Annotated in this window: 44 protein-coding genes (1 of these 44 running past the window's edge); 25 read left to right on the top strand and 19 right to left on the bottom strand. The window is 63.1% G+C overall.

Annotated elements, in window-relative coordinates; translation table 11 throughout:
• Window positions 1-1,302: the 3' portion of a hypothetical protein gene (locus tag RMR13_RS05850; protein ID WP_310599703.1), read on the top strand. It extends 9 nt beyond the left edge of the window; 1,302 of the gene's 1,311 nt are visible here — the last part of the coding sequence; the start codon falls outside the window, past its left edge; its stop codon occupies window positions 1,300-1,302.
• Window positions 1,303-1,499: 197 nt separating this feature from the next.
• A complete protein-coding gene (gene purU, locus RMR13_RS05845; protein ID WP_310599702.1) occupies window positions 1,500-2,381 on the top strand; it encodes a formyltetrahydrofolate deformylase in 882 nt (293 codons plus the stop codon).
• Window positions 2,382-2,403: 22 nt separating this feature from the next.
• Here the strand turns inward: purU and RMR13_RS05840 are convergent, their stop codons facing one another.
• Window positions 2,404-2,697, bottom strand: a complete 294-nt coding sequence (locus RMR13_RS05840; protein ID WP_310599701.1) for a hypothetical protein — start codon at window positions 2,695-2,697, stop codon at window positions 2,404-2,406.
• A 129-nt stretch (window positions 2,698-2,826) separates the two neighbouring features.
• Here RMR13_RS05840 and RMR13_RS05835 point away from each other — a divergent pair, with 129 nt between their 5' ends.
• From RMR13_RS05835 to RMR13_RS05825, 3 genes are all read left to right on the top strand, one after another.
• The gene (locus RMR13_RS05835) at window positions 2,827-4,119 is read left to right on the top strand and encodes a hemolysin family protein (RefSeq protein WP_310599700.1); all 1,293 of its coding nucleotides are present in this window, start codon (window positions 2,827-2,829) and stop codon (window positions 4,117-4,119) included.
• Between the two features lie 30 nt (window positions 4,120-4,149).
• Window positions 4,150-5,649, top strand: coding sequence for a serine hydrolase (locus RMR13_RS05830; protein WP_310599699.1), 1,500 nt, complete (start codon window positions 4,150-4,152; stop codon window positions 5,647-5,649).
• 170 nt (window positions 5,650-5,819) lie between these two features.
• Window positions 5,820-7,712 carry a transketolase C-terminal domain-containing protein gene (locus tag RMR13_RS05825; RefSeq protein ID WP_310599698.1) on the top strand — a complete coding sequence of 631 codons (1,893 nt, stop codon included), beginning with the start codon at window positions 5,820-5,822 and terminating at the stop codon, window positions 7,710-7,712.
• A gap of 167 nt (window positions 7,713-7,879) precedes the next feature.
• On the opposite strand, the gene RMR13_RS05820 is transcribed toward RMR13_RS05825, so the two are convergent.
• Window positions 7,880-9,817, bottom strand: coding sequence for a phosphoenolpyruvate carboxykinase (GTP) (locus RMR13_RS05820; protein WP_310599697.1), 1,938 nt, complete (start codon window positions 9,815-9,817; stop codon window positions 7,880-7,882).
• Window positions 9,818-10,176: 359 nt separating this feature from the next.
• Here RMR13_RS05820 and RMR13_RS05815 point away from each other — a divergent pair, with 359 nt between their 5' ends.
• The 11 genes from RMR13_RS05815 to RMR13_RS05765 all read left to right on the top strand — a co-directional run bounded on the left by RMR13_RS05815 (window position 10,177) and on the right by RMR13_RS05765 (window position 22,799).
• Window positions 10,177-12,057 carry a sigma 54-interacting transcriptional regulator gene (locus tag RMR13_RS05815; protein ID WP_310599696.1) on the top strand — a complete coding sequence of 627 codons (1,881 nt, stop codon included), beginning with the start codon at window positions 10,177-10,179 and terminating at the stop codon, window positions 12,055-12,057.
• Between the two features lie 358 nt (window positions 12,058-12,415).
• Window positions 12,416-13,210: a hypothetical protein gene (locus tag RMR13_RS05810; RefSeq protein WP_310599695.1), complete on the top strand. Its 795-nt coding sequence runs from the start codon at window positions 12,416-12,418 to the stop codon at window positions 13,208-13,210.
• Between the two features lie 87 nt (window positions 13,211-13,297).
• Window positions 13,298-13,894 (top strand): hypothetical protein, encoded by a 597-nt coding sequence (locus RMR13_RS05805; protein WP_310599694.1) that lies wholly within the window; start codon window positions 13,298-13,300, stop codon window positions 13,892-13,894.
• 23 nt (window positions 13,895-13,917) lie between these two features.
• Window positions 13,918-14,244, top strand: a complete 327-nt coding sequence (locus tag RMR13_RS05800) for a hypothetical protein (RefSeq protein WP_310599693.1) — start codon at window positions 13,918-13,920, stop codon at window positions 14,242-14,244.
• A gap of 22 nt (window positions 14,245-14,266) precedes the next feature.
• On the top strand, window positions 14,267-15,736 hold the full coding sequence (locus RMR13_RS05795; protein ID WP_310599692.1) for a hypothetical protein: 1,470 nt from the start codon (window positions 14,267-14,269) through the stop codon (window positions 15,734-15,736).
• A complete protein-coding gene (locus tag RMR13_RS05790; protein ID WP_310599691.1) occupies window positions 15,714-16,094 on the top strand; it encodes a hypothetical protein in 381 nt (126 codons plus the stop codon). The genes RMR13_RS05795 and RMR13_RS05790 overlap by 23 nt, the downstream gene beginning before the upstream one ends.
• Before the next feature lie 42 nt (window positions 16,095-16,136).
• On the top strand, window positions 16,137-17,303 hold the full coding sequence (locus RMR13_RS05785; RefSeq protein ID WP_310599690.1) for a VWA domain-containing protein: 1,167 nt from the start codon (window positions 16,137-16,139) through the stop codon (window positions 17,301-17,303).
• A gap of 119 nt (window positions 17,304-17,422) precedes the next feature.
• Window positions 17,423-19,987 (top strand): FHA domain-containing protein, encoded by a 2,565-nt coding sequence (locus tag RMR13_RS05780; RefSeq protein ID WP_310599689.1) that lies wholly within the window; start codon window positions 17,423-17,425, stop codon window positions 19,985-19,987.
• Window positions 19,984-21,396: a protein kinase domain-containing protein gene (locus RMR13_RS05775; RefSeq protein WP_310599688.1), complete on the top strand. Its 1,413-nt coding sequence runs from the start codon at window positions 19,984-19,986 to the stop codon at window positions 21,394-21,396. Before RMR13_RS05780 ends, RMR13_RS05775 begins: the two co-directional genes overlap by 4 nt.
• Before the next feature lie 18 nt (window positions 21,397-21,414).
• Window positions 21,415-21,981 (top strand): hypothetical protein, encoded by a 567-nt coding sequence (locus tag RMR13_RS05770; protein WP_310599687.1) that lies wholly within the window; start codon window positions 21,415-21,417, stop codon window positions 21,979-21,981.
• A gap of 11 nt (window positions 21,982-21,992) precedes the next feature.
• Window positions 21,993-22,799: a protein phosphatase 2C domain-containing protein gene (locus RMR13_RS05765; protein WP_310599686.1), complete on the top strand. Its 807-nt coding sequence runs from the start codon at window positions 21,993-21,995 to the stop codon at window positions 22,797-22,799.
• 97 nt (window positions 22,800-22,896) lie between these two features.
• Here the strand turns inward: RMR13_RS05765 and RMR13_RS05760 are convergent, their stop codons facing one another.
• Window positions 22,897-24,267 (bottom strand): OFA family MFS transporter, encoded by a 1,371-nt coding sequence (locus tag RMR13_RS05760; RefSeq protein WP_310599685.1) that lies wholly within the window; start codon window positions 24,265-24,267, stop codon window positions 22,897-22,899.
• Between the two features lie 593 nt (window positions 24,268-24,860).
• Between RMR13_RS05760 and pta the strand changes: the two genes are divergently transcribed.
• The 5 genes from pta to RMR13_RS05735 all read left to right on the top strand — a co-directional run bounded on the left by pta (window position 24,861) and on the right by RMR13_RS05735 (window position 30,080).
• Window positions 24,861-26,972, top strand: coding sequence for a phosphate acetyltransferase (gene pta / locus RMR13_RS05755; RefSeq protein WP_310599684.1), 2,112 nt, complete (start codon window positions 24,861-24,863; stop codon window positions 26,970-26,972).
• 53 nt (window positions 26,973-27,025) lie between these two features.
• Entirely contained in the window at window positions 27,026-27,406 is a 381-nt protein-coding gene (locus RMR13_RS05750) for a hypothetical protein (protein ID WP_310599683.1), read from the top strand.
• Between the two features lie 28 nt (window positions 27,407-27,434).
• Window positions 27,435-28,376 (top strand): radical SAM protein, encoded by a 942-nt coding sequence (locus tag RMR13_RS05745; protein WP_310599682.1) that lies wholly within the window; start codon window positions 27,435-27,437, stop codon window positions 28,374-28,376.
• 220 nt (window positions 28,377-28,596) lie between these two features.
• Window positions 28,597-28,935 carry a hypothetical protein gene (locus RMR13_RS05740; RefSeq protein WP_310599681.1) on the top strand — a complete coding sequence of 113 codons (339 nt, stop codon included), beginning with the start codon at window positions 28,597-28,599 and terminating at the stop codon, window positions 28,933-28,935.
• Between the two features lie 74 nt (window positions 28,936-29,009).
• Window positions 29,010-30,080, top strand: coding sequence for a cyclic nucleotide-binding domain-containing protein (locus RMR13_RS05735; RefSeq protein ID WP_310599680.1), 1,071 nt, complete (start codon window positions 29,010-29,012; stop codon window positions 30,078-30,080).
• 39 nt (window positions 30,081-30,119) lie between these two features.
• Here RMR13_RS05735 and RMR13_RS05730 read toward each other — a convergent pair whose 3' ends face one another.
• From RMR13_RS05730 to RMR13_RS05655, 16 genes are all read right to left on the bottom strand, one after another.
• A complete protein-coding gene (locus RMR13_RS05730) occupies window positions 30,120-30,548 on the bottom strand; it encodes a DUF3106 domain-containing protein (protein WP_310599679.1) in 429 nt (142 codons plus the stop codon).
• Window positions 30,549-30,639: 91 nt separating this feature from the next.
• On the bottom strand, window positions 30,640-31,185 hold the full coding sequence (locus RMR13_RS05725; protein WP_310599678.1) for a septation protein A: 546 nt from the start codon (window positions 31,183-31,185) through the stop codon (window positions 30,640-30,642).
• A 236-nt stretch (window positions 31,186-31,421) separates the two neighbouring features.
• Window positions 31,422-31,676 carry a hypothetical protein gene (locus tag RMR13_RS05720; protein ID WP_309413409.1) on the bottom strand — a complete coding sequence of 85 codons (255 nt, stop codon included), beginning with the start codon at window positions 31,674-31,676 and terminating at the stop codon, window positions 31,422-31,424.
• 292 nt (window positions 31,677-31,968) lie between these two features.
• The gene (gene hydG, locus RMR13_RS05715) at window positions 31,969-33,402 is read right to left on the bottom strand and encodes a [FeFe] hydrogenase H-cluster radical SAM maturase HydG (RefSeq protein WP_310599677.1); all 1,434 of its coding nucleotides are present in this window, start codon (window positions 33,400-33,402) and stop codon (window positions 31,969-31,971) included.
• A 161-nt stretch (window positions 33,403-33,563) separates the two neighbouring features.
• Window positions 33,564-34,733 (bottom strand): NrfD/PsrC family molybdoenzyme membrane anchor subunit, encoded by a 1,170-nt coding sequence (locus RMR13_RS05710; RefSeq protein WP_310599676.1) that lies wholly within the window; start codon window positions 34,731-34,733, stop codon window positions 33,564-33,566.
• Entirely contained in the window at window positions 34,730-35,530 is an 801-nt protein-coding gene (locus RMR13_RS05705) for a 4Fe-4S dicluster domain-containing protein (protein ID WP_310599675.1), read from the bottom strand. Before RMR13_RS05705 ends, RMR13_RS05710 begins: the two co-directional genes overlap by 4 nt.
• 21 nt (window positions 35,531-35,551) lie before the next feature.
• The gene (locus tag RMR13_RS05700; RefSeq protein WP_409070268.1) at window positions 35,552-37,150 is read right to left on the bottom strand and encodes a [FeFe] hydrogenase, group A; all 1,599 of its coding nucleotides are present in this window, start codon (window positions 37,148-37,150) and stop codon (window positions 35,552-35,554) included.
• Window positions 37,151-37,634: 484 nt separating this feature from the next.
• On the bottom strand, window positions 37,635-38,813 hold the full coding sequence (locus tag RMR13_RS05695) for a SpoIIE family protein phosphatase (protein WP_310599673.1): 1,179 nt from the start codon (window positions 38,811-38,813) through the stop codon (window positions 37,635-37,637).
• A complete protein-coding gene (locus RMR13_RS05690; protein WP_310599672.1) occupies window positions 38,806-40,545 on the bottom strand; it encodes a [Fe-Fe] hydrogenase large subunit C-terminal domain-containing protein in 1,740 nt (579 codons plus the stop codon). Before RMR13_RS05690 ends, RMR13_RS05695 begins: the two co-directional genes overlap by 8 nt.
• On the bottom strand, window positions 40,538-41,866 hold the full coding sequence (gene hydE / locus RMR13_RS05685; protein ID WP_310599671.1) for a [FeFe] hydrogenase H-cluster radical SAM maturase HydE: 1,329 nt from the start codon (window positions 41,864-41,866) through the stop codon (window positions 40,538-40,540). The genes RMR13_RS05690 and hydE overlap by 8 nt, the downstream gene beginning before the upstream one ends.
• Window positions 41,863-43,110, bottom strand: coding sequence for a [FeFe] hydrogenase H-cluster maturation GTPase HydF (hydF, locus tag RMR13_RS05680; protein WP_310599670.1), 1,248 nt, complete (start codon window positions 43,108-43,110; stop codon window positions 41,863-41,865). Before hydF ends, hydE begins: the two co-directional genes overlap by 4 nt.
• 1 nt (window position 43,111) lies before the next feature.
• Window positions 43,112-44,536 carry an aspartate ammonia-lyase gene (locus RMR13_RS05675; protein ID WP_310599669.1) on the bottom strand — a complete coding sequence of 475 codons (1,425 nt, stop codon included), beginning with the start codon at window positions 44,534-44,536 and terminating at the stop codon, window positions 43,112-43,114.
• 354 nt (window positions 44,537-44,890) lie between these two features.
• Complete coding sequence (locus RMR13_RS05670) at window positions 44,891-46,942, bottom strand: [FeFe] hydrogenase, group A (protein ID WP_310599668.1); 2,052 nt, start codon at window positions 46,940-46,942, stop codon at window positions 44,891-44,893.
• Complete coding sequence (locus tag RMR13_RS05665; RefSeq protein ID WP_310599667.1) at window positions 46,939-48,840, bottom strand: NADH-ubiquinone oxidoreductase-F iron-sulfur binding region domain-containing protein; 1,902 nt, start codon at window positions 48,838-48,840, stop codon at window positions 46,939-46,941. The genes RMR13_RS05670 and RMR13_RS05665 overlap by 4 nt, the downstream gene beginning before the upstream one ends.
• Entirely contained in the window at window positions 48,837-49,358 is a 522-nt protein-coding gene (locus RMR13_RS05660) for an NAD(P)H-dependent oxidoreductase subunit E (protein WP_310599666.1), read from the bottom strand. Before RMR13_RS05660 ends, RMR13_RS05665 begins: the two co-directional genes overlap by 4 nt.
• Entirely contained in the window at window positions 49,355-50,047 is a 693-nt protein-coding gene (locus RMR13_RS05655) for a redox-sensing transcriptional repressor Rex (protein ID WP_310599665.1), read from the bottom strand. Before RMR13_RS05655 ends, RMR13_RS05660 begins: the two co-directional genes overlap by 4 nt.
• A 478-nt stretch (window positions 50,048-50,525) precedes the next feature.
• On the opposite strand from RMR13_RS05655, the gene RMR13_RS05650 reads away from it, so the two are divergent.
• The 4 genes from RMR13_RS05650 to RMR13_RS05635 all read left to right on the top strand — a co-directional run bounded on the left by RMR13_RS05650 (window position 50,526) and on the right by RMR13_RS05635 (window position 57,537).
• Window positions 50,526-52,658, top strand: coding sequence for a class I SAM-dependent DNA methyltransferase (locus tag RMR13_RS05650; protein ID WP_310599664.1), 2,133 nt, complete (start codon window positions 50,526-50,528; stop codon window positions 52,656-52,658).
• Window positions 52,648-54,117 carry an ATP-binding protein gene (locus RMR13_RS05645; RefSeq protein ID WP_310599663.1) on the top strand — a complete coding sequence of 490 codons (1,470 nt, stop codon included), beginning with the start codon at window positions 52,648-52,650 and terminating at the stop codon, window positions 54,115-54,117. Before RMR13_RS05650 ends, RMR13_RS05645 begins: the two co-directional genes overlap by 11 nt.
• Before the next feature lie 199 nt (window positions 54,118-54,316).
• Window positions 54,317-55,690, top strand: a complete 1,374-nt coding sequence (locus RMR13_RS05640; protein ID WP_310599662.1) for a restriction endonuclease subunit S — start codon at window positions 54,317-54,319, stop codon at window positions 55,688-55,690.
• Window positions 55,687-57,537, top strand: coding sequence for an RNA-binding domain-containing protein (locus tag RMR13_RS05635; RefSeq protein ID WP_310599661.1), 1,851 nt, complete (start codon window positions 55,687-55,689; stop codon window positions 57,535-57,537). The genes RMR13_RS05640 and RMR13_RS05635 overlap by 4 nt, the downstream gene beginning before the upstream one ends.
• Window positions 57,538-57,671: the final 134 nt, after the last annotated feature.

The raw sequence follows: 57,671 nt of genomic DNA, 5'->3' as shown, positions 1-57,671 counted from the left end.
CTCGATCAACATTCCGTTTTTGCCGCCATGTTGCAGGACGGTCCCTTTGCGATCGGCGATACCCTGCTTCTGGCTCACCCCTTTTCCCACGAAACCAAGCAGTGGGTGCAAGGCATTCGCGGCAATCTGTTGCTCAAGACCAAGTACCGCCTGGTGCGCAACCAGGTTTTCGATCTGCTGGACGTGCGCAATTTCGACGAAATCCTGGCCCTGGTCCACGACCGCCGGTTGCGGCTCAAGGCGGCGGAACGGGCCTATCTCTTGATCGGCAACATGTTCGCCATCGAGGGCGGCCAGCGGGAAGTCGTCCGGCAGCTCCACGAATACGCCCGCACCGCCGACGACGTCATTAACTCGCTCCGGGCCAAGGTGCTGGCGCCGTTCAGCGCCCACATCGAAACCACCAACGAGATCGTCACCGCCTGGGATCCGGTGGAACTGCTGCTGGCCCAGTTCGACGACCGCTACCACAAGAAGGCGCGGTTCGAGGCCAAACGCAAACTGGTGCTGATGGGATTGGCCGGCTCCATCGACCTGCGGGAGCGGGAAACCAAGATCGCCGAAAAATTCCTCGGCTTTCTCAATTTTCTCAACGCCTTCGTCTGGAGCCCGGATTACCGGATCGGCGAGCTCGACATCCGCTACTTGCACAGTCGCCATCATCCGGACGATTTCAGCTGCAGCTCGGTCAAGGTGCTGTCCGAGGAGGAGGCCCGCAAGGTGGTTCCCGGACCGGGTGAGAAACTGACTTTGATCAAGCGGCGTCGTTTCCGCGACAACGGCACCGACATTCCCATCTACGTCACCATTCGGAAAAAGGAGCCCCCGGCCAAGGTGCTCAAGCTGCTGCGCAAGAACGAGAAAAATCCGGCCACCGCGGTCGACGACGAACTCGGCCTGATGGCGGTGCTCGATTCGGTCAACGATGTCAAGCGGTTCGTGCGCCACCTCACCCGGAGCGCGACCGTGGCCAAATCGTTCATGACCCTGGAAGACATCTCCGACACCCTGACCGGGGGGGAGTACCGCAGCAGCGCCACCGGCAGCTCGGGCAAGACCGCGATGCTCAAGTTTTTCGCCCGCACCGGCGGCATGCGGATCGAATTCATCCTCCACACCAACCGTTCCTACCTCAATTACATCTACCAGCGCAACGTGGCCCACGACGAATACGAAGTGAAGCGGATCTTCGACACCGGCGTGGTGGCCTTTCTCTTTCCGCCGGACATCTATCGCCTCGACCTGGACGCGATCCGCGACCTCCAGTTGGCCCGGTTCCGGCGGCAAATCGAGGAGAATTGACCGCCTGTCCAGCGTCCGGATCGTTATTTGTTGCGTGCGGTTAAGAAAAGTTGCTCCCGCAGCTTGCGGATTCCACGGGAAAAATATATCCTGCGCCCGAAAATGTGTGGTCCGGGGCACCGGCTTCGCCGCTTGCGGCGCACCCCTGAGCCCTTGGGCCGCATTCCCTGTTTCCCATTCCGCGCGCCCCGATTGTCATGATCTCCATCAGCTCCTCACGCCAACCGGCCTCGGCCATCCTGCTGATCCATTGCCCCGACAGCAAGGGTATCGTGGCCACCGTCAGCGAATTCATTTATAAAAACAACGGCAACATCACCAACCTCGACCAGCACGTCGATGTCAAACGCAAGGTCTTTTTCATGCGGGTCGAGTGGGAGCTGGACAACTTCATCATCCCCGACAACAAGATCGGCGAGTACTTCGACACCCTGATCGCCAAGAAATTCGACATGCAGTGGCAACTGCATTTTTCCCACGAAGTGCCCCGCATGGCGGTGTTCGTTTCCAAGCAGCCCCATTGTCTCTACGATATTCTTTCCCGGTGGCGATCCCAGGAGCTCGAGGTGGACATCCCGCTGATCATCAGCAATCATCCCGAGCTCGAGCCGGTGGCCCGGCAGTTCGGCATCGATTTCCACTGGTTCGAAATCAACGGTGCCAACAAGCAGGAACAGGAGCAGGATCAGTTGCGCCTGCTGGCGGAGCACCAGATCGAGTTCATCGTCCTGGCCCGCTACATGCAAATCCTGTCGGCCTCCTTCATCGGCCAGTACAAGAACAAAATCATCAACATCCACCATTCCTTTCTGCCCGCGTTTCCCGGAGCCAAGCCTTATCATTCCGCCTTTGAGCGCGGAGTCAAGGTCATCGGCGCCACCAGCCACTACGTGACCGAGGAACTGGATGCCGGCCCGATCATCGCCCAGGACATCATCCGGGTCAGCCATGCCGATTCGGTGGAAGATTTGATCCGCAAGGGCCGGGACCTGGAAAAGGTGATTCTGTCCCGGTCGATCTGGCACCATGTGCAGCGCCAGATCCTGGTCTATCAAAATCGGACCGTGGTCTTTTCCTGAAAGCTCCGGCCGCGCGGGTTCGTTACGGCGCCTCGGTCTCCGGCGGCGGCGAGGCCATCTCGAACAGATGAAATTCGAGGCTGCCCTCGTAAATCAGGAAGGTGCCGATATACCTGCCGGGGTCGTCGGGCAGGGCGGTATTGGTGGTGTAGATGCCCAGATACCGCTCCTCGGCGGGCATGTCCGGATCCACCAGCGCCCACAGCAGCGGGGCGTTGTCGTCCTTGGCCCGCACGGTGAGCAGCTGGGCGCCGAAGGGCAGGTGAACGGACTGGATCCGGTTGGGAGAGAGCTCGAATTTCCAGATCGTTTTCATATGATGTTCCAATATTCGATTTTTCCACGATTTTCAGATATGATAGGAGAAGCGGCCGACTGCTGCCGTCTCCGATCCAGGCCCGACAAGGGCGACTTTTCTGTTTAACTCCACCCAATTGCCGACGCAATGGATATCCTCCTGCTGGTAGTGCTCGTTCTGATCAATGGCGTCTTTGCCATGACGGAAATCGCGATCATCTCCACCCGCGAAGCCCGACTGCGCGCCTTGGCCGACGAAGGGCGGCGAGGGGCCCGCACCGCGCTGAAACTCAAGAACAATCCGGCCGTCTTCCTGTCCACCATCCAGGTCGGGATCACCATGGTCGGCATCCTCAGCGGCGCCATCGGCGAGAATGCGTTGGTGACCCCGATTGCCGGCGCCCTGGCCGCGATGCCGCTATTCCAGCCCTATGCCCAGGCCATCGCCCTGGGAGTGGTGGTGGTGCTGCTCACCTATTTTTCGGTGGTGTTCGGCGAACTGGTGCCCAAGCACCTGGGCTTGCTGCGGCCCGAGCAAACGGCGGCCGCGGTCGCGCCGCTGATGCGGATGCTGTCCCGGGTCGGCAAACCCCTGGTCTACTTTTTTTCCCGTTCCGCCGACCTGCTCCTGCGCCTGCTGGGCGCGGGCAAGCGGGAGGAGGTGTCGGTCACCGACGAGGAAATCAAGATCCTGATGGAGCAGGGGGCCCAGGCGGGGGTCTTCCACGAAAGCGAACGGCTCTTGGTCGCCAATGTCCTGCATCTGGACGAACAGCCGGTCACCACCATCATGACCCACCGCCAGGATATCCAACCGCTCGACCTGACCAAGCCGGAGCCGGAAATCCGCCAATTTCTCGCCGACACCCCGTTTTCCCTGGTGGTGGTCTGCCGCGGCGGCCTGGACGAGGTGGCGGGCCTGCTCCGCACCGCCGACCTGCTGAAGGCCGCCTTGGCCTGCGAACCGCTGGCCATCGAACGCCATCTGCGGCAGCCCCTCTATGTCCCCGAATACGTGACCACCACCCAATTGCTGGAAAATTTCCGCCGGGTGCAGCTGCCGTGCGCCTTGATTGTCGATGAATATGGCGATATTCAGGGGATGGTGACCCTGACCGACGTCCTGGCGGCCATTGTCGGGGCAGTGCCCTCGGCCAAGGCGGCCGAGGATCAGGAATTGGTCAGGCGCGAGGACGGCTCCTGGCTGATTGGCGGAGGAGTGCCCATCGAACAGGTCAAAATGGCCTTGAAAATCACCAAGGAACTGAACGGGGAGGGGAGCAACACCTATCACACCCTGGCCGGATTCGTTTTGTGGGTGCTGGGACGCATCCCCAGGGAAACCGATCAGTTCGAGGAGCATGGCTTCCGCTTTGAGGTGGTTGACATGGACAACAATCGCATCGACAAAATTCTGGTGACTCGCCTCGGGGATTCCTGAGAAACGCGGGAAAAAGGGGGCAAGGAGACCATGAACAAGGGAACGAACAGGGTGAAATTGCCGACGGCATGCCTCTGGGTGTTGATCGTGGCGCTGCTGGCCGCGTCCGTGGCCGAAGCTGCCGGCGCGGCGCAATCCCGGCGGTATGCCCTTGCGTACGCCTGGGACACGGAGCGGCAGCGGATTCTCGACTACCGGCGGAAAGTCGCCGCCTCACTGGGTTTGAAGACGGACAGCCAACTTAAAATCGTCGGCCGGGAACAGGATTACGGCCTGGTTTGGAATATCAACGCCTCGATGGTCCAGGCAAAGAAGCAGGCCGAGCAGCAGAGCGCGCGCCTGCGGCGGGCAGGGCTCAAACCGGTGCAGGTGGTTGCCTGCACCGGTTTTTCCGAGCTCTATCATGTCCGGGTGCGTCAAGCCGCCCGGGCCGACGCCTTGCAGGGAGAATACGCCCGGCTGAAAAATGCCCTGGAATCCCGGGCCGGGGACAAGCTGGCCATCGAAAAAATCGACTCCCGGCAGTGGGCGTTGGTCTACCGGGGCTGGGAAAGCAAGAAGGAGGCGCAAAAAAGCGCCCGGAACATCGCCTCCCAATTGCCCCGGACGAGCAAGGCGCCGGTGCTCGTTGCCGCCATCGACCGGCCGGCCGTGATGACCGCGGCGGACGCCACCCTGGCCGAACCCCCGAACACATCGGCCGCAGCGGCCCGGAGCGACCGGCAGAGGTCGCAAGCCCGCCAGGAGTCCGGCGGCGGGCTCAACACCAAGATCGCCCCCCTGCTGCAGGCGGAACTCCGCAAGGCCAAAATCCAGCCCCAGGTGCGCGCCGGCTGGGCCGCCTACGACCTTACCACCGACAACTATCTGGTCAGCATCAACCTCAACCGGCCCTTTCAGGCCGCCAGCATGATCAAGCCCTTTGTCGCCCTGGCCTTTTTCCACCAAGTCGACAAGGGTAAGGTGTCGTACACGGCGCAGCACCGCCAGATGATGGAGGCCATGATCCAGCATAGCAGCAATCCGGCGACCAACTGGTTCATCCGCCAGCTCGGAGGCCCGGCCCGGTGCGAGGCCCTGCTGAAAAAGGAGTACGGCCGCCTGGTTGGCCAGATCAGGATCAGGGAATATATCCCGGCCAGCGGGCGCACCTATCTCAACAGCGTGCAACCCTGCGGCTACATCCAGTTCCTCAGGGCGCTGTGGCGCTATCAGCTGCCAAACTCCAAGGAGATGCTGCGGGTGATGGGCCTGCCCGGCCCCGACCGCCTGGTCTATGGCGCCGATCTTCCCAATAACACTGAAGTCTACAACAAGACCGGAACCACCGCGCTTTTGTGCGGCGACATGGGGATCTTGGTGCTGCGGGACAAGGAAGGGCGCAAGATTCCCTATGCGGTGGTCGGCATTGTCGAGCGCTCGAGCCAGCCGGCCAACTACAAACAGTGGATGCGGGCCAGCGGCGGCGTCATCCGCGATTTTTCCTCGCTGGTGTACGAGGAAATGAAACGGAAGCACAACCTGCTGTAGCCGAAATCGCGGCCAGGGGCGGGATTTCCGGCCCCGGACGCCGGGCAAGATCATCCTTGCGTATTCTGGCATTTCTGTTATCTGTGCTGTACTTTTTCACCGTGGAACGAGCCGGCCCGGTTCCCTCGGCCTGACCTGCTTCCGGAACTTTTGCCCTTCAGGAACCTGTTATGACTTTTCCCATCGATCTCTCGACCTACAGCCCCCTTCGTCTTGCCGCGACCCAGGAATCGTTGACCGGCGAGCAACGCGCCGCCCTGCGGGCCAACATCGACCTGGTACGCGACGCCATCGTTTTCTTCACCGCCCTGGCCAACACCAAGGGCTTGGGGGGCCATACCGGCGGCGCCTACGACATCGTGCCCGAACTCCTGATCGCGGACGGGTTCATGAAGGGGAGCGACGCCTGCTTTCCGGTCTATTTCGACGAGGCCGGCCACCGGGTGGCCATCCAATACATGATGGCGGTGCTCAATGGCCACAAGGCCCCCGAGTCCCTGCTTCATTACCGGGAATTCGGCAAGGGCTTCTACGGCCATCCCGAGCGCAACGAGGCCGACGGCGTCTTTTTCAGCTCGGGCCGCCTGGGGCACCTGTGGAGCTATGTCAACGGGGTGGCCGAGGCCCATCCGAACAAGGCGGTGTTTCTCTTCGGCAGCGACGGATCCCAGCAGGAGGGCGACGACGCCGAGGCGGCCCGCTATGCCGTGGCCAGGAAACTCAACGTCAAGCTCCTGCTCGACGACAACGACGTCACCATTGCCGGCCATCCCAGCGCCTACATGCAGGGCTACGATCTGGCCCGCACCCTGTCCGGCCATGGCCTGGATGTCCAGGTCTGCGACGGCGAGGATATCGAGGCGCTGTTTGCCTGCATCCGCCGTGCGCTCGCCATCAAGGGTCCGGCGGCGGTGGTGGTCAAGCGGAAGATGGCGCCCGGCGTGGCCGGGATCGAGGGACTGCCCAAGGGACACGACGTCATTCCGGTACCCATGGCCATCGACTATCTCACCGCCAAGGGCCGCGCGGCGGCGGTGGAGCTGCTCAAGGAATCGCCGCCCAAGGCCGCCAAGGTCGAGTATCGCGGCAGCACCCCCGAGCAGGCCAAGAACCGCGACGAGTTCGGGAAAATCGTCAGCGACCTCATCGCCGGCATGGACAACCCCGCGGGCAAGGTGCTGGTGGTGGATTCCGACCTCGAAGGCTCCTGCGGCCTGCACCATATCCGCAAGAATTGTCCCGAGGTCTATGTCCACGGCGGCATCATGGAGCGCAACAATTTCTCGGTGGCCGCCGGTTTCGGTTCGGTACCGGGGCGGCAGGGCATTTTCGGCACCTTTGCCGCCTTTCAGGAGATGGTCATCTCCGAGATCACCATGGCCCGGCTCAACCAGGCCAATGTCCTGGCCCATTTCTCCCATTCCGGGGTCGACGACATGGCCGACAACACCTGCCATTTCGGCATCAACAACTTCTTTGCCGACAACGGCCTGGCCGAGCACGACCGAACCCGGCTCTATTTCCCGGCCGATGCCCTGCAATTGCGGGCCATCCTCACCGCCATCTTCGACGATCCCGGGCTGCGTTTCATCTTCTCCACCCGCTCCGGCACCCCGTTTATCCTGGACGAGCAGGGCAACAAGCGCTTTGGCGACGGCTATGTCTTCAAACGGGACAGCGACGAGATCATCCGCCCGGGCAAGGACGGCTATATCGTCTCCTACGGCGAGATGCTCTACCGCTGCCTGCACGCGGTCGAGTTGCTCAAGCAAGAGGGGATCGACATCGGCCTGATCAACAAGCCGGTGCTCAACGCGGTGGACGAGGCCATGCTGGCCACCGCCGGTGCCACCCCGATGGTGCTGGTGGTGGAAACCCAGAACAGCAAGACCGGCCTGGGCGTCCGCTACGGCTCCTGGCTGCTGGAGCGCGGACTCACCCCCAAATACGGCGCCATGGGCACCTGGAAGGACGGGGCCGGCGGTTTGTCCGAGCAGATTCCCTATCAGGGCATGGGTACCGAGGCGATCATCGACAAGGTGAAGCAGCTGCGCGTCAACTGAGCAAGTTGACGCCGATGGCGCGCGGTTGACTCCGCGCCGCGGATTGAAAGCAAGAATGAAAAAGACCGGAGTCGCGGAATGCGGCTCCGGTCTTTTTTTGTGCAAAAAAAAGCCCCCGGCGCATGGCCGGAGGCTCGGGTCGTTTACGGGGCGAACCGGAAAGGGCTTTAAGCCAGTTCCTGGGGGGTGACAATCCCACCCTTGGCGGCCTTGAGCGCCAGCAGGGCCGCCTTCTGCTCCTTGTAGACCGCAAACAGCCGGGGCGAGGCCCCTGGTTCCTTGCTCCAGGCCGCCTCCTGCAGATCGATCCGGGCGACGATATTGTCGATGTACAGGGAGAACTGCATGGTGTAGAGCGATTCCGGGTACTCCTTGTTGATCTTGCTGGCAAACAGCCGGCGCAGATCCTCGTATTTGGGAATCATGCCGATCGGGGTCTCGATGGCCTCGACATCGCGGTTGGTGAACAGCTCGAGCCAGCCCAGCCAGACATGGACATCCCGTTTCTCGCCCAGCAGGCCCTTGCCGCTGCCGCCGCGCGCCTCGTGGGTGAGAAAGTAGTTGAGCCCGGCCATGATCGGCTTCCGGGTCATTTTGGGGTTGCCGTAAAAATTGAGCTGGGCTTCGAGGTAGTCGGTCAGCGGGCCGGCGACAAAGGGGGTGTTGGCCCATGGCTGGCGATTGACGCCGCTGGCGCCGATCTCGGCGGCGGTGGCCTTGGAGACGATGGAAGCGCCGATGGCCACCCCGGCATCCATGGTTTTGGCCACCCAGATGGGCGGCATGGTGTTGGCGTCGCGGCCCGAATAGGTGATGACCTCGATGACGATGCCGCTCGGGTCGGCGTTGACCTTTTTGTTGTGGTTACCGACCGTTTCCGCCTTGAGGGTGCACCGCGAGTTGGGGTGCGATATGGGGACGCCGGCCTTGGCCGGTGTCCAGGCCCCCTGGAAGTTGACCCCCTGTTCGGGCGACGGCTCGCCATCGCCGGTCCAGCGGGGCTTGCCCTGCGGATCGACCAGGAGATTGGAGAAGATCACCTCGGCGCCGGGCTGGCGCAGACACTTCATCAGATAGGGGTCGCCCTCCTGGTTGACATCCTCGATGATGCCGAAAATGCCGATCTCCGGATTGACCGCCCGCAGGGTGCCGTCCGCCTCGATCCACATCTGGGCCAGGTCGTCGCCGATGAAATTGCTGCCCACCATGGCGGTGGTGGTCTTGCCGCAGCCCGAGGGCGCGGCGCCGGCGAAATAGGTGACGCGGCCGCCGGGGCCGGTCATACCGGTGATGAACATGTGCTCCGAGAGTTCCGTGCCGTTGTACTTGTACATGGCGCTGTCGGAGGCAAAGCGGTGGTTGCCCTTCTTCATCAGCAGGGTGTTGCCGGCATAGGTGCAGAAAAAGGAAAAGGTGGTCTGCCAACTCCGGTCCATGTAGATCCGGGCCTTGGGCACGTCCTCGGAACGGTTGGGACCCTCGGAATGGACGTTGGTGAAGAATTCGCCCCGCCGGGCGGCCTCGGCGTTGAAATCGGCGTAGCAGTTGCGGTAGAGCAGCTCGGCCGAATGCATGACATAGGTGGAACTGGAGATCTCGATAGCCGGGATCGAGGCCTTGGCGCCCACCGGGCCGCGGCTGTAGAAGCCCACGTACATGGTCTTGCCGCTCATGATCCCGGACATCTGCTCCTTGATATAGGCGTGCGAGACCTCGCGGGCCTCTTTCTTGGCCAGGGACGACACCTTTTCGTCCGGGTTGGCGATGTAGAAGGTTTGGTCGACCATGCGGCCCTGATCCTCGGGCAGGTCGAAGTGAATGGTGTGGCCGGGGATGGCCAGGGGCCGCTCCTCGCCTTTTTCCAGGCTCATGCGGCGGACATGATCGCAGTCCTCGGCACTGCCGGTGTGGATGTACACCCGGTCCGGGGCGCACATGGCCATGGCGTTGGCGATCTTCAACAGAGCATCTTCATTGGTGATCGTGGCCAGCCGTTGCAAATGTTCGGGCTCAAGCCGTTGCTCGAACAGCTTTTTGGCCTCACCAATGGTTGTAATGCCGCCAATCGCTGATAAGATATCGACGCCTTGTTTGAACTCCAGCATCCATGCCTCCATGGGATTCTATCTTTGGTGGGGAAAATTGTGATGCAACAATTATTTACAACTTTGTAACGTAAATATTTAGCTCGAAAAGGAGGAATTAGCAAACAAGAATACCAGTTGTGTGCTTTTTTCCCTGCATGGGGCGGAGGTTGGACCATGGGGCGCCAGGGGGTTCTCTCGTTTGCATCAAGGGAGACTCGCGGAAAACCGGCGGCGATGCTATGGTGAACGTGCCGTCCCAGTGGGGCCACGAAGAGCCACGGGGCGGTGCGAAGTGGCCCGATACTTGAATGGGTCGAATGGAATCCCTGTCCGCCGTAATTGGAGGAAAACAGAGCAATGTTGCCCGGTCGCGTGCCATGCCCAGTGTGATTGTCTGTCAGGACGCCCAAAATTACCGGGTGGTGGCATGTGCCGCCACCCTGACTATCGGCCGCGAGGGCGACAACGATATCGTCCTCGCTTCGCCGCAGGTTTCGCGGCAACACGCCTCCATTGCCCTGCGGGAGGGAGGCGACTACATGCTGTTCGATCACGAGAGCACCAACGGGGTGTGGATGGAGGGGCGCCGGGTCAACGGGGTGTCGCTCCGGCACGGCATGGCCTTTCGGATCGGCGACCATGTTTTCACCTTCATCGACGAACGGAGCGGCAACCGGGCCTCCCGAGTGTTTCCGGCCGAGGAGCAATCCGGTTTGGCCGAAAATCGGCCGGATCCGGCCACCGTGCTTTTCAGCCTGGAGACCGGCCCGCTCGCCCGCCCGCTCGCCGAATTGTCGTCCGATGGCCGGGCAGCGGGAGCGGAGGCGGACCCGGCGGCACCGCTCGCCTCCTTGCTGGTGGAACTGCAGCTGGCCGAGGACGAGGCCGCGTTGGGCGAACGGCTGTTGGCCGGGGCCGTGGGATTGGCCGGGGCGCAACGGGGATTTCTAGCCCTGCTCAACGACAAGAACGAGCTGCTGTATGCCGCGACCCATGGCTTCGATCCCCTGCGCGAGAGCCGGGAGGTCAACCAGGAGGTGGTGCGGCAGGTGATGGACCGGGGGCTTGCGGTTCGGCTCGACGGCGGCCAGGACGGCCAGCTCCGCAAAGGCAGGGTTCTGGCGCGATCCGTGCTCGCCGCCCCCCTGATGCGTATGGGCCGGGCCGTGGGATGCCTGTATCTCGATCATTGCCAGGCCGGTTTTTTTTCGCCGGCCGTCCAGGGCGCGCTCGCGATCCTGGCCGTGCACGGCGCCGTGCTGCTCGATAACCTGGCCGGCCGGCAACGGATGCACCGGGAGCGCGAATCGCTGAGGGCACGGCTCGCCGCGCGGGACGAGACCGTGGTGCGCAGCGAGAAAATGATCAAACTCTACGAGGACATCCGGACCATCGCCGCCATCAACGTCCCGGTGTTCATCCAAGGCGAGGCCGGCAGCGGCAAGGAGCACGTGGCCTCCGCCCTCCATGCCTTTTCCGGACGCAAGGGCACCTACGTGCCCCTCAACTGCGCCGCCATTCCCGAGGGCATCTTCGAAAGTGAGCTGTTCGGCTCCCGGAAGGGGGCCTACCACGAGGCCATCGACAAGCCGGGCAAGCTGGAGTTGGCCGAGGGCGGCACCCTGTTCCTCGACGAAGTGGCGGACATGGCCCTGACCCTGCAGCCCAAGCTGCTACGCTTCCTGGAAAACGGCGAAGTCACCCGCCTGGGCGACACCCGCACCCGCAAGCTCGACGTGCGGGTGGTGACCGCCACCAACCGGGACGTGGCCGCCATGATCCGCGACAACCTCTTCCGGGACGACCTGTTCCAACGCCTGTCCTGTTTCACCCTCAGGGTGCCGCCGCTGCGGGAGCGGATCGAGGACATCGAACCCCTGATCCGCTATTTCCTCGCCAAATTCGCCGCCGAATACCGCTGGCAGGAGCCCCGGATCAGCGACGGCGCCCTGGAGCTGCTCAGCCGCTATCCATGGCCCGGCAATGTGCGCCAGCTGCGCAACCTGCTCCTGCGGCTGGCGGTCCAGTCCCAGGGAAAGCCGATCGGCGAGCGCGAGGTCCTGGCCCTGTCCGAGGAGTTCGGCGCTCTGGAACCCGCCCGGATCGAGGTCTTTCCCGGTCTGGAAGAGGTGGAGAAAAATCATATCAAGGCCGCCCTGGAACGGGCCGGGGGCAATATTTCCGACGCCGCCGCCCTGGTGGGGATCGCCCGCTCGACTCTGTACCAGAAGATGAAAAAATACGATCTTTCGGTCTGATAATATCAGGCCGCCTCTCCCTTTGTCGGAGAAACGGACATGGGATATGTTCGTTGTTCGATTCTCCGACATGCCGCTGTTTTTCACATTGTTCCATAATTTCAAGTAATTATCCTTTTGGACGCGCAAGCTGTGTCCGATTTTCGAACAAAGGCGGCCTGATCAAGGCCCCGGTGCGGACGGCTGCCGTCGCATCCGAACGGGCCCGTCATCGGAGCACTCTGAAAAAGATGAATTTATTCAGCATGTTTCACCGGAAAAACGGCCAAGGTCGTTGTTGGCATCCCCTTTGCTCTACCCTGCCAACAGACAATGCGTCGTGTTCAACGATATCCACCCCAGTGAAAGAGGAGCCATTATGCTGAAAAAAACCATCTCCACCACCGCCATCGTTTTCGCCCTGTCCATCGGCATGGCCCACGCCGATTCCGACGACACCTCCTTGAGCAAATCGTTCCGCCACATCAAGCCCAAGGGTGGGACCATCCACCACAACACCTTCGGCACCCAGCCGTTCAACAACACCAACATCATCACCGTCAACACCTCGTCCACCACCACCCAGACCACCAACGCCACGGCCTCGGCCCCGGCGACCCAGACTTCGACCGCCACCGGCAACACCAACAAAAACAGCGGCAGCAACACCAACGACAACACCTCCACCAATACTAACACCACCAACAACAACGACGACGATAGCACCACCGCCACGGATACCGATGCCACCGCCTCCACGACGGACAACAACGCCACGGACGACAGCACGGCTGCCACCACCACCCAGGAGCAAGAAAAGGCCCAACAGGGCGGCAAGGCGGAAATCCGCAACGAAATCAAGCGGGCCGGCGCGATTTCCAGCACCATCAAGGGCGGCAACAACAATATCGCCAACGCCGCCTCCATCTCGATGAGCGGCTCGACTCAGACCGCCGATGCGGTTATCAACCGGGTCAACACCGCCGGTGCGATTTCCAGTACCATCAAGGGCGGCAACAATAACCAGGCCAACGCCGCCTCCATCTCCATGGGCGGTTCCATGGCGGTCAAGGGCCGGGTGGTCAACGAGGTCGAGAACACCGGCGACATCTCGTCCACGGTGAACGGCGGCAACAACAACATGGCCAACGCCGGCTCCATCGCCATCAACTGAGTTCCTCTCCCCCCTGCCCGAGCCGGCGACGGCGAAGGCGGGGGGACCCCCGAACCCGGGGCTCGAATCGCTTCACGGAGAACGAATATGAAACCGATACAACTCCTTGCCATGGCAGTCCTGCTGGCGATACCGGCGTTCGGCCACTGCGCCGATCTGCTCGGCATCCGCGCGGAAAACCGGCTCCAGGGCGGCTCCTACTCCGCCCGGACCAAGGGCAGCAACAACACCGCCAATGCGGCGTCCATCAACCTTTCCGGCAGCACGGTCCGGGAAGTGACCAACAAGGTCCGGGCCAACGGGACCGTGTCCGCCTCGGCCACCGGCAACCGCAACACGGTCAACAGCGCCTCGGTGCAGATGCAAAACGCCGTGGCGAATCAGGTGAGCAACACCGTCAAGGTCGATTCCATCGCCAATAACGTCCAGGGCAACAACAACACCTCGAACATCGCCTCGGTGCAGATGGTCAACGCCCGGGCCGGCAAGGTGAGCTCCGAGGTGACCGGCCAGGCCCTGACCGGGGTGATCGACGGCAACGACAACCGGCTCAACATCGGTTCGGTCCAGATGAACGGCGCCCAGCGGGGCGATGTCACCACCAGGGCCGACCTGGGCAATGTCTCGGTGTCGATGTCGGGCAACAATTCCAGCGTGGCCATCGATTCGGTGGTGGCCCAGTGAACCGGAAGGGGAGGAGAAAGACCATGCGCACGACGACCGCAATCTTGATGCTGGTGGCCCTGATGGGCGGATGGCTCGCCCTGGCGGCTCCCGTTCGTGCCGACGATTTCAACGACGGGATCGAGGCCGACGAGAGCAGCCTCCAGTACGGCGAACTCGGCAGCCCGAGCAGGAATTTCTCCTACCTCTCCCAACGCGCCCGGAGCAAGGCCCGATCGGGTGCGAACGATGTGGTGCTTTCCGACGGCGGCTCGCTCAACAGCGTCATCCTCGACGCGGGCGCGCAGATCAACGGCGACATCATCATCATCGACGATTCCAAGGGCGATAAGACCGTCATCGCCAAGTAAGACGGCCAAGGACGCACACATCATGCCGGACGCACACCACAACATCTTTCGGGTCCGCAGGGGGCTGGGCCTCCTGCTGGCCCTGTTGGTCCTGAGTCTGTCGGCCTGCGCCAAGCTCGATCCCCGCCAGGTGGATGTCGACTTGCCCGCGGACATGCCCATGGTCAAGGAGACCAGTTTCGACAAGCCCCTGGCCGACTTGGGCAGAATGACCCAGATCTACGGCAAACGGGTGCTGATCCAGGGCAAGGACATCACCGACTTCACCGGACTGTCCACCTTCGGCTATGGCGAAATACCGCGCGACATCACCGAGATGACCAAGAGCGCCCTCAACGCCATCGGCGGCAACGTGGTCTACATTCCCTACAGCCCGGTATACATCAACAACCAGATGGTCACCGGCTATTCCAATTTCCAGGGCAAGCTCATTCCGGATATCGTCCTGTCCGGCGGCATTACCGAGTTTGACCGCGGCCTGGAAAGCAGGGGCAGCAACACCGATTTCGGCGTCACCACCAAACCCTTCAACGTCAACCAGTCCTGGGTGCCGGGCGACATCATCTCGGTGGACTACAACCAGGAAGACAAGGAAAGTCTGGCGCGGATCACCCTGGATTTCAACCTGCTCGATTTTCAGACCATGGCCGGGGTGGCCCGGATGCAGACCGTCAACACCATCAACGTCTACAAGGCGGCCGCGGACAAGGAGTTGGGGTTCACCATCTTCGGGCCGACCTTCGGCCTCAAGGGCACGGTCAAGAAGATCCAGGGCCGGCATGCGGCCATCCGCCTGCTGGTGCAGACCAGTGTCCTGCAGATCGTGGGCAAGTATCTTTATCTGCCTTATTGGAAGCTGATTCCCGAGATGAAGCCCGACCAGGTGGTGCTGGACAAGATCCGCCAGGATTTCCGTAACCTGAGCCAGAGCGAAAAGATCGGCGAAATGCAGACCTGCCTGTACCTCAAGGGGTACAACGTGCCGGTCACCGGTCAAATGGACAGCCGGACCCAGGCGGCGTTGGCCAATTTCAAGCCCGGCGCCCGCAATGCGGCCGACACCGAGCTGTATGTGGAGCTGTGGAGTTCGCTGGGCGACAACATGGACCAGGTGGCCAACCGCCGCGAGATGCTGGCGCGGGCACTGGAAGGCGAGGTGCCGACGGAACGGGTGGCGGCCGCTCCGGCCCCGGCGAAAAAGGCGGCCAAAACCGAGGCCGTCCCGGCCAAGGTGGCCGAGCAGAAACAGGAAAAACCAGCGCCGAAAAAGGAAAAGCCGGCAACCGAACGGGCGGCCAGCGGCCCAGCCGCGGTGGCGCACGGCAGCCAGCCGGCACCGGTGAAGAAGAGCGCGCCGGTCGTTGCCGGCCAACCGAACGCCGGCCGGCAAAACGAGACGGACGGCATGGCCCAGGTGGTGCGCGCCCAGCCGATCCTGGGAACGAAATCCGCGGCGGAGGCGCTGATCAATGAACGACAGACAGCCGAGTAGTCTTGTCCGGGGAATGGCGATCGGCGCCCTGGCCGTCGCGCTGGTCGGCCTGCTCCTGGGAGCGGTCCATGGCGACGGTCCTGTCCTGTCGATCCCTGTCCCGGAACCGCCCGTCGACCGGGTGCTGCCCATGCCACCCTCCATGTCCCCGCCTCCAGCCCCGGTCCATACCGGGGGATACGCCGGGGGCCATGCCGGAGCCGGCCGCTATCAGATCGCCACTTGGGAGTCGGGCGGCGTCCACGGCGTCTTCGTGGTCGACACCGCCACCGGCACGACCAAGCTGGTCTACAGTTCGGGCAAGGGTCCGGGCGGCAAGAGTGTCAATCACCTTGGCAAACCCTTTCAACAGATGTAAAAACGAACGCATTCATGCGGATGTGACTTAAAGGAGCAGGAAATGGCGAAGATGAAGTGGTGGAACGGATTGCGGTCGGTGGCGGAGGAGTTGATCATCCTGGCGCTGGTGCTCATGGCGGTGCTGGCATCCAATCTCGGCCATGCCGCGTCCGGATCGTCCAGCCTTCAGGGGTACGGCTTGAAAATTTTCCGCGTCGAGTCCGGACTGTATCCCTTCGTGCACGTCTACATGCGGACCTTCGACCAGGAGATGAACCCCCTGGTCAATCTCAACGTGCTCAACATCGGCATGATGGTGGAGGGCAGGGCCTACGATCCCCGCAAGCGGCAGTACTTGATCCAGCCCCTGCGCGGGCGGGAGGAGGCAACCCGCTCCATCCTGGTGCTCGACACCAACAAGGCGCTGAAAGGGGCCGACTTCGAGGCCATGGTCAGGGCCGCCGCCCGGTTCATCGACGCCAAGCGGCCCCAGGATCAGGTGGCGCTGCTGGCCTTGGACAACAGCGCCGAGGGCTACACGGTGCTCTCCAATTTCGACCGCGAGCCTTCGAATCTCGGCCGCCGTCTGGCCGATCTCCAGCCGCGCGCCGACAAGACCCGCCTCTACGACGGCGTGGGTGCCGCCATGCAGCTGGCCGCCACCGCCATGGGCGGCGATTCGTCGAGCGAGGTCGAGTACGTGGTCTCCAGCTCGATCGTCATTCTCGGCAGCGGCCGGGACGACGACAGCGCCATCAGCCGCTCGGACCTGATGACCAGGATTTCCAGCCTCAAGATCCCGACCCCGATCTACGCCCTGGGCTTCACCGGCGGCGAGGGCAGGGACCAGCGCAATCTCCAGGCACTGGTGAAAAATTCCTTCGGCAAGTACTATCCCGTCGGCGGCGGCTATGAGACCATCACCCGCAGCATCGAGGATATCCAGCACGTCATGCAAAGCGACTACGTGCTCACCTTCCGGGCCTATGTCCCGGTGGACGGCGGCAAGCACAACGTCAAGGTGGGGGTGGAGTATCCCACGGGCAGCGGCATCATGTACTACGATTCCTCCTTTTTCGAGGCCATCGAACCGCCGACCTTTCCCCGTATCCTCGAGGCCCAGGCCAAGGTCGACAAAGCTATTCCGGCCTTGGGCAAGGATGAGGAATTGTATCTGAAAAATCCCTACGCGCCGGCAAGCGCCCCACCGGCCGGATCCAGGAACTGAAGCGCCGTGGGGCCGCCCCGCCGGGTTGCCCGGCATCCGTTGCAACAGCCGCCCAGCCTCCCCGCCGTTTCGGCGGCCGGAGGCTGTCGCGGTTTGTCCGCGTCCCCGGGGCCCGCACCATGCCCGAGGCCATGACCGAGGAGGGCGCCGCCTTCCTGGTGGCGCTGGCCACCGGCTGCGTTCGCCGGGAATATCGGCTCGACGCCGGTGGCGCGCTCGTCGGCCGGGACGGCTTGTGCTGCGAGGTGGTGGTAACCGGTGCCACGGTGTCGCGCCGCCATCTCAGGATCGGCACCCGGGATGCGGCCACCTTTTGCCTGGAGGATCTCGATTCGACCAACGGCGTTTTCGTCAACGGCCGCCGGATCGACCGCCGTGTCTTGCTGCACGACGGCGATCTGATCGGCCTGGGCACGGCGACGCCCCATCTCCGGTTTCAGCGCCACAGCAGCGGCCAGGAACATGCCTGCGCCCTGGCCGCGCAGCCACAATGGACGATCGGCCGCGATCCGGACAGCGACCTGCCGCTGTCGTTCGATCCCACGGTGAGCGGGCGTCATGCGGAGTTGATTCACGAAAACGACACCCTGGTTCTGCTCGACCGGCACAGTCTCAACGGCACCTGGGTCAATGGCAGGGCGGTGCGGCGAACGGTGCTGGCGCCGGCCGACACGGTGGTCATCGGCTCGACCCGGTTTCGCCTGCGCCTTGAGGCCGACGGCTCGCTGGCGGTGCGCCGGCGGGAAAACGGACAAGCCCTCCGGCTGGAGGGGCTCGGCCTGGGCCGATATGCCGCCGGCGGCACGGGACGGGCGCTGCTCGACCGCATCACCCTGGCCATCGCGCCCGGGGAATTGGTCGGCATCATCGGTCCCTCGGGCGCCGGCAAGACCACCCTGCTCACCGCCCTGTGCGGCGCCGCCCGTCCGGACCGGGGACAAGTGCTGCTCGACGGGACAGACCTGGACACCGCCGCCGCCATGTTCCGCAACGCCATCGGCTATGTGCCCCAGGACGACATCCTCCATCCCGAACTAAGCGTCGAGGCCAGTCTCGACTACATTGCCCGGCTGCGGCTTTCACCCGATCTGGCGCCCGGCCAGCGGGCGGACATCGTCACCGGCGCCATCGAAACCCTGGGATTGGAGCCGGTGCGCCGGACTCCGATTTGCCGGCTGAGCGGTGGCCAGCGCAAGCGGGTGTCCATCGGGGCCGAACTGCTGGTCCGTCCCGGCCTGCTCTTTCTCGACGAACCCACCTCGGGCCTGGACCCCTGCACCGAGGAACGGCTGATGCGCCACTTCAGGCGCATGGCCGACCAAGGCACCACGGTGGTGGTCACCACCCATGTGCTGGCGAATCTGGACCTGCTCGATAAGGTGGCGGTACTCGCCCAGGGACGGCTGGCATTTTTCGGGCCACCGGCCGAAGCCCTGGTTTTTTTCGGCGAACAGGACAAACCGCTGGACAACCCGGCCCGGATCTTCGAGCTGCTTGCCGGCGAAGAGGGGACCTCCGGGCAGGAGGAGATTGCCGGCCGCTACGCCGACTCCTTTGAAAACTCCCCTTTTTTCCAGACATATGTCGCGCGGGCACTGTCGCCGGCCGGCCGGGCCTGGTCGAGCGCCGGCGGCGAGCAACAGCGGCCGGAATGCGGATGGAAGTGGGCGCACGCCGCCCTGGGGCGGATGCTGCACCGGTTTTCCCTGCCCGAATCGTGCCGCTCCTGGCTGATCCTGTCGCAGCGCCACCTGCAAATCCGGTTCGCCGCCAGCAGGCGGTTGTTGCTGTTGCTGCTGGTGCCGGCGGTGCTGGCCCTGGTCACCTTGTCGCAGCCCGTTGCCGGGGTGGTGGCGGACCAGACGGTCCGCGAACGCAAGGAGGCCATTTCCGCCACGATGGCCCATGGCGGCCCGGCAACTTCCATCCTGATCAAGCAACTGCTGGCTCCGGACGGCCCGCGCGATTCCCGTTCGGCCGTGGACGTGCTCCACGCCCTGCGGCACGAAGGGGTGGGGCATCTGCCGGTGCCCATGAGCGTGCTGCTGATGATCGTCATGACCGCGGTGTTCACCGGCACCCTGATCGCCTGCCTGGAGATTTCCCCGGAGCGTTCCATCTACCGGCGGGAGCGGATGTCGCATTTGCGGATCGTGCCGTATCTCGGCTCGAAACTCCCCTTTTGCCTGGCCATGACCGCCGGGCAATGCCTGGTCTTTGTCGCGCTCTGCTGGCTGCATCCGGTCCTGGGGCAGCTCCCGTTCGCGCCGGTCTGGCTGGTCATGGTCGCGGTGGCCTGGAGTTCGGTGGCCATCGGCCTGCTGCTCAGCGCCGCCGATCCCAGCGACGGGCGCTTTTCGGTGATGCTGGCCATTGTCGTGGTCTTGCCCCAGTTGCTGCTGTCCGGCGGCCTGGGGCCCGACTTTTACGGACGGATGGCCGGCGGCCTGCGCTGGGCGGCCGACTTGCTGCCGGCCCGATGGGGACTGGCCATGGCCTGCACCGCCCTGTTCGGCTCGCTTGAGGGCGAAGGCGCCCGCTGGATTCCCGCCCTGGTCCGGGAAGTGATAGGTTTTGACTTCGGCCGGGACGTTTATTATAGTGCCTTTTGGGCCCTTTCGGCCCAATCCGTTTTCTGGCTTCTCGGCTGCGCCGGCATACTCCGATACCGCGATCCTCGATGATGTTGCACGATGCCCCGACCCTTGTCGATCCGAGCGTCGACAACTGCCCTCCGGTTGTTGCCGGCAACGACGGCCTGATTGCCGGCCGGTACAGTTTGTCGCAACCCCTGGGCGGGGGCGGGATGGGCAGCGTCTACCTGGCCACCGATCTGGTGCTGGCGCGCCAAGTGGCGGTCAAGACCATTCGGGCGGAGCTGAGCGGCAGCGAGGAGGTCCGGGCCCGGATCAAGCGCGAATGCCGTCTGCAGGCGGCCATCGGCACCCATCCCCATATCGTCACCCTGTACGACACGGTCGAGGAAAACGGCCATATCTACCTGGTGATGGAATATATCGACGGCGAGACCCTGGCCGCGCGCCTGGCCGCCGCCGACTCCCGTGGCCTGCCGCTGGCCACGGCCTTGGACATTGTCCGCCAGATCCTGCAGGCCCTGGCCTGCATCCACGACCGCGACATCGTTCATCGCGACATCAAGACCGCCAACATCCTCCTCCGCCCGCAGCCGGATGGCCGCTACCAGGCCAAGCTGACCGATTTCGGCATCGCCCGGGCCGAGGAGCCCGAGGCCATGACCCGGCTCACCACCCTGGGAGTGCAGGGGCCGGGAACTCCGGCCTACATGGCGCCCGAACGGATCGATCCCCAAGCCTTCGGTCCGGTCTGCCCGGCCACCGATCTGTACGCGGTCGGGGTCATTCTCTACGAATTGCTCGCCGGCCAGCCGCCGTTTACCGGGACCATGACCGAGATCTTTTCCGGCCACCTGGTGCTGCCGCCGGCCCTGGCCGCGCTTCCCGCCCATCTGCCGGAGCGATTGCGGCCGATCCTGGCCACGGCCCTGGCCAAACAGCCCGCCGACCGTTACCGGGATGCGGCCGGGTTTGCCGCGGCCCTGGACGGGCTCGATCGGGCAGCGATCGACCTGTCCTCGCACACGGCCCAGGCGGAACCGACCGTGCTGGTCCTGGCCACGGAAAACTCGACGCCTCCCCGGCCCGAGGCGACCGTGCTCAATCCGGCCCAGGGACGGCCGCGAAAGAGACGTGCACAGCTGCCCACGCCGCGTCGCCTGGCTTATGCCGCTCTTGCCCTGGCTGTGCTCGCGGTGGGCGGCTTGCTCCTGTTTGCGCCCTCTTCCCCGGTACAGCCGACCGCCGAGGCAATCGCGCCGCCGGCCACCGCAGTACCTGTCCGGCCGGTGGCAACGGCCGTCACGGCTGAGCCGCAGCCGGAAGTCGTCTCGGCCCTGGAAATGGTCGAACAGATGCGTCAGCAGAAAAATACCGACGCCAGCGCCTTGGCCGCTCCCCAAGCCGAAGCCGGTCCGCCCGCCCGCCCCACGGCCCCGGTCCGGGCTCGGGCCGGAGAGTGGCAGGTGACCGAAGACCGAACCCGCAAAATCTACTGATTCCTCTTGGGTTGCGCCATGGCAGACCGATTGCTTTTTTCGTTGCTGGTTGTCGGTCTCATCCTGACGACCGGATGCGCGCCCCTGGTGTCCACCGCCGGGGCCGGCACCGGCTCCGGCTACATGGCGGGGCCGCAAACAGCGTTCGACGCCGTTGGATCGTTTTTCGACGACCTGGGTCGTTCCATCCAGCAGACCACGCGAAAAATCACCGGCACACCATCGCCGCGCCGCCGCGCCAGTTCTTCAACCGCCGCCGACGGATTGGTCCTGAAAATAGAGCGTTCCATGCTGGTGCCGACCGAGGTGCACTCCGGCGAACAGGTGACCCTGGTCCTGCGGTACACCATCAGGGGGGCTGCGGCCAAGGGCGTGGAGGTCCGGGAACGGAGCGCGCTGAGCAGCGGCGGCAAGGAAATGGCGGTCCTGAAAGACCAGACCAGCGAAAAGGAAAACGGGACCTGGGAAAATACCCTGAGTTTTGCCGTGCCCGCGTCGGCGAAACCCGGGAAATATACCGTGAACATGCAGCTCGGCGCCCAGGGCAAGACCCGGAGCGCGCGGCATTCCTTCACGGTGCGCTGAGGATGGTTGCCATGGCAACGCAGGTTGGCTTTGCTCCGGTCGCGCCGGAGGAGGCCTTGTCGCCGGGAACCTGTCGCCTGGCGGGCATGGAGGCGGGATACGCCGGTTTGACCGATCCCGGCCGGGTGCGGGCCAACAACGAAGACGGCCTGCTGCTCCTGCCTGAGGCCGGGCTGTTCGCCGTGGCCGACGGCCTGGGCGGCCTGGGCGCCGGGGATGTCGCCAGCCGCACAGTCTTGAGCTATCTGCACCGTCAGTTGTCGGCCCTGCCGTTTCCGGCCGACGGCCGGGAACCGTCGCTTTCCCGGCTTGAGGCCCTCGTCGCCGCCGCCAATCGGCATACCTACGAGTACCGGCTGGATTTGGGCAACACCATGGCCACCACCCTGGCCCTGGTCTGGGCCGGCGCCCGCTCGGTGCTGGCGGCCCATGTGGGCGACAGCCGGATCTACCGCTGGCACCGGGGCTGCCTGATCCGGATCACCAGCGATCATTCCCTGGTGCATGCCCTCTGCGAGCAAGGCGCCCTGACCGAGGTCCAGGCGAGGCAATCGCCCCAGCGGCATGTGATCACCCGCGCCATCGGCGCCGAGGCCGAGGTGCGGCCCTCGATCCGGGCGGTGGAGGTCGATCCGGGCGACGTGCTGCTGCTGTGCACCGACGGGTTGACCGCCATGGTGCCCGACGAGGCGATCGCCGCCTTGCTCGGAAGCAATCCATCCGATCCGGGCACGCTGGTCAACGGACTTGTCCGGCTGGCCAACGAGGCCGGCGGGCATGACAACATCACCGCCATTGCCGTGACGATCGAGCCCTGAGCGTATTGCGCCCGCGGTACCGGCGAGCGTTCTCTCGAAATAAAAAAGGCGTTCCGGAAGACCGGAACGCCTTTTTTGGTGGGCCGTGTGGGGCCGATTATGCGTGCTTCTTCTCAGGTGCCTTCAAGGCGGCCAGGATGAGGACCGACACTGCCAGGATGCCAGCCGATACGGCAAAAGGCACCATGAACGATCCGGTCAAATCCTTGAGCCAGCCACCGGCATAGACGCCGCAGAAACCGGCAACGCCCCAGGCGGTGAACAGCAGGCCGTAGTTGGAACCCTGGGCGCTGGCCCCGAAGTACTGCAGGGTCGTGGCCGGGAACAGGGTGAACATGGCACCGTAGTTCCAACCGATCAGACCGGAAACAGCGGCCAGCAGGACGGTGGACTTGCCGAACGGGAAGAGCACCAGCATGGCAACGAACTGGAGGCTGAACAGGGCGATGAAGATCTTCTTGGTTCCGAGCTTGTCGGCCAGCGGACCGATCATGACGCGGACCAGGGCGTTGAAAATCGCCAGGGTGCTGGGCGCCATGGAGGCCGCCATGGCGATCTTCTTGGCTTCCTCGGCCGGGATCTGGGCAGCGGCGTCAAGGGCATTCTTGGCCTTGTAGGCCAGGGTCATGGCGTCGATGCCGTGCTTGGCGATCAGGCTGATGACCATCAGGCCGGCAAAGGAGCCGCCAAAATAGACGAGCCACAGCAGCCAGAACTGAGGAGTTTTCTTGCTCTCTTCGTAGGTGTAGTCGCGATAGGCTTTGGGGCCGCCGGCACCGGTGGCGGGAGCGGGCGGATTCCAACCGGCGGGCTTCCAGCCAACCGGCGGTATCTTCAGGCAAAGGGCGGCCAGGACGACCAGGACACCCATGGCGATACCGACATATTTGAACACGGGAAGAGCGCTACCATTGCCGATGGTGGGCGAATTGATCATCCAGGTGGCCATCGGGGCCATGATGAAGGAACCCAGGCCAAGGCCGACAACGGTGAAACCGGTGGCCAGGGCGCGGCGGTCGGGCCACCATTTGGGCGCCGTGGCAATCGGTGGCAGGTAAACGCAGCCGCCGCCGAAGCCGGCGATAACGCCATAGTAGAGGTAAAGCAGGTACAACGGGGTTCTCCCGGCGGCCTTGGCGGCGTCGCCACCAGCGGCAACGACCGCGGGATCCGGAGGGGTGATGGTGGAGACCATGAAAAAGCCGAAAGCCATGATAATGCCGCCGATGAGAACGACGTTTCTCGGACCGAACTTATCGCTGAGCCGGCCGGCGGGAAAGGTCACCAAACCAAAAACCAGACAGATGATGGCATAGGCCAGGGTGACATCCGTCACAGACCAGCCGAACTGGGTCTGGAGAGGTTTGATGAAAACGCTAAACGCATACAACAATAAACCGCAAGTTGTGCTGCCTAAAAGACCTCCAAGCAGTGGTATCCATCTTGGAAAAGTAGTTTGCTCTGACATTTATGCACTCCCCCTTAATCTTGTAGTTGAGTTGACCTGCTTAGCTACTTTATGTGCGTATCCATGCTTTCGCTTCCCGTTCCCCTCCTTTTTTTGCTGAATTATCTTGTGGTTACCTGATGTTTTCCGGTTTTTCCAACGTGTCGGTGACTATAAAGGAGTTCCAAAGTGCTGTCAACGAACAAAATCAAGGGGTTTGGGCCGTTTTTTCGTCTTTTTTCCTTTATTTGTGATTTAAGCTTGCCAAACAATGATGCGCCATTCAGCCAGAACAAGCTGAAGATGTTGGCGTTTCCCCCTCGGGCTGAATCATAATTCAAGCAAAAAAATCATTTTTTTTGAAAGAAAGAAAAAAATATTGATGATGGTGCCGGCATCAGGCCGATTGCCAGGCGTCGAGTTGTGCTGCCGACGATGCCGCCCATGAAAACAACGGGTTATTGCGAGCGTTGCGAAAGACTGTCTCCCGGCGGAGACGGGGCGATGGATGGAGCACCTGCAACCATGCAACGGTTCTTGCCATTCCGGCTTCGGTCAACTATCATGGCTCGTTGTTTTTGTTGGTACTTTTTTCGTCAACAAGGGAGTCTGCCATGGCCGACAGCCTGTACATCGCCAACCTGGAAAAAGAAAGCGGCAAACTGGTCGTCACCCTGGGGGTCATGGAGATCCTGTCCCGGCGGATCGACCGCGTCGGTTTCTTCCGGCCGATCGTGCCGGGCGACGGCAGCAACGACAACGACATCAACCTGATCAAGAAACGCTACAACATCGGGCTCGAGTACGACGAGATCGCCGGCATCAGCCATGACGAAGCCCGCGCCCTGATCGCCGGCGGCGACGACCGGCTTTTGTTCCGCGAAATTGTCCGCAAGTTCAGCGAAGTCCGCAAGAAATGCGATTTCCTCCTGTGCGAGGGACCGACCATCGTGGGCATGTCCGATGCCTTCGACTACGACATCTCCATCCGCATTGCCCGGGAGCTGGGTTCCCCGACCCTGCACGTGGTCAACGGCCGCGACCGCACCGTGGCCGAAATCGAAAAGAACATCGGCGTGGCCGAAAAGATTTACGAGCAATACCAATGCCCGCTGCTGGCGATCTTCGTCAATCGGATCGACCCTGGCCTGCTGGCCCCGGCGGCCACCGAGATCCGCGCCCTGCACCGCGACAAGCCCTACCGCTTCGATTTTTTGCCCGAGATGGCGGGGTTCAGCATGCCCACCATGGAGGAGATCACCGAGGGGCTCGGCGCCCGCCATTTCAGCGGCCCCTGCTTCAGCCTGCAGCGCGACGTGCATGCCATCAAGGTGGCGGCGATGTCGTCGTCCAACTACATCGATTTCCTCGAAGAGGACGACCTGGTGGTGACCGCGGGCGACCGGCCGGATATCATTTTCGCCACCCTGGGCGCCATTGCCTCGCGCAACTATCCCTCGCCGGCCGGCCTGCTCCTTTCCGGCGGCATGGAACCGAGCCCGTCGATGGTGAAACTGCTCGACGGCATCGGCGGCCTGGCCCTGCCGATCTACCTGATGGACGGCGATACCTTCAGCGTGGCCCGGCAGGCCGGTGAAATCAAGGGAGTGGTCCGGCCGCACAACGAGCAGAAGATCAACCGGGCCCTGGGCGTGTTCGAAAGCCATGTCGACACCTCCGGTCTGGAGCAGCGGGTGATCGAGACCAAGTCCGCGACCATGTCGCCGCTGATGTTCGAGTATTCGCTGTTCCAGCGGGCCCGGAGCATCCGCAAGCACGTGGTCCTGCCCGAGGGATGCGACGAGCGCATCCTCCAGGCGGCCGAGATCCTGCGCTCCCGCGAGGTGGTGGACCTCACCTTGCTGGGCGACGAAAAAATCATCCGCAGCCGGGCCGCCACCCTGGGACTCAAGCTCCAGGACGTGCAGATCATCGATCCCCGCGGCTCGGAGCTGCGCGAGGAATTCATCGAAAGCCTCTACCAGGCGCGCAGGCATAAGGGGGCCACCCGCGACTACGCCCGCGATGTCATCAACGATGTCAGCTACTTCGGCACGTTGATGGTCCATACCGGCCGAGCCGACGGCATGGTGTCGGGGGCGGTGCACACTACCCAGCAAACTGTGCGGCCGGCGTTCCAGATCATCCGCACCCGGCCGGAGGTGCGGGTTATTTCCAGCGTGTTTTTCATGTGTTTCCAGACCAAGGTTCTGGTCTACGGCGACTGCGCCGTCAACCCCAACCCCTCCAGCGAGGACCTGGCCGAGATCGCCATCCGTTCCGCCGAGACCGCCGCCATGTTCGACATCGATCCGGTGGTGGCCATGCTGTCCTACTCCAGCGGGGATTCGGGCCAGGGCGAGGATGTGGAGCGGGTGCGGGCGGCGGTGCTGCTGGCCCGCCAGCGCCGGCCCGAGCTGAAAATCGACGGTCCGCTCCAGTACGACGCGGCCATCGACCTGGCGGTGGGCAGCCAAAAGATGCCGGAGAGCGAGGTGGCCGGCCGGGCCAGCGTGTTCATCTTTCCGGACCTCAACACCGGCAACAACACCTACAAGGCGGTGCAGCGCTCCTCCGGAGCAGTGGCCATCGGCCCGATCCTCCAGGGGCTCAACAAGCCGGTCAACGATCTCAGCCGGGGGTGCCTGGTGGCGGATATCGTCAACACCGTGGCCATCACCGCCATCCAGGCCCAGGCGATGGACCGACAACCTTCGGGCCGCTGAGCGCCGGGCAACGGCGGCCGCCATTCTTTTCATTCTTTGCAGGAGGTATGACCATGACCAAGGAAGCCGACGACAGGACAGCGGTATTGGCCCAAATTCGCCAGGTGTTGGACGCGGTCGAGGCGGACGACCTCGACACCGTCTACGACTACCGGGCGACCATCGTCGCCATGTATGCCCAGGCCATGGCGGAGTTCCATTTCGAGGAGGAGCAGCTCGAATGGCTCAACGAGCTGCTGGCGGCGGTGGAAACCGACGACCTGGCCACCTGCCGCCAGTTGCTCGGCCAGGAGACCAATGCCCAGACCCTGTTCCTCGCCTCCCAATTCGTCGCCCTGATGGCCGGTTTTTTCCACCACGACGAATTGCTGACCATGGCCCAGGCCATGGGCCTCGAGGCCCTGCTCCAGGCGATGGACAGCGACGGGGAATAAACCGCCGGTCCGTTTCCCGGAGGCTGCCATGTCCATCGCCGCCCACGGCCTGCATGCCCGCGGCCAACTTCGCCAGCGCGCCGAGGAGGCCCACCGGCGGCTGGCCCGCTGCACCCTGTGTCCCCGCTGCTGCCGGGTTGACCGGCTGGCGGGCGAAACCGGCCGGTGCGGCACCGGCGCCCTGGCGCGAATAGCCAGTTACGGCCCCCATTTCGGCGAGGAGGCGCCCCTGGTCGGCACCGGCGGCTCCGGTACCATTTTCCTTGCCGGCTGCAACCTCTGCTGCTGTTTTTGCCAGAACTACGAGATCAGCCAGGGCGACGAAACCGGCCAGGAGGTCGATGCCCGCGGGTTTGCCGCCGCCATGCTCGAATTGCAGGCCATGGGGTGCCACAACATCAACCTGGTCACGCCCAGCCATGTGGTGCCGCAGATTCTGGCGGCCCTGATCCCGGCCCTGGAGGGCGGGCTCGACATTCCGATCGTCTTCAACTGCGGCGGCTATGAAAGTGCCGAAACCCTGGCCCTGCTGGACGGCGCGGTCGACATCTACATGCCGGATGTCAAGTTCTGGCGATCGGCCACCGCCGACCGCTATGCCGAAGCGCCGGATTACCCGGACCGGGTCCGCGAGGCCCTGGCGGCCATGCACCGGCAGGTCGGCGACCTGGTTATTGGCCCGGACGGCATCGCCCGCTCCGGTCTGCTGATTCGTCACCTGTTGATGCCGGGCTTGCTGGCCGAGACGGAATCGATTCTCCGCTTCCTCGCCGCCAGCCTGTCCCCGGCCAGTTATCTCAACATCATGGCCCAGTACCACCCCTGCGGCCTGGCCGGCCGGTTTCCGGAACTGGACCGCACCCTTACCGGCGAGGAATACCGCCGCGCCCTGGAGATCGCCCGGACCCTGGGCCTCACCCGGCTCGACAACCCCGATATCACCAGGCTGCTGCTGCGGCTTTACTTGTGAGCGGTTCCCCGTTCCCCGGCATACGTGATTTGGCCAAGGTCAAAGCAGGGAAGTCGTTGATTTCGTTTTGACGAACCGGATTGCCATTGCTACCATACAAGTAGGTCGAATCCATCCGGGCGTGCTCATCGCCCGTCTTGCACGACGGTTTTTGTGGTACCAAGCATCGTGATTCCCGTCCTTCGACGGGACATCTTCCCAACCCAACAAGGAGAAAAGGATGAATTTTGGCTCCATTGCCGAATCGATCGGCCGGTTTGTCGAGAAAACGCACCTGGTGGAACAGGCCAAGGCCGCAGATTTCCCGGCATTGTTCACCAACCCCTGGTTCTTGATCCCCTTTGTCGCCCTGGTCGGCTACCAGCTGTACAAGAAGGCCTTCCGCGACATGATCATTCTAGCCCTCCTCATGGGTGCCTGGTATGCCTCGGGGACGCCTTACATGCATGGGATGGTGATCGACGGCCAGTTGCAGATCAACAAGATCCTGCCGGTTGCTTTCGGCGGTGCCGCGATGCTGGGCTTGATCGTCTATCTTATCATCGGCCGTTCCGATTGAGCGGTCCCGTCCCGGAACCCTTCCGGGCACGGTTGTGACCCGCCGCTCGTCCGACGGCCTGTTGCCGGAGAATCATGGAATACCGTAACGCGATCTTCATTATCACCGAGGAACGTTCTTGCCAGATCTACAATGTCGGCGAGGAATTCAAGGTCGAGCAGAACGCCCTGACCGGTCCCGAAGGCAAGCCCGTCTGCCTGGTGTTGATGAACGAATTACTGAAGGCACTGGTCGAGAAGAAAAGCATGCAGCGCTTTTCTCCCATGGGGCCGCAACGGGTCAAATTCGAGTGCGGCGGCTGCAGCGGCATGATCCGGTTCGAGTTCAAGAAGGAAAAGGATTTCGCCACGCTCCAGATGAAGCTGCTGGCCGTGGCCGAACAGAAGGCGCGGATGCGCCATCTGGACCGGTTCTACGACGTGCTGCGCGGCCTGGACATTTTCGAGCCGCTTAACGACGACAGCCTGCGCGACCTTTCCGCCCAACTCCAGCTGAAGGTGTTCGAGGCCAACAAGGTCGTGCTCAAGAAAGGGGAGCCGGGAACCAGCCTCTATATCGTGCTCGAGGGCAAGGTCGCGGTCATCGGCGACGAGGGGCAGACCTTGTCCGAGATGGGAGTGGGCAAAATTTTCGGGGAAATGAGCCTCTTGTCCGGCGAGCCGATCACCACCTCCATCCATTCCCGGGAAAAGAGCCGCCTGGCCGTGCTCTCCAGCAAGGATTTCAAGCATGTCCTCAACCGCTATCCGGTGCTGCAGGTCTTTTTCTACCGGATGCTGGTGGAGCGGGCCCAGGCCAACACCATGCGGGCCGGCACCATCAGTTCGGGCATGACCGGCCGGTTGGCCGAAATCAATCCGGTGGAATTGTTCCAGCTGATCAACTCCAGCCAGAAGACCGGCAAGGTCCAGCTGACCCTCGACGACGGCAGCGCTGACGTGACCTTCCACGAAGGAGAACTGATCGACGCCCGCTACGGCGAGCTTGCCGGCAAGGAAGCCTTTTTCGCCCTGCTGGCGAAAAGCGAGGGGAATTTCACCTACACCGGCGGACTTACGGCCGAGGAATCCACCCTGCCGGTCATCGGCGGCTTCATGGGCTTGATCATGGAAGGGCTGCGGCGGGTGGACGAGCAGCGGAGCTGAGGGCTGCCGGCGCTCAAGAGGTGAAAAACCGGCCCCTTGTCAGGGATTGGCCTGGAGAAATTGCTGCCGTAACCGGGCCTTTTGCTCGGGCGAGAGGGCGCGCCACTGTTCCAGCAACTCTTGCCGCTGCTCCGGCGGGAGCTGCCGCAACTGCTCCCGGGCGGCCCGCAGCCGCTGTCTTTGTTCCGGCGACAGATTGCGCCAGCGCTGGAAACGATCCTTGGCCTCGGCCCGCTGCTCGGGAGACGCGTTCTGCCAGCGGTCGGCCCCCTGGCGCAGCCGTTGCCGATCTTCCGGGGCAAGGTTGTTCCACTCCTTGGCAAAGGGCTGGAGAATGCGTTGCTCCCGGGGGCTGAGATCCTTGAAAGCGCCGGCCTGAAGGAGCGGTGCCCAACCGAGCAGCAGCGCCAGCATCAGCCCCAAGCCTGTCAGCCAACGCTTCCTGCCTTGTCGATGAGTAGTTGCCATTGTCTGTCTTCCCGATTTTCCTCCGGGCCGGAACCCGGCTCTTGACCGCCGGTTGTGCCCGTCAGGCGCAAGCGATTGGACCATCTCGCCCCTATTCGCTCTCCTCTCCGGATTCCTTCACGTATCTGGACAGATAAAACGATTGCACCACCACAAAAACCAAGGTCAGGCCGAGCATGCCGAACAACTTGAAATTGACCCAGGTGTCGCGGTCGTAATAGGTCATGACATAGAGGTTGACCCCGCCTAACACGAAAAAGAAGGTTGTCCAGGCCAGGTTGAGGCGCCGCCAGACCGGCGACGGCAGGGTGAGGTTGCTTCCCAGCAGGCGTTCGATGGCGGTTTGCCGGCCCACCACCTGGCTGAGCAGAAAGGCGCCGCCGAACAGCCAGTTGATGACCGTGGGCTTCCATTTGATGAATTGCTCGTCACGCAGGAAAAGGGTGAGGCCGCCGAAGACGAGGATGATGGCCAGGGTGGTCAGCTGCATCGTCCCCACCTTGCGGGTGGTGATCCACAGCCAGCCGCTCTGGGCCAGGGTGGCCACGATGGCCACCCCGGTGGCGACGTAGATGTCGAACAGCTTGTAGGCGACGAAAAAAAGCAGGACCGGAAGAAAATCGAAAAGAAACTTCATGGATGCAGGTCAAGGGAAGACGGCGGAACGGACGGCGGGAGGCAGTGAGCCGGATCAGATGCCTTGCCGGAGGTTGCGGGTGGGTGCAACGCGCCCTCTTCTTTTAAACATTCTCACCCGCTTTTGCCATCGGGAATAATGGCTGCAGGCGGTGCGGCCGGCATAAAAAAAGGGGCGAACGAATCGCCCCTTGTTACTGCTTTGGTCGGTCGAAATCAGGAAATAACGCTCAAGGATTATTTTTTCTGCATTGCCTGCCATTCTTCGATAACAGCCTTGCAAGCCGGGGTGGCTTTGTCAAGGTTCTCCGGTTTGGCGACACAACCTCTTCTGCCGCCGCCGCCTTTGACGACATCGGCGCAGGGGCCGCCGGGGGCAATCTGGGCTGCGCACTCTTTTTCAAACTTCGCCCGATTGGCCAAATCCGCAGCATCCTCCGCAGCAAAAGCACTCGCGCACAAAAACAACGACGAAATCAGAATCACTGCCATTCTCATGGGGTTCCTCTCCTTACATAGGTGGGGGTGAAAGAAAGAACTTCGCCTTGCAACCATAAATTTTACTGTACACAACGATCAAAAATACTGCAATAGGTTTTCCTGGTCGTTGCGAGGCTAACTCAGGAGCATAGTTAGATTTTTCTAGTCAATGGAACCGCGGGGGAAAGGGCGCGAACCGCGCCGAGCGCGACCGCCAGGCGCCACTGCAGCAGCCGGCGACCGCAAGAGCTGCGGGGAAAAAAGCACAAGGGCGGGATGGCCCCGCCCCTGTCATCAACAAAGGTCAGAGATACAGATCCCTGGTTTTGCCGCTACGAATCGCCTCGACGTTGCGGCGGGCCTGTTCCCGGTGCTGGGATTTGGGGACCTTTTCCAATTCCCGATCCACCAGGGCATAGCCCACGGCCTTTACCTCGGGCGAGGCGTAATCCTCCAGGTATTCGGACAGGGTCATCAACGCATTGGGGTGGCAGACGTTCTTGATCTGGCCGCTCTTGGCCAGGGCCATGAAACGGTCGCCGGTGCGGCCGGAGCGGTAGCAGGCGGTGCACCAGGAGGGCACCAGTCCCTCGGACATCAGCCAGGCAATGATCTCGTCGGCCGTGCGTTCGTCGTTCTTGGCGAATTGGGCGGTCAGGGTGGGATCGATCTCGCCGGTTTCCCGGCGGCGTTTTTCGGCCATGTAGCCGCCGACGCCGACGGCGCTGCAGGCGCTCATCTGGGTGACGCCGCAGTCGAGCAGGTCCTTGCGCATGGCGGCGGTCTCCCGGGTGGAGATGATGATGCCGGTGTAGGGCACTGCCAAGCGCAGGACCGCGACGATTTTCTTGAAGGTTTCGTCGTCGGGGATGTTGGGGTAGACCGCGCTCAAGTCCACCCCCTCGGCCGGCCGGATGCGCGGCACCGAGATGGTGTGGAAGCCGACCCCGTAGGTTCGTTCGAGATGCTCGTTGTGGATCACCATGGCCAGGGCCTCGAACAGGGGATCGTGGAGGCCGAAGAGCACGCCGGCGCCGACATCGTCGATCCCGGCCGTCATCGCCCGGTCAAAGGCGGTGGTGTGGTACCAGTAATCCCGTTTCGGCCCGGCCAGGTGAAAGCGCTCGTAGGTCGGCTGGTGGTAGGTTTCCTGGAAAAGGATGTAGGTGCCGATGCCCACCTCCTTGAGTTTGCTGTAGTTCTCAACCGTGGTCGCGGCGATGTTGACGTTGACCCGCCGGATCTCGCCGGAGAGATCGGCTTGCGTCTGGTAGATGGTGCGCAGGCAGTCGAGGATGTAGTCGATGGGGCAGTTGACGTCGTCCTCGCCGGCCTCGAGCGCGATCCGCTTGTGTCCCATGGAGACGATTTCGACGATCTCGTCGCGGACCTCGTCCTGGGTCAGCTGGCGGCGCTTGAAGCTGTGGCATTCGTTGTAGGCGCAGTAGGCGCAGCGGTTGACGCAGTAATCGCTGACATAGAGCGGCGCGAACATGACGATGCGGTTGCCGTAAATCGCCTCCTTGATCGATCGGGCCACCTGGTAGAGCCGGGGCAGGTGCCGGTCGTCCATCTTCAGCAGGTTCGCCACCTCGAGGTGGCTTAAGCCCTCGAAGCGGGCGGCCTTGTCGAGGATCGCCTCGATGGCGCTGTCCGGGGCGGCGGCAGCCTGGTCGAGAATGGCTTCGATCTCGGCCGGGCGGATGAATTGGTCGATTTCCACAGTGTCTGTCAACATGGCATGCTCTCCCATGGCCCGGCAGGCAGCAGCATGGCCGCCTGCCGGTGAGGATAGAATCAAACAATAGGCCCGAGTCCGCCCGCAGGCAAGGCTCGCGGCCAAATACCGTCAGGGCCGCAACGGCTCCGGAGGACGGCTCGGCTCCGGGCAAGGCACCGTCAGCCGTGCGCCTGGGCCGGACCGGACGCGGCGTGCTGGTCGTGGGCCGGGAAAACGTCGAAATTCTCGACGATGAACAGATAGATCAAGATGCCCACCGAAATTAGCCCCATGGTCAGAAACAGCTCGGCCACCGAGGGGAAATAGCTGGCCCCGGCCGCCTTGGCCATGCCGGTGAAGACCACGTTGCCCCGGTTTAGGGCCACGCCCAGGACCATGAGCACCGCATTGCGCACGATCATGGTCTTGGTCATCTCCCGGCCCAGCAGCTTGTAGCTCCAGAAAAACCAGAGCGGCAGCAGGCAGCCGATCCCCAGCTCCAGCAGGCACATCACGCTGACGGTGTCCAGGGCGAACAGCGCGGCCAGCTGCCCGCGCACGGCCAGGTCGCCGACCCGCAGCACCGTGTAGAAGGTCATGACATAGCCCGACCATTTGGCCAGATAGGTCATGGCCGGCGCATCCCACTCGTGCCGGAAAAAGCGGCCCGCCAGCGCGGTTTCGCAGGTGACCATGGCCGGGCCGACCGCCACCGCCGAGGAATAGTAGAGAATCGGCAGAAGCATGGTCCACCACAGCTCGTTGAGTTTGCCCAGGGTCAGGACGTACATCGAGCCGAGCGAACTCTGGTGCATGGTCGATAGGGCGATGCCGCCGATGACCAGCGGCGCGGTCAGCCTGGTGAAGAAGGAGGAGACTTTGCGCAGGCCGAGCCCCTTGAACAACACCGGCGCGAACTCGCAGGTAAGGACAATGGTGTAGAGCAAGACGCACATGTAGAGCTCGAACATCACCGAATGCTCGCCCCAGCTGAAGATCGGGTGCCACCAGCCGTACCAGCGGCCCAGATCCATCAGCAGGCCGAAACCGACCAGGCAGTAGCCGAGCCAGGCGGTGAGAATGGCCGGCTTGACCACGGATTTGACCTTTTTCACTCCGAGTACGTAGTAGATGCCGGCAGTGGTGAAGCCGCCGGCGGCCAGGGCCACGCCCAGCTTGACATCGACGTAGATCCACAGCCCCCAGGGCCAGGCGTCGGTGAGGTTGGTCATCTGCAGGCCGTTGACCAGGCGATAGGCGACGATGCCGACGAAAATCAGGGAAAAGCCGATCAGGACCAGCCGGAAAGGGGTCATGCGAAAGGTGATTCTGGTGCCGTTGATGGTCATGCCTGCGGTCCTCCCGTGTGGTCGAGTTTACCCTCCGCCGCGGCATTGCGGCGTTTGTTGATGAAGTAGATACCGGAGAGGATCGCGGTCCAGCCCAGGAGAATGGCCGGCAGCTTGCTGAGGATCTGCCAGGTGTAGGCCGGCAGCGATTCCTGCGGCACCGCGGTCTTGAAACCGAGCTTGTCGAACGGCTGGTCGGAAAGATAGAGCCAAGCCGTGCCGCCGACCTCGGTCTCGCCGAAGACGTGGTCGATATAGAGTCCCTTGTGGGCGGCGATCCGTTGATGGGCGACCTTGACCAATTGGTCGCGGTCGCCGAACTGCATCACCTGGTTCGGGCAGACCGCGATGCAGGCGGGCTGCTCGCCGGCGACCACCCGGGTGAAGCACATCTGGCACTTGGAAACCTTGGGAAAACTCTTGTCCCACTCGTACTTGGGAATGTTGAAGGGGCAGGCCACCATGCAGTAGCGGCAGCCGACGCAGAGATCGGGGTGATAGACCACCGGCCCTTCCGGGGTCTTGCGCAGGGCGCCGACCAGGCAGGACGAAGCGCAGGCCGGATCGACGCAGTGCAAACACTGTTTCTTGGCAAAACGCCAGGCCGCGTGGCCGCCTTGGTCGGTGACATCGTGCTTGCTGACCACGGTCCAGTTGATATCCACCAGCTGGGCGGCCTCGCCCAAGGTGGGTTTGTTGACTTCATCGTATTTCTTCTCGTTCCACAGCTTGCAGGCCACCGTGCAGGCGCCGCAGCCGAAACATTTGGTCATGTCGACCAGGACTCCCTTGGACATAATCGTTTCCTCGCCTTCGGCTTAGGCCTTGTTCTTCGCGGTCAGCGAACCGCTGCGGTCGGTGTAGGTGGTGTGCAGGAGCCGGTGCGCCAGCTCGCCGTTGGGCTGCCCCAGATATTCGGCGTACAGGTCCATGACCTCCTTGTTCTCGTGGCTCAGCCGTTTCTTGTAGATGGTGGCATCGATGGCATAGATCGACCGGATCCGTTCCTTGCGGACCCAGTCGCCGGGGGGCACCGAGGTCTTGGGCTGGCCGCCGCCGCTGATGCAGCCTCCGGGGCAGGCCATGAACTCGACGAAATGGTAGCGGGGCGGCAGGCCGGCCTGCTTGTCGGCCCGAATCTGGTCGAGCAGTTGGCGGGCGTTGCCCAGGCCGCTGGCCACCGCCACCCGCAATTCGCCGAATCCCGGCACCTCGAGGCTCGCCTCCTTCACCCCCTGCAGCCCGCGTACCGCGGTCAGGTTCAAGAGCGCATCCGGCGGATTTTGGCCGGTCAGCAGGTAGTAGCCGGAGCGGACCGCCGCCTCCATCACCCCGCCGGTGGCGGCGAAAATGACCGCCGCGCCGGTGCCCTCGCCCATGAGCGAATCGTAGGGCTGGGGGGCGAGATTGGCGAGATCGATGCCTTTTCCCTTGATCATCCGGGCCAGTTCGCGGGTGGTGAGGACAAAGTCGACGTCGCGCAGCTCCGGGTTTCCGGCCAAGGCCCCGGCGCTGTTCATCTCGCCGCGCGAGGCTTCGAATTTCTTGGCGGTGCAGGGCATGATCGACACGCTGACGATCTGCTTGGGATCGATTCCCTTTTTCTTGGCGTAATAGGTCTTGGCCACCGAGCCGAGCATCTGCTGCGGCGACTTGCAGGTGGACATGTGCTCCAGCAGGTCGGGATAGAAATACTCGCAGAACTTGACCCACCCCGGCGAACAGGAGGTGAACTGGGGCAGGGCGGTCGGGGCGTGGCCCTCGCCATCGTGCTGACCGCCGGCCGCCTTTATCCGGCCGATCAGTTCGGTGCCTTCCTCCATGATGGTCAGGTCGGCGCTGAAATTGGTGTCGAACACCCGGTCAAAGCCCAGCATCTTCAAGGCCGCTACCATCTTGCCCTCGACGATCGAGCCGGCCGGCATGCCGAATTCCTCGCCGATGGCGATGCGGGTGGCCGGCGCGGTCTGGACGATCACATGCAGCTTGGCATCGCCGATGACCCGCAGCACCCGGGCGATATCGTCGCGCTCGCCGATGGCGCCGGTCGGGCACCACAGCGCGCACTGGCCGCAGTTGACGCAGGTGATGTCGTTCTTGATCGGCAAGCCGTAGAACCCTTCGACGCTCTGCACGCGCTCGCAGGCCTCGGCGCATTGGCCGCAGAGGATGCACTTGCGGTCGTCGCGGACAATGGAGGGGTTGGCGGGATCGATCGGAACCCGGCCGCGCACCTGCACCGGCCAGGAGCCGGGCGCATTGTATTGCTGCGGGGTCCACCCTTCGCCGCCGGAGGGTTTGCCGGCATCCTTGCAGCCCGACAGCGTTGCCAGGGCACCGCTCAGGCCGGCCGCTCCCAGTCCCTTGAGAAAAAAACGCCGGGAGCACGGCAGGCCCTTGTTGCTTTTGGTCTCCATATCGTCCACATCCTCCGCTGAAATGATCTCACGGGTGCCCCGGTCGCGTGCCATTTCCCGCCGTTTTATCCCAACCTGGCGCGCTCTTTTCTTCATCGCGCCAAGACGGGCACCGGCACCGAACGATCCCCCTTCCTCCGCATCCTTTCTCCCGATCGAATCGAGCCCTTTTTCAGGAAGCCGTTCCTGATTGGAGGAAGTTTCGCGGTACCACATGACAACTATATAGAGAATTAATTCTCTATATATATTTTATTGAAAAATGGTTGATTTGTCAATCGTATTTAAAAATTGAAAAGCGATGAATTGGGGATTTTTTTTGCAAACGATCAAGCCGGCGAACAGGGAAAAACAGCGGGGGAAAAGAAGGCGCCAGGAGGGACGGGGCAAGCGGTGCCGGCCGCACCTTCCGAACCGTTGCCCGGGGCGGGAGAAATGGCGGTCGGCACGGGTGAACCGGTGCGGAGCAACCGGTTCTTCGCGCTCAGATGAACCGGACCGAGGTGGTGTTGAGGTGTTTTTCCTCGAGCAGGGAAACGATGCGGCGGACGATGTTGCGGCGCAGATCGAGTTCCTGGGGGGTGTTGGGGTCCTGGTGGGCTTCGTTGATCCGGGTGCCGACGATGAAATGGATGATGTCGCTGCCCAGCATCAGGCGGACGATGTCCCCGGCCGGATTGGTCGGCAAGCGGGCGACCGGCACCTCCTCGGCCAGCAGTTGCGCCACATGGGCCAGGGTCAGGGCGCCTTCGGTGATCAGGTCGATGCCTTCCATTCTGGCCGGCGGCGGCAGGCCGGTGTCGAGCTGGCCGAGGTCGACGGTGATCGGCCGCCGCAGGACCCGGCCGATGATGGTGGCGGTGGTGCCGCCGCAGATGATTTTCCGGCCCGGAAAGGTCTGGGCCGCCTGGGCGAGTTCGAAATCGCGCTGGGGTGCGAAGGGCGGCCCGGTCATGACCAGCAGCTGCCGGGGCACCCGGTAATGGACCACGGCGCAACTGATGTCGTCCCGGGCGGTCCCGCCGTCGTTGGCCAGCGCCCGGTCCATCAGGGCCGCGGCCAGCCGCCGGGACGACATCTCGGGATTGGCGCGGATCAGCTCTCGGGCGTAGTCCGCGGCCCGCTCCCAGGTCCAGCCCAACGGCATGGCCGGCTGGCCCATGCCCGATTGGGTGATGCCGTCGGAGCAGCACAGCAGTCGGTCGCCGATGGCCAGCTGGACCCGGCCGTGGTAGATCAGCCGCTCCTTCCATCGCTCCAGGGTGATCACCGAACGTTCCAGCTCCACCTCCTCGGCCCCGCGCAGCAGCGCCAGGGGCGGGTTGCCGTGCTCGATGAAGCGCAGATTGCCGCTTTCGTCGAGATCGATCAGGGTGAAGGTGGAATAGCTGATCTTCCGCACCTCGCAGATCGGCAGAGTATCCATGATCGAGTGGGCCCAGCTGCGGGTGTCGGTGCAGGTGGAGGCGAACTTGAGGGCCATGGAGGCGGTGAGATTGGCCAGCACCGAGGCCTTGACCCCGGAGCCCAGACCGTCGGAGAGGACCGCCAAAACCCGGCCTTCTTCCTTGATCCGGTGGGACAGGACCGCATCGCCGCAGATCGACTGGCGGTACTTGCTGCACTGGGCATGGTCGACATCGATGAAGGCGTTGTCAGCCATTGCCGCCGCCCCCTTCCTCGCCGTCGATCTTGGCCGGCGAAAACGATTCGATGATGCTGTTGAGGGTCACCTCGGATTCGGCGGCGTTTTCCCCCAGCAGGTAGGCGATCTTCTGCACCGTGGCCAGATTCTTCTGGATGACTTCGCGGGCCCGCCGGATCACCTGTTCCTTCTGCACCGCCGGCCGGGTGATGTCCTGGAGGATGGCGCCGGCCACCGCATGCGGGTCGATGGTGAAGATCGACAGGTGCAGGATGGTGTCGAGGAAGCGGACATCCCGATCGAGGATGTCCATGTCGTTCTTGAGCACGCTGGCAAAGAGCGAGTGGAAGGGCAGCAGCGCCTCGATCGACACCCCCTCCAGCTCAGCCGGGGTGGCGGTCGCATGGTGATGGTTGATGATGGCGACAAAGGCCTCGTTGCATTCCAGCACCCGCAAATCGCTGTCGACGATAACCACCGCCGAGGGCATCTTGTGCATCAGCACATTGGCCTTCTTGAAGGCCAGCTGCCGCATCCAGGACACGCACATCGCCCGCTCGGCCCGCTGCGCGATCAGGGCCTTGCCGAATTCGCGGCAGGAATCGTAGCCGCAGCCGCCGCAGTTGAGCTCATCTTCCGGGGTACGCTTGCCGATCGACCGCAGCACCTCGGTGATCCTGGTTTCCGACAGATCCGGCTGGCTGAGGGGCAAGGGTTCGATCCGCCGGCCGATCTCGAACTCGGGCCGGCGGGGCACCGGCTGCGCCTCCGGGAAGTGGGCCGAGCTCAGCACCCGGTGGCGTTTGACCACGGTATTGCCCGGCCGGGTGACCTTGGGCCCGTTGATGCAGCCGCCCTCGCAGGCCAGCAGCTCGAGAAAGAGCCCCTGCTCGGTGTGCAGGCCGGCCAGGCCGTCCAGGGCGCCTGCCACCGCGCCCAGCCCGGAAAAACTCATGAAGGCGGCATCGTCGATGCGGCAGTGGGCTTGGATGCCGGCGATCATGCCGCCATCCACCGGATAGAGCACCCCTTCCTCGGCCGCTGTGGGGACGAACCGGTCCTCCTCGCCGGGAACCAGGGTTTCCGGATCGATCCGCTCGGCCGCGAGCCAAAGCCGGAGATCCTCGAAGGTCAGGGCCACGTCGAGCAGTTCCGGCTGCTCGTCGGCCTCGATTTTCTTGGCGATGCAGGGGCCGATGAAGACGGTGGCGATTTCGGCGCCGAAATGGTGGCGCAGCAGCCGGCAATGGGCCAACAGCGGCGACATCAGGCCGGTGACCGCCCCGGCCAGCTGCGGCCGGTGCTTCTGGATGAAGGCCACCACGGTCGGGCAGGCCGAGCTGATCAGCACCCGGCCCGGCTGCTCGGCAAGGCTGCGGGCGACATGGGCGCTGACCTGCTGGGCGCCGAGCGCGGTCTCGGACACCCCGGTGACGCCCAACCGCCGCAGGGCGGCAACCATCTGCCCGGCGGCGATGCCGGGAAATTCGGTCAGCCAGGAGGGGGCCAGGGAGACATAGACCCGGGGTGGCAGCTTGACCAGTTGGCGGGCTCGGGCCAGGTCGTTGCGCACATGCTTGGCGGCATTGGGGCAAATCGAGACGCAGCCGCCGCAGAACACGCACATTTCCGGCACGATGGTGGCATAGGCGTCCTGGACCCGGATCGCCTTGACCGGGCAGTGGCGCACGCATTTGTAGCAATCCTGGCATTCGTGCTTCTCGGTATAGATCGGCATGCGTTTATCCATCGATCCCTTCCTTGCCGCTGGCGAGGTGGTGGCGGAGCAATTCGGCGAAGCAGGAGGCCTGCACATTGCTGTAGAGGGTGTCGCCAATGGTGACGTGCGGCCCCTGGGTGCACAGGTTCTCGCAGAGATGGCCGGTTATCTCCGGCACCAGGCCCGCGGCCTCGACACAGTGGCGCAGGGTTTCGATCGCCTGGCCGTTGTTGCCCCGGCTGAAGCAGGAGCTGCCCATGCAGACGGCGATTTGCAGGGATTCCGGTGGCACCGGTCCGGGCTCGGGCCCTTGTTGTCCCCCGCCGCTTCTGCCCCCGGGACCGCAGCCCACGGTCCGTCCCAAGGCGATGATCTGGGTGCGGATTTGGTTGTCGCTTGCCTCGGCGGTCTCGATCCGGTCGGCCTTGCCGGGATAGATGGCATACAGCTCGCGGTACTGGGGCGGGGTCAGGTTCGGCATGATCACGTTGGCGCCGCGCCGCAGGGCCTGTTCCCGTCCCAGGCTGGCGTTCATCACCGCCACCGCGGTGGTGGCCGGGATGTTGGCGTCCGGCCGGAGGATGCGGGCCAGGGCCACGGCCTTGCAGGTCATGTCGATGGTTGGCGGCACCTGGTCTTCGGCCGGCAGCGGGGACTTGGCCTGCCAAAGCGGCGTCTGCGGATGGGCGATGAAGGGACCGATGCCGATCATGTCCAGATCGAGCTCGCGGCAGAGCAGGAGATCGTCGGCCAGGGTTTCGTGGCTCTGGCCGGGAATGCCGACCATCACCCCGCTGCCGGTTTCGTAGCCCAGGGTCCGCAATTTCCTGAGGATGGCGATCCGGTCGGAAATCCGGCTGCCCCGGTCGGGATGGATGGCCCGGTAGAGCGCCCGGTCCGAGGTCTCGAACCGCAGCAGATAGCGATCGGCCCCGGCCTCGCGCCAGGCGGTCAGGGCGGCGTCGCTGCGTTCCCCCAGGCTCAGGGTCAGGGCCAGCGGGGTGGCGCCCTTGATCCGGCGGATGAGTCCGGCCAGCCAGTCGGCCTTGATGCCGTCGTCCTCGCCGGACTGGAGCACCAAGGTGCCGTAGCCCAGGTGCTGGGCCGCAAGGGCGCAGGCGAACACCTCCTCTTCGGTCATCCGGTAGCGGCCAATCGCCTGGTTCGCGGCCCGCAAGCCGCAGTAGTGGCAGGCCCGGGCGCAGTGATTGGAAATTTCCACCAAACCGCGCAGATGGACCGCGTCGCCCACCTGTTCCTGCCGGAGCCGATCGGCCTGTTGCCAGAGCGGCTCAAGCTGCCGCGGATCGTCGCAGCGCAGCCAGTCGAGGATTTCCCGGCGATCCATCATCGGCCTCCGTCGTCGTGGGCCAGCGAGCGGTACAGTTCCAGGGCGGCCGGAAAGGGGCTGAGGGCGCGGGCGAAAATGCCCAGGCTGTAGGCAATGGCCAGGCCGTAATTGGTGATCGGCACCCCGGCTTCCCGGCAATGGAGGATGCGGCTTAGGACCGCGCGGCGGTTCAACATGCAGGAGCCGCATTGGATCACCAGTCGGTATCGGTGCAGATCGGCGGGGAAATCGTGTCCCTGGACGTGGGTGAATTCCAGTTGGCCGCCGACGAATTGGGTCAGCCAGCGGGGAATTTTGACCCGGCCGATATCCTCGCCGATGGGGTGATGGGCGCAGGCCTCGGCGATCAGCACCCGGTCGCCGGGTTGAAGCCGCTCGATGGCCAGCGCGCCGGCCACCTGGGTAAGCAGGTCGCCCTTGCTGCGGGAAAAAAGGATGGAAAAGCCGGTCATCCTGACCTCGGGCGGCACGTCGGCGGCCACCTTGAGAAAGGCCTGGGAATCGGTCACCACCAGTTTGGGCGGGGTGCGCAGCAGGTCGAGGGCGTGGCGCAGCTCCCGTTCCTTGACCACCAGGCACAGGGCATCGCCGTCGAGGAGGTCGCGGATGGTCTGCACCTGGGGCAGGATCAGGCGTCCTTTGGGCGCTTCCTTGTCGATGGGCACCACCAGCACCGCGGTCTCTCCCGGCCCCACCAGGTCGGAGACGATGGCCGGGCTGTCGACGAAATCGGCCGGCGCCAGCTCGATGAGCCGCTGCCGCAGCTCGCCGATGCCGGTCCCGTCGATGGCGGCGGTGTGCACCAGCGGGATGCCTGCGGCCGCCAGCTCGGCGGCCGGCGCATCGGTGGCCCGGTTTTGGTCGGCCTTGTTCATCGCCACCAGCACCGGAATCCGGCGGGATTGCAGGGCCGCCACCAGTTCGCGCTCGAAAGGGCCCCATTCGCCACCGGCACTGACGACGATTCCCAGGTCGGTGCGGTCGAACACCGCCGTGGTCCGGGCGATGCGCATTTCGCCCAGGGCGCCGACATCGTCGATCCCGGCGGTGTCGATGAACAGGACCGGACCGAGCGGCAGCAGCTCCATCGGCTTTTCCACCGGATCGGTGGTGGTGCCGGCGACAGGGGAGACGATGGCCACCTGCTGGCGGGTGATGGCGTTGAGCAGGCTCGATTTGCCGACATTGCGGCGGCCGAACAGGCCGATGTGGAGGCGAAGGCCTTTGGGGGCGGATTGGCTCATGCTAGCTCGTATGCTGGGACGGAGATGGGGTGAAGCCGAGGCGGCAGACCGCGGCGGCGCCGGTGAGTCGGTCGAACTGGTCGTCGTCGATGCCGGCCTCGGTACGGGCCAGCTCGCGGATGGAGCGGCCGGTACGGGCTGCTGCTGCCGCCAGGTCCGCGGCGCGTTCATGGCCGATCACCGGCACCAGGGCGGTGACCGCGGCGGTGGCGTTGGCCACCTGTTGGGCGCAGCGGGCTGCATCCACCTCGAGACCGTCGACGCAGTGGCGGCACAGGATGTCGTCGGCATTGGCCAACAAATCGAGCGTGTCCAACAGGGTTTGGGCCACCAGGGGAAGAAAGGGGTTCAGCTCCAGGCTGCCCGAAGCGCAGGCCAGGGTCAGGGCCGCGTCGTGGCCGATTGCCAGCATGGCGGCCTGGCTGACCGCCTCCGGGATGACCGGATTGACCTTGCCGGGCATGATCGAGGAACCGGCCTGGCGGCGGGGCAGCCGCAACTCGGCCAGGCCCGCGTCCGGCCCGGAGCCGAGCACCCGCAGATCGGAGCAGATCTTCAGCAAATTGGCGGCGTGGGCCTTGAGCATCCCCGAAACCTCGACAAAGACATCGGCGTTCTGGGTGGCCTCCACCAGGTTTTCCGCCCGGGCCAGGCCCAGGCCGGTCAGTTCGCGCAGGCTTTCGGTGACCTCGAAGATGTAGCGGCGCGGCGCGGCCAGGCCGGTGCCCACGGCGGTGCCGCCGAGGTTGACCACCCGCAGCCGTTCGTGGCACTTGGCCAGGCGCCAACGGTCGCGGTTGATGGCCTCGGCATAGGCGGCAAAGGTGCGGTCGGCGGTGATCAGCACCGCGTCCTGCCATTCGGTGCGGGCCACCTTGACCACATGGGCCCACCGCTGCTCCTGCCGCTGGAAGGCCTCCTGCAAGGCCACCACCTTGTGTTCCAGGCGGGCCAGCAGTTCGAGGGCCGCCACCCGCAGGGCGGTGGGGAAGACATCGTTGGTCGACTGGTGGCGGTTGAGGTCGTCCAGGGGGCTGACCCGGCCGTAATCGCCCTGGGCACAGCCCAGCAGCACCAGGGCCCGGTTGGCCAGCACCTCGTTGACGTTCATATTGGCGCTGGTGCCGGCCCCGCCCTGCAGGCCGTCGACCACCACCCATTGCCCCAGTTGGCCTGCGGCCATCTCCCGGCAGGCGGCCAGGATGGCGTCGGCCTTGGCCGGATCGTCCCGCCAGATCCCCAAGCGGTCGTTGGTCTGCGCCGCCGCCAGCTTGACCGTGCCGAGGGCGCGGATCAGCGCCGGATGGAGCGGTCGGCCGGAAAGGGGGAAGTTTTCCAATGCCCGCAGGGTGTGAATGCCCCACAGGCCATCGCCTGGGAGCTGGCGCGAACCGAGCGCGTCGGTTTCCGTTCGGGTCGGGGACATGGGGGACATCAGGGGAAAAGGGACAGGCGTCGATGGCCGCAAAAAACACGGGATTCGACTATTGTAGGGCCGATGCGGGTTTCTTGCCACGGAAAAAGTTGGAGGCGAAAGGCCGCGATCGACCGGACCCCGGTACCGGGCCGATACCGGAGTCCACGCAAGAGGTTCAGGAGTAGAGGTGCGTTGTCGAAAAAAAACCGCATGGCGATCGTCTCCTGCGGGTCATGCACGGGGTTCTTCCAAGGCACGGCGGTCTGTCGCGAAAACCGCCATGCCCCGAAAGAACGAAAAAGGAAAAATGCTCCCGCCGGCCGACAGGGACAACCAACCGGCGGGAGCGGGGGGATGCCTTGTTTAGCAGGCGCCGGCCCGGACCGTCCCGTCCGGCGCCTGGGCCAGTTCGGCATGGATGGCCTGCACCACCTTCTCCAGGGTCGCCTGGGAGATGATCGTCTCGCCGACCGCCACATTGGGTCCCTCGCCGCAGCGTTCGAAGCAGAACGAGGCCTGGACCTGCACCCGGTCGTCGAGATCGTTGGCCTCGACATGCTTCATCAAGCCCTGGATGATGGCCTGGGAGTTGCGCAGGAAACAGCCGGTTCCGGCGCATACCCGCACGATCAGCGGTCCGTCGCTCGACTCCCTGGCCTTGGTCAGGGCGATATCCTCGGCCCCGGTGCGGCGGCGATGGTGGTAATGGGTGTGCAGCAGCCGGTGCGATTCGCGGCCGCCCGGTTCGCCCAGGTATTTCTGGTAGCACTCGGTGACGAAGTGGTTTTCCTGGGAACAATGGAGATCGAGCAGCCGGTCGGTGTTGTACAGGGCCGCGGTGCGGTCCTTCCGCCGTTGGGCGATATCCCGACCCACCGGCTGGCCGGCGCCGCCGATGCAGCCGCCGGGGCAGGCCATGACCTCCACCAGGTCGACCAAGAGGGTGCCGGCCAGAATCCGCTCCATCACCTCGCGCGCCTTGCCCAGGCCATGGACGATGGCCAGCTTCAACTCGACCCCGCCGACCTCGGTGCGGATCAGTCGCAGGGCGTCTTCGCCGCGGATATCCTCGAACTCCGGGTCCACTGGATTCTGGCCGGTGAGCTTGCCGGCCGCATAGCGGAGCACCGCCTCGGTGACCCCGCCGGAGTTGCCGAAAATGACGCCGGCGCCGGTCTTGAAGCCCATGGGCATGTCGAAGCTCGCCGGGTTGAGCTTGTTGAGGCTCAGGCCCGATTCCTCGATCATCCGCGCCAGTTCCTGGGTGGTGAGCACATAGTCGACATCCGGGACGCCGCCGGTGCGGAACTCCGGCCGTCGGGCCTCGAATTTCTTGGCCGTGCAGGGCATGATCGCCACCATGACGATGTCCTTGCGCTCCCGGCCGAGCTGCGCCGGCAGGGTGTGCTTGACCATGGAGCCCAGCATTTGCTGCGGCGAACGGCAGGAGCTGAGATTGCCCAGGAGCTGCGGAAAATACTGCTCGGCGAATTTGACCCAGCCCGGACAGCAGCTGGTGAACAGCGGCAGCCGCTCGCCGTTGGTCTTGCGGGCGATGAACTCGTTGGCCTCCTCGACCACCGTGAGGTCGGCGCTGAAGCTGGTGTCGTAGACGATGTCGAATCCCATCCGTTTCATCGCCGCCACCACCTGGCCGGTGGTGTTGAGACCGTATTCGCCGCCGAACTGCTCACCGATGGCCACCCGCACCGCCGGCGCGATCTGGGCCACCACCACGGTGTTGGGATCGTGGATGGCCTGCCACACCTCCTCGATCTCCGGGGCCGGCGCCAGGGCGCCGGTGGGGCAGACCGCGGCGCACTGGCCGCAGTTGACGCACTCGCCCGCTCCCAGATCCTGACCAAAGGCGGGCAGCACCGCGGCGTCGTGGCCCCGGTAGGCGAAATCGATGGCGCCGACCGACTGGATCTCGTCGCAGAAACGGACGCAATCGCCGCAGAGCACGCATTTGTTGGGATCGCGGATCAAAGACGGGCTCGAGGTATCCACCGGTTTGGACTGATGGATGGAGCGGTAGCGGATGTTGGTGATGCCGAGCCGGCGGGCGATGTCCTGCAACTGGCAGGAACCACTGCGCACGCAACTGGTGCACTCCCGATCGTGATTGGCCAGCAGCAGCTCGATGGCGATCTTGCGGATCTCCCGCAACTCCTGGGTATTGGTCCGGATCACCAGCCCCGGTTCGGGCGGGGTGGAACAGGCCCCGAGAATGCCGCGCCCCTCGACATCGACCAGGCAGAGACGGCAGGCACCGTAAACGCTCAGGTCGGAGTGGTAGCAGAAGGTGGGCAGGTCGATGCCGATTTTGCGCACCAGTTCCAGCAGATTCTTTTCGCCCTCGATCGCCACGTTGCGGCCGTCGATGGTCAGTGTGGTGGCTTGTACCTTGCTCATGCCTGTCCTCCTTGCAATCCCTCGACCGCGCCGAATTTGCAGGACTGCGCGCAGACCCCGCACTTGATGCATTTATCCTGATCGATCGTGTGCGGCTGCTTGAGTTCGCCGCCGATCGCCTCCACCGGGCATTTCTTGGCACACTTGCCGCAGCCCTTGCACTTGTCCGCGTTGATCCACGGCTTGAGCAGGGCCTTGCACTGGCCGGCCGGACAGACCTTGTCCCGGACATGGGCCTCGTACTCTTCCGCAAAATGGCGCAGGGTGGAAAGAACCGGGTTGGGCGCGGTCTTGCCGAGTCCGCACAACGAGCCTTTCTGCACCGCCAGGGCCAGTTCCTTCAAGAGCGGCAGGGTCCGCTCGGTGGCCCGGCCCTCGATGATATCGTCCATCAGGGCCAGCATCTGGCGGGTGCCTTCGCGGCAGAGGACACACTTGCCGCAGCTTTCGCGCTGGGTGAATTCCATGAAGAACCGGGCCACCGCAACCATGCAGGTGTCCTGGTTCATGGCCACCAGACCGCCGCTGCCCACCATGGCGCCGACGCCGCGCAGCGAGTCGAAATCCATCGGCAGGTCGAGGTGCTCCTGGGTCAGGCAGCCGCCGGAGGGACCGCCGATCTGGACCGCCTTGAAGCCGGCCGGATCGATGCTGCCGTCGTCTTTGGTGACCCCGCCGCCGATATTGTGGACGATTTCCCGCAAGGTGGTGCCAAACGGCACCTCGATCAGGCCGGTGTTGGCGACATGGCCGGTGAGGGCGAAGGTCTTGGTGCCCGGCGATCCGGGGGTGCCCAGTTCGCGGAAGCGCACCGCTCCCTGCCGGACGATGCGCACCGTGTGGGCCAGGGTCTCGACGTTGTTGATGATGGTCGGCTTGCCCCAAAGGCCGCTCTGGGCCGGAAACGGCGGCTTGGGCCGGGGCATGCCGCGCTGGCCCTCGATCGACGCGATCATCGCGGTTTCCTCGCCGCAGACAAAGGCGCCGGCCCCTTCCATGATCTCGCAGCTGATCGCGCAGCCGGAACCGAAGACATTGGTGCCCAGGATGCCGCGCTCGGCCGCATCCTTGACCGCCCGCCGCATCCGCTGCACGGCCAGCGGGTATTCGGCCCGGACGTAGACCAGGGTTTCGTCGGCACCGATGGCCCGGGCGGCGATCATCAAGCCCTCGATGACGCTGTGGGGGTTGCCTTCCATGACGCTGCGGTTCATGAAGGCGCCGGGATCGCCCTCGTCGGCGTTGCAGATCACGTATTTCTTGTCGCTGACCTGCCGCCGGGCCGCCTCCCACTTGCGGCCGGTGGGAAAGCCGCCGCCGCCCCTGCCTCGGAGGCCCGATTCGGCGACCTCGGTGCAGATGGCCTCGGGACTCATCTCCAAGAAAGCCTTCTTGGCCGCTTCGTAGCCGCCGTTGCGGATGTATTCGTCGATGTTCTCCGGATCGATGGTGCCGCAATCGCCCAGAACGAACCGCTGCTGACGGGTGTAGAAGGGAATGTCGTCGGTGCCCTGGCAGACGTGGTCCTTGCCCGGCTCGCAGTAGAGCAGCCGTTCGACCGTTTTGCCCGCCATCAGGCTGGTGGTCACGATTTCCGCCACATCCGCGGGCTTGACCTGGGTGTAGAGGATGTTTTCCGGCAAGATCGTCACCAGGGGGCCCATCTGGCAAAATCCCTGGCAGCCGCTGCGGGTCACGGCGGTCTTGCCCTGGTTGTCGTTTTCCGTCCGCAGTTCGAGCAGGACGGGCAGGCCGTTGGCCGCCATCTCCTGCTGGAAGGCGGCATACACCTTCATCGCCCCGTTGGCGACGCAGCCGGTGCCGGCGCAGATCACCACCCGGCGTTGGGCGCCCATCAGCACGTCGATATGGTCACATTCCCGATGCAGCGCGCTCATGCGTTCACCTTTTCCTGTTGTTCGATCTCGTCGATGAGCCGGACGGCCGCCTCGGGGGTCATCTGGCCATGGACCTCTTCGTTGACGACCACCACCGGCGCCAGGCCGCAGGCGCCGAGGCAGGCCACGGTCTCGACGGTGAAGAGCATGTCGTCGGTGGTATTGTACTTGGCCGACACGCCCAGCCGCTTGTAGATGGCCTCGAGAATGGGGATCGAGCGCTTGACGTGGCAGGCGGTGCCGTCGCACAGCCGGATGCAGTACTTGCCCTTGGGGCTGAGCGCGAAATGGGAATAGAAGGTGGCCACCCCGAACACCCGGGCCGGCGGGATCGCCAGGCCGGTGGCGACAAAGGTCAGGACATCTTCCGGCAGGTAGCGGTATTCCTCCTGCACGGCCTGGAGAATCGGGATCAGGCGCTGCGGCTGATTGCCGTTCTCCGCCAAGATGGCGCCGACTTTTTCATAGCGGCGCGCCGGGGATTGCTGCTGGACGGTTGCCAGCTCAACTGCGTTCATGGTTTGGAGCCTCCTTTCGAGCGGGACAGAGCCAGCTTCCGTGTCATCTTCTGCGACAGGACCGCCAGCGAACAGTACAAATCCTCATTGGTGACGATAACCCGTTCCGGCACCTGGATCTTGGCCGGAGCGAAATTCCAGATGGCCAGCGCCCCGCCCTCGACCAGCAGATTGGCCGCCTGCTGGGCCTCGACCGCCGGGACGGTGATGATGCCGAAGCGCACCTTCATGCGCCGCATCAGGTTGGGCAGTTTGCTGACATGGCGGACATGCTTGCCGTGCATGACCCGGTGGCACTTGTTGGGGTCGACATCGAAGGCGGCGACGATCTGCAGGCCGCACTCGGTAAAGCCGCCGTATCCCATCAGGGCCTCGCCCAGGCTGCCGGCACCGACCAGAAAGGCTTCGACGGTGTTGTCCCAGCCGAGAAACCGTTCAATGGCGCAGACCAGTTCGTTGATGTCGTAGCCGACCTTGGGCCGGCCCACGGTTCCGGTCATTTCGATGTCTTTGCGGACCTGGGTGGGGTCCAGTTTGAGTTCGGTGCCGATCATGGTGCAGGACACGCCGGCCCGGCCACTGTCGCGCAACTGTTTGAGCAGGCGATAGTAGAGCGGCAGGCGACGCAAGGTCGGCTCCGGAACGCCCTTGACGGTTTCCGGTATCGAACGCTCCTTTGATTCATTCATCGCCTGTATCCCCCGGGTTACGAACAGAGAAAAATTTACTGATTGAACATCGTCTGCGGGCAAGTGGACCGGCTTGCAATCGAGAATTATTTCTCTATATATATTATCGCAAAATTGGCGATATAAGTCAATAAATACCAATAAAAGCCATTTAATTTTATTCTTTTCGTAAATTCGGATTGTTATGCTCGGGAAGCGGCGAAATGCAGACGAAAGAACCTATTTTTCGGATCGTTTGCCGTGGCGTCCGTCCGTCGGCAGCTTGTTTCCGGCCATGCGCCCTGCTCAAGATAGCCCGCTCCGGCCTGTACCATGAAGCCGCCTCTTTTTTGCGTCCCGGTCCTGGAAGATATCTTGGCGAAATACGGCTCGCCGGATATCTTCAACCCCGATCGGGGCAGCCAGTGTACCAGCTTCGCCTTCACCAATGTCTCCCGGGACAAGGGAAATCGAATTTCGACAGTGAGGAAATCCAGCAATGAACGGTGAAACCCATAGTCAACTGGCCGGCTTCATCTGGTCCATCTGCAATCTCTTGCGCGGCCCGTACAAGCGCAACGAATACCGCAAGGTTATCCTGCCGCTCACCGTGCTGCGCCGCTTCGAATGCCTGCTGGAACCAACCCGCCAGGCCGCACTGGATGAATTTCAATCGCTGAAGACCAAGCCGGAAAGGGTGCAACTGGCCCGGCTGCAGCAGATCACCGGCCACCGTTTCTACAATCTGTCGCGCATGCAGCTCACCCTACCGGGTAAAAAAATCCACTCGCTGCTGGACGACCCCGACAATCTGGCGCCGAACCTGAACAGCTACATCAACGGCTTCTCCGCCAATGTCCGCGCCATCATGGAGAAGTTCAAGTTCAGCGAGCAGATCGCCCACATGGAGGGAAAGAACATCCTGTTCGAGGTGGTCAAGGCCTTTGCCGGGATCGACCTCTCCCCCCAGCGGGTCGATCAGATGCAGATGGGCTATGTGTTCGAGGAGCTGATCCGGATCGGGGCGGAGCAAGCCAACGAAGAGGCCGGGGAGCACTTTACCCCGCGCGAGGTGATCAAGCTGATGGTCAACCTGCTGCTGGCACCGGAGCGGGACCTGGCCAAGAGCCACGTGGTCAAGACCATCTACGACCCCGCCTGCGGCACCGGCGGCATGCTGTCGGTGGCCGAGGAGTACATCCGCCATCTCAACCGCGACGCCCGCCCGCATCTCTACGGCCAGGACTGGAACGACGAGGCCTGGGCGGTGTGCAAGTCCGACATGCTGATCAAGGGAGAGGACGCCGACAACATCATCCTCGGCGACAGCTTCACCCGCGACGGCTTTGACCGCGACTCCGACGGCAACAAGTGGACCTTCGATTACATGCTGGCCAACCCGCCCTTTGGCGTGGAGTGGAAGCAGCAGCAGAAATACATCAATCAGGAGGCCGACACCCTGGGCTATGACGGACGTTTCGGCGCCGGCACCCCGCGCATCAACGACGGTGCCCTGCTTTTTCTCCAGCACATGATCGCCAAGATGCGTCCCGTCGACAGGGACGGCAGCCGCATCGGCATCGTCTTCAACGGCTCGCCGCTTTTCACCGGCGACGCGGGCAGCGGCGAGAGCGAGATCCGCCGCTGGATCATCGAAAACGACTGGCTTGAGGCCATTGTCGCGTGTCCGGAGCAGTTGTTCTACAACACCGGCATCGCCACCTACATCTGGGTCATCACCAACCGCAAGGCAAAAGCGCGCAAGGGCAAGGTGCAGTTGATCGATGCCCGCAACTTCTGGGTGCCGATGGAAAAATCCCTGGGCAACAAGCGCCGCCGCATCGGCGATTCGCAGGACAAGGCCAAGGACCCGGACCACATCGCCGAGATCACCCGCATCTACGAGAACTTCCAGGACGGCGAGACCCGCACCTTTCTCCTCGATGGCAAGGAGAAGGCGCTGGTGGTCAGCAAGGTGTTCGCGGGCGACGACTTCGGCTACCGCAAGATCACGGTCGAGCGGCCGTTGCGCCTTAACTTTCAAGCCACGGCCGAGCGCATCTTGCGCCTTTCGGAGCAGACAGCTTTCAAGAATCTCGCGGCCAGCGGCAAAAAGAACGAAACCCTCCGTCAGCAGGAGATCGAGGCGGGCAAGGCGCGTCAGCAGGCCATCCGCGACCTGTTGGCCGCTTTTGCCGACCGGTACGGCGACACCCTGTTCAAGGATCGCAAACAGTTCCTGCTGGCCCTGCGGGAAATTGACCGCGCTCGTGGCGTCAAACTTTCCGCCCCCGAGTTGAAAGCGGTGCTCGCCGCTTTGGGTGAACGGGATGAGAACGCCGAAATCTGTCGGGACAAACAGGGGAACCCGGAGCCGGACACCGACCTGCGCGACACCGAGACCGTGCCCCTTAAGGAGAGCGTCGAGGAATACTTCCGGCGCGAGGTGTTGCCCCACCTACCCGACGCCTGGATCGACCACGGTAAGACCAAGGTCGGCTACGAGATTCCCTTGAACCGCCACTTCTACCGCTACGAGCCACCCCGCGAGCTCGCGGAAATCGAGGCCGAAATCAAGGTGCTGGAAGGCGAAATTGTCACCCTGCTGCGGGAGGTGACCAATGGGCATTGACCGCTCGGAAAGCGACTTGCTCGGCCTCGTGGCCGAACTGCGCAAACTCCCCCAGGAAACCGAGTGGGTGGAATTCAAGCACAACAATACCGAACCGGACGAGATAGGAGAGTATCTTTCTGCGCTCGCCAATGCCGCCGCCTTGACCGGCAAGGTGTATGCCTACCTGGTATGGGGCGTGCAAAACGACACCCATGCAATCGTTGGCACCGCCTTCAACCCCGTAACCGCCAAAGTTGGCAACGAGGCCTTGGAAAGCTGGCTGCTGCGCCTCCTTTCTCCCAAAATCAACTTCCGCTTCTTTGCCTTTCAGGTCGGCGATAAACCGGTTGTTCTGCTCGAAATCGGAGCAGCTTTCCGTCACCCGGTCCAATTCAAGAACACCGAATTCATCCGCATCGGCTCCTACAAAAAAAAGTTGAAAGATTTCCCCGAAAAGGAACGGGAGTTGTGGCGGGTGTTCGACAGTATCCCCTTTGAAAAGGAAATAGCCGCCGAAAACGTTACTGCCGAGGACGTGCTCAGGTCGCTCGACTATCCAGCCTATTTCGACCTTCTCTCCCTGCCGCTTCCCGAAGGCCGGGACGGTGTTCTGGCCGCTTTGGCCGCCGATGACATGATTGTCCGGGGCAAGGGCGGCAAGTGGAGCATCACCAATCTGGGTGCCGTCCTGTTCGCCAAACGGTTGGCCGATTTCCGCACCCTCAAGCGCAAGGCCGTGCGGGTGGTGCTGTACAAGGGGGAAAGCCGGGTGGAAACGGTGCGCGAGCAGGAGGGCAGCAAGGGGTATGCCACCGGTTTCGAAGGGCTGATCGGCTTTGTCGCCAACCTCCTCCCCAGCAACGAGGTGATCGGCCAGGCCCTGCGCAAACAGGTGCCCATGTTTCCGGAACTGGCCATCCGCGAATTGGTCGCCAACTCCATCATCCACCAGGATTTTCATAGTACAGGCACCGCGCCCATGGTGGAGATCTTTGCAAGCCGCATGGAGATTACCAACCCCGGCCTGCCGTTGGTCCAGACCGACCGCTTTCTCGACAGCCCGCCCAAATCGCGCAACGAGGGACTGGCCTCGTTCATGCGCCGCATCGGTATCTGCGAGGAACGCGGCAGCGGCGTAGACAAGGTCGTCTTTCAGACCGAATTCTATCAACTCCCGGCACCGCTGTTTGAAACCGTCGACGAACATACCCGCGCCGTGCTTTTCGCCCATCGGGAACTCAAGGAGATGGACAAGGCCGACCGCGTCCGCGCCTGCTATCTGCACGCCTGCCTGCGCTATGTGCAGCGAGATTACATGACCAATACCACCCTGCGGGAACGATTCGGAATCAATGAGAAGAACAGCGCCGTTGCCTCCCGTTTGATCAAGGAGGGGATTGATGCCGGGTTGATTGTCCCCCATGACGAAAACGCCGGCCGCAAGTACATGAAATATCTGCCACGGTGGGCCAAATGAGTACGCGGTTTTTATTTGACGGTCATTTGATGGAGAGCCCTGCCTTCATAGGGAAGGCTTGCACGAAAAAACATAATTTCAGAATGTTATGGAAATATGTTTTATTTGATGGTTGTTTGACGAGGGGCTTTCGCTGGGACGGCTGCCGGGGTATGGGGTATCCACGGACGGCGCTGGCCGGGCCGGAAAGGAGGAAGCAATGAAGCACCCGGCTTATCCGAAGTACAAAGACAGCGGGGTACGGTGGCTGGGGGCAGTGCCCGAGCATTGGGAGGTGAAGAGAATAAAACATATTGGATTAATTCGGTATGGGCTCGGTGAACCACCAGAACATGACACTCAAGGCCTACCTTTTATTCGAGCAACTGATATCAATCGGGGGAAAATTGATCTCAGTGCGGTAAAGATGGTCAACCCAGATACCGTGCCATGGAGTAGGCGGCCGAGTCTCGAAATTGACGAAATTCTCATTGTACGCAGTGGAGCTTATACCGGTGATTCCGCAATTGTGACCGAGAATATAGCAGGATGCATTGCTGGTTACGATATGGTGCTCACTGTAACTGATGCAATACCTCGATTTGTCGCATGGGTGATGCTATCTAAATACATGCTGGAAGGTCAAATACATATTGCCCGTCTGCGTGCAGCACAGCCGCACCTTAACGCAGAAGAATTATGCGGTTTTCTTATTTTATCCCCCCCGCTTCCTGAACAAACCGCCATCGCCGATTTTCTCGACCGGGAGACGGGGCGGATCGATACCCTGGTGGCGAAGAAACGGCGGCTGATCGCACTGCTGGGGGAGAAGCGCGCCGCGCTCATCTCCCGCACCGTCACTCGCGGCCTGCCCGCCGATGCCGCCCGCGAATTCGGCCTCGAGCCCCATACCCGCTTTAAGGACTCCGACATCGAATGGCTGGGCGAGGTGCCGGAAGGGTGGGAGGTGAAGCGCGGCCGATTTGTAGTACATGTTAATCCACCGGCGCCATTGCTGCGCAATCTGGAAGAAGAGGATGAAGTTTCCTTTATTCCAATGGATGCAGTGAAAGAATATGGTGGTATCCGCCTTGACCAGACAAGAGTAAAAGCAGAGGTTGGTGGAGGTTATACAGAATTTCAGGATGGCGATGTCGTTATCGCCAAGATTACGCCCTGCTTCGAGAATGGCAAGGGTTCGATAGCGACTGGGCTGGTCAATTCGGCGGCCTACGGAACAACCGAATTGCACGTATTGCGAGCGTCCGTGGCTCTAAATTATCGTTTTTTATTCTACCTCACCATTACAGACGGCTTCAGGAAGCTCGGTGAATCGGAAATGTATGGTGCGGGCGGGCAAAAGCGTGTGCCACCCGAATTCTGCAAAGATTTTCTGACACCACTTCCCCCACTCCCCGAACAAACCGCCATCGCCGCCTACCTCGACCGCGAAACCGCCAAGATCGACCAACTGGTGGCCAAGGTCGAGGCGGCCATCGCCCGTTTGCAGGAATACCGCACCGCCCTGATCACCGCCGCGGTCACCGGCAAGATCGATGTGCGGGAATCCATGACCAGCAAGGAGGGCGCATGAGGCCGCCGCCCCTCAATCCCTTGGATATCCTGGTTCGGCTGAACTGGGATGAAGGCGACGACCTGGAGTTCAAATCCGCCAAGGGCGGGGTACCCAGGAGCCTGTGGGAGACCTACAGCGCCATGGCCAACACCCATGGTGGGGTGATCCTCCTGGGGGTGGAGGACGACGGCACGGTCAGCGGCGTGAGCGCCCCGGCCCGGTTGAAAAAATCCTTTTGGGACACGATCAACAATCGCGGCAAGGTGAGCAGCAACCTGCTGACCGACAGCGATCTTGTCGAGGTGCCGCACAAACAGGGACTCATCCTCGCCATCCGGGTGCCGCAGGCCTCCCGGTATCAGCGGCCGGTCTTCCTTGCGCAAAATCCTCTCACCGGCACCTATCGCCGCAACTTCGAGGGCGACTACCACTGCACCGAACAGGAAGTGAGCCGCATGCTGTCGGACCGGGCCGAGGAGTCCGCCGATAGCCGCATCCTGGAGCACTTCACCCTGGATGACCTGGACCGGCTCAGTCTGCAGCAGTATCGGCAGCGCTTTGCCTCCCACAAACCAACCCATCCCTGGCTAAGTGAGGACGACCGGGGGCTGCTGGCCAAGCTTGGCGGTTGGCGCAAAGACCGCGCAACCGGCCTTGAAGGATTGACGGTGGCCGGACTGCTGATGTTCGGTTCCGACGAAGCCCTGCGGGAAGCGGTGCCGCAGTATCATGTCGACTATCGGGAAAAGCTGTCTTCCGATCCGGCCATCCGCTGGACCGACCGCCTGACCGTCGACGGCACCTGGTGCGCCAACCTCTTTCAATTCTATCTGGGATCCATCCAGCGTTTGGCGCAGGATCTGAAACTACCCTTCCAACTGGATGGCAACCTCTTTCGCCGTGGCGAAACCGTGGTGCATGAGGCGATTCGCGAGACGCTGGTCAACGCCTTGATCCATGCCGACTATCAAGGGCAAGGCGGCATCGTGGTGGAAAAATACCCGGATCGTTTCGAGTTTTCCAACCCCGGCTCACTGCTGATCTCATTCGATCAACTGCTGCGCGGCAACATCAGCGAATGCCGCAACAAGGCCTTGCAGACCATGTTCATGATGATCGGCACGGCGGAGAAGGCAGGTTCCGGCGTGGACAAGATTCAAAGGGGCTGGGCAACGCAGCATTGGCGCATACCTGCGGTTCGCGAACAGGTCCAGCCGGATCGGGTGCAATGGCTGCTGCCGATGATCAGCCTGATTCCCGAGGAATCGCTGGCGAAACTGACCGCCGCCTTTGGGGGGCGGTTCGCCCGTTGCAGCACCTTGGAAGTGCAGGCCCTGGTGAGCGCCGATGTGGAATATGGAGTGGACAATGCGCGGATGCGGCAGATTACCGGTGGGCATGCCGCCGACATGACGAAGGTCTTGCAGGGACTGGTGGGGAAAAAGATGCTGGTCCAGGAAGGACAGGGCCGATGGAGCCGCTATCGCTTGCCCTTGACGCCTCACTCCGAACATAAGGGGGGCGACTCCGAACATAAGGAGATGGACTCCGAACATAAGAAGGGCGACTCCGAACAGAGCGACCGGTTGTTGCGCATTGCCGCGCCAGCCCGGTCACGGCAACGGCTCCCTCCGCAGCAGATGGAAGCCATCATCCTCGATTTGTGCCGGGAGCGGTGGTTGACCAGAAACCAGTTGGCTGGGCTGCTTGATCGCCACCCGGACGGTTTGCGCCAACGTTTTCTCAACCCCATGGTCACGCACGGTTTGCTGCGCCTGCGCTACCCCGACAAACCCAACCGGACCGACCAGGCCTACACAACTAATACGTTAGTTAAAGAAAACGCGTTTTCTTTAACTAAGTGATTATCTATAAATAAATTACTGGTAATTTATGAGCTATTAGTTCATATTCCGTTGCAAATCATGCAACGGGGGCAGAAATGGCACGTGTTAGAACCTGGGAAATCTCGGATGAATTTTGGGCGATCGTTGAACCG

Source organism: Desulfobulbus sp. (genome assembly GCF_031547805.1).
Taxonomy (GTDB): domain Bacteria; phylum Desulfobacterota; class Desulfobulbia; order Desulfobulbales; family Desulfobulbaceae; genus Desulfobulbus.
The sequence above is the reverse complement of the archived record's forward strand: the minus strand, read 5'-3'. Positions and strand labels throughout refer to the sequence as shown.

What these genes read in the sequence shown, in the direction of transcription:
- RMR13_RS05830 (WP_310599699.1), top strand. Translation starts at nt 4,150, where the DNA reads ATGAACAAGGGAACGAACAGGGTGAAATTGCCGACGGCATGCCTCTGG.
- RMR13_RS05785 (WP_310599690.1), top strand. Translation starts at nt 16,137, where the DNA reads ATGGCGAAGATGAAGTGGTGGAACGGATTGCGGTCGGTGGCGGAGGAG.
- RMR13_RS05660 (WP_310599666.1), bottom strand. Translation starts at nt 49,358, where the DNA reads ATGAACGCAGTTGAGCTGGCAACCGTCCAGCAGCAATCCCCGGCGCGC.
- RMR13_RS05675 (WP_310599669.1), bottom strand. Translation starts at nt 44,536, where the DNA reads ATGTCCCCGACCCGAACGGAAACCGACGCGCTCGGTTCGCGCCAGCTC.
- RMR13_RS05670 (WP_310599668.1), bottom strand. Translation starts at nt 46,942, where the DNA reads ATGAGCAAGGTACAAGCCACCACACTGACCATCGACGGCCGCAACGTG.
- RMR13_RS05815 (WP_310599696.1), top strand. Translation starts at nt 10,177, where the DNA reads ATGCCCAGTGTGATTGTCTGTCAGGACGCCCAAAATTACCGGGTGGTG.
- RMR13_RS05750 (WP_310599683.1), top strand. Translation starts at nt 27,026, where the DNA reads ATGACCAAGGAAGCCGACGACAGGACAGCGGTATTGGCCCAAATTCGC.
- RMR13_RS05665 (WP_310599667.1), bottom strand. Translation starts at nt 48,840, where the DNA reads ATGAGCGCGCTGCATCGGGAATGTGACCATATCGACGTGCTGATGGGC.
- RMR13_RS05640 (WP_310599662.1), top strand. Translation starts at nt 54,317, where the DNA reads ATGAAGCACCCGGCTTATCCGAAGTACAAAGACAGCGGGGTACGGTGG.
- RMR13_RS05730 (WP_310599679.1), bottom strand. Translation starts at nt 30,548, where the DNA reads ATGGCAACTACTCATCGACAAGGCAGGAAGCGTTGGCTGACAGGCTTG.
- RMR13_RS05635 (WP_310599661.1), top strand. Translation starts at nt 55,687, where the DNA reads ATGAGGCCGCCGCCCCTCAATCCCTTGGATATCCTGGTTCGGCTGAAC.
- RMR13_RS05835 (WP_310599700.1), top strand. Translation starts at nt 2,827, where the DNA reads ATGGATATCCTCCTGCTGGTAGTGCTCGTTCTGATCAATGGCGTCTTT.
- RMR13_RS05700 (WP_409070268.1), bottom strand. Translation starts at nt 37,150, where the DNA reads ATGGAGACCAAAAGCAACAAGGGCCTGCCGTGCTCCCGGCGTTTTTTT.
- RMR13_RS05745 (WP_310599682.1), top strand. Translation starts at nt 27,435, where the DNA reads ATGTCCATCGCCGCCCACGGCCTGCATGCCCGCGGCCAACTTCGCCAG.
- RMR13_RS05795 (WP_310599692.1), top strand. Translation starts at nt 14,267, where the DNA reads ATGCCGGACGCACACCACAACATCTTTCGGGTCCGCAGGGGGCTGGGC.
- RMR13_RS05695 (WP_310599673.1), bottom strand. Translation starts at nt 38,813, where the DNA reads ATGGCTGACAACGCCTTCATCGATGTCGACCATGCCCAGTGCAGCAAG.
- RMR13_RS05725 (WP_310599678.1), bottom strand. Translation starts at nt 31,185, where the DNA reads ATGAAGTTTCTTTTCGATTTTCTTCCGGTCCTGCTTTTTTTCGTCGCC.
- RMR13_RS05720 (WP_309413409.1), bottom strand. Translation starts at nt 31,676, where the DNA reads ATGGCAGTGATTCTGATTTCGTCGTTGTTTTTGTGCGCGAGTGCTTTT.
- RMR13_RS05760 (WP_310599685.1), bottom strand. Translation starts at nt 24,267, where the DNA reads ATGTCAGAGCAAACTACTTTTCCAAGATGGATACCACTGCTTGGAGGT.
- RMR13_RS05740 (WP_310599681.1), top strand. Translation starts at nt 28,597, where the DNA reads ATGAATTTTGGCTCCATTGCCGAATCGATCGGCCGGTTTGTCGAGAAA.
- RMR13_RS05765 (WP_310599686.1), top strand. Translation starts at nt 21,993, where the DNA reads ATGGCAACGCAGGTTGGCTTTGCTCCGGTCGCGCCGGAGGAGGCCTTG.
- RMR13_RS05770 (WP_310599687.1), top strand. Translation starts at nt 21,415, where the DNA reads ATGGCAGACCGATTGCTTTTTTCGTTGCTGGTTGTCGGTCTCATCCTG.
- RMR13_RS05735 (WP_310599680.1), top strand. Translation starts at nt 29,010, where the DNA reads ATGGAATACCGTAACGCGATCTTCATTATCACCGAGGAACGTTCTTGC.
- hydF (WP_310599670.1), bottom strand. Translation starts at nt 43,110, where the DNA reads ATGAGCCAATCCGCCCCCAAAGGCCTTCGCCTCCACATCGGCCTGTTC.
- RMR13_RS05775 (WP_310599688.1), top strand. Translation starts at nt 19,984, where the DNA reads ATGATGTTGCACGATGCCCCGACCCTTGTCGATCCGAGCGTCGACAAC.
- RMR13_RS05705 (WP_310599675.1), bottom strand. Translation starts at nt 35,530, where the DNA reads ATGTCCAAGGGAGTCCTGGTCGACATGACCAAATGTTTCGGCTGCGGC.
- RMR13_RS05655 (WP_310599665.1), bottom strand. Translation starts at nt 50,047, where the DNA reads ATGAATGAATCAAAGGAGCGTTCGATACCGGAAACCGTCAAGGGCGTT.
- RMR13_RS05810 (WP_310599695.1), top strand. Translation starts at nt 12,416, where the DNA reads ATGCTGAAAAAAACCATCTCCACCACCGCCATCGTTTTCGCCCTGTCC.
- RMR13_RS05820 (WP_310599697.1), bottom strand. Translation starts at nt 9,817, where the DNA reads ATGCTGGAGTTCAAACAAGGCGTCGATATCTTATCAGCGATTGGCGGC.
- RMR13_RS05805 (WP_310599694.1), top strand. Translation starts at nt 13,298, where the DNA reads ATGAAACCGATACAACTCCTTGCCATGGCAGTCCTGCTGGCGATACCG.
- purU (WP_310599702.1), top strand. Translation starts at nt 1,500, where the DNA reads ATGATCTCCATCAGCTCCTCACGCCAACCGGCCTCGGCCATCCTGCTG.
- hydE (WP_310599671.1), bottom strand. Translation starts at nt 41,866, where the DNA reads ATGATGGATCGCCGGGAAATCCTCGACTGGCTGCGCTGCGACGATCCG.
- RMR13_RS05780 (WP_310599689.1), top strand. Translation starts at nt 17,423, where the DNA reads ATGCCCGAGGCCATGACCGAGGAGGGCGCCGCCTTCCTGGTGGCGCTG.
- hydG (WP_310599677.1), bottom strand. Translation starts at nt 33,402, where the DNA reads ATGTTGACAGACACTGTGGAAATCGACCAATTCATCCGCCCGGCCGAG.
- RMR13_RS05825 (WP_310599698.1), top strand. Translation starts at nt 5,820, where the DNA reads ATGACTTTTCCCATCGATCTCTCGACCTACAGCCCCCTTCGTCTTGCC.
- RMR13_RS05800 (WP_310599693.1), top strand. Translation starts at nt 13,918, where the DNA reads ATGCGCACGACGACCGCAATCTTGATGCTGGTGGCCCTGATGGGCGGA.
- RMR13_RS05790 (WP_310599691.1), top strand. Translation starts at nt 15,714, where the DNA reads ATGAACGACAGACAGCCGAGTAGTCTTGTCCGGGGAATGGCGATCGGC.
- RMR13_RS05645 (WP_310599663.1), top strand. Translation starts at nt 52,648, where the DNA reads ATGGGCATTGACCGCTCGGAAAGCGACTTGCTCGGCCTCGTGGCCGAA.
- RMR13_RS05840 (WP_310599701.1), bottom strand. Translation starts at nt 2,697, where the DNA reads ATGAAAACGATCTGGAAATTCGAGCTCTCTCCCAACCGGATCCAGTCC.
- pta (WP_310599684.1), top strand. Translation starts at nt 24,861, where the DNA reads ATGGCCGACAGCCTGTACATCGCCAACCTGGAAAAAGAAAGCGGCAAA.
- RMR13_RS05650 (WP_310599664.1), top strand. Translation starts at nt 50,526, where the DNA reads ATGAACGGTGAAACCCATAGTCAACTGGCCGGCTTCATCTGGTCCATC.
- RMR13_RS05710 (WP_310599676.1), bottom strand. Translation starts at nt 34,733, where the DNA reads ATGACCATCAACGGCACCAGAATCACCTTTCGCATGACCCCTTTCCGG.
- RMR13_RS05690 (WP_310599672.1), bottom strand. Translation starts at nt 40,545, where the DNA reads ATGGATAAACGCATGCCGATCTATACCGAGAAGCACGAATGCCAGGAT.